Genomic DNA, 57,671 nt, shown 5'->3' with positions numbered 1-57,671 from the left:
CCTTGATCGCGACGGTCTCACCGGGCTGGCCGGGCACGGCCGCCTCGGCGCCCGCGGTCTCGCGCTGGCGGGCTCGCCAGACGGTCCCCGTGGCGCCGCGACCCAGCGGCTCCTCGAGGAAGTACTTGCTGCCTACCGGCCGCACGTCATGCGCTCCCTGTTGCTTGCGGACTGTTCCGAGTTGCTCGAGATGTTCCGACCCACTGTAGTGCCGCCCTGCCGGGCACCGGGTTGTCGACTTTCCCGGGTCTACGCACGGGTTCCCCTACGTGTTCGCAGGAAAGACGCTCGCCTCGGGCCGCCGGTTCACCGGGCCGGACGTGACCGATCTCAAGTGATCGATGTCGATGTCGTGGTCAGGCACTTTTGCGGGCAGAGCCGACCAATCAAGATCACTTGACGCCGAGGCGGGGGCGCGCTGTCAGTGACAGGTGCGAGGATGCAGCCAGTTACTGGCCGCGTGCTGGAAGGGACCGCTCAGGGCGATGCAGATCCGGCTGACCGTCGTAGACCCGCTGGGCCCGCCCTCCGAGACGCGGCCCCGCGCCGCGACCTGCGACGTGCTGGTCACGGCGCCCGCCGGCACCGCCCTCGCGGCGGTGGCGTCGGCCCTTGCCTCGGCGGTCTCCGGTGACGGAGGTGGCGCTCCCGCCGAGCGCGGCCGCGAGCAGGGCGGCGGTCCGGCCCCACGCGGGCGGGAGCAGACCGGCCCGACGGTGGTGCTGTACGCAGGTGCGGAGCGGCTGGACGCCCAGCGGTGCACCTTGGGCGAGCCCCCGCTGGTCGACGGCGCCGTGCTGTCCCTGGGCGCCCCGGCCGACCCCGAGCCGCATCCGGAGGTCGACGACGCACCGGCGCAGCTCCATGTGGTCGCCGGTCCCGACGCCGGCGGGGTCCATCTGCTGCACGGCGGTCAGATCCACGTCGGCCGCTCCGCCGACGCCGACGTCCCGCTCGACGACCCCGATGTCTCCCGGCTGCACTGCGCGGTCACCCTGTCCCCCGACGGCAGCGTCACGGTCGCCGACCTGGGCTCCACGAACGGCACGACGCTGGAGGGCATCCGGGTCGGCACCCGACCGGTCCGCCTGGCAGCGGGCGCCCTGCTGCGCATAGGCGAGTCCGCCCTGCGGCTGGCCCCCGCCGGGGGCCCGGGCGCGCGGGTCCCGACGACACCCGACGGGGAGGGGCACGTGCGGGTGCCGTGTGGGACGGACGCGGAGCCGGGCACCGGCAGCGGCGGTGCGGCCCCGGCTTCCGCCCGACGACCGGTCACGGTCCACGCGCGTGTGCCGGCCCCCGGTGGCGGGGGCGCCGCCTCCCCGGCAGCGGACCGGGCGGCCCACGCGGGCGACGGAACCGGCCCGGACCAGCCGTCCGGGTACACCCTGCGCGGCTACGGCGCGGTCGACTGGGCCGCCACCGCCACCCCCGGCTCCGGTCCCCAGGGCTCGGCGGAACCGCCCGTGGTGCCGGGCCAGGGCGGCGCACCCCGCATCGAGACCCACGACGACCCGCACGGCACCCGCTCCCGGGGCAGCGACACGGCCTCCCGGGGCAGCGATACGGCATCCCGTCGTGGCCCCGAGGACGGCACGGCGCCCCACGGAGCCGCCCCGGGCGGTCCGTCGCGTGGCGCCCGGCCCCGGCCGACGGCCCCCGGCGACCTCTGCGACCTCGGCGACGGCACCCGCGGCAGCGACACGGCATCCCGCAGCGCCGCCGCCGACCCCGCGCCCCGGTCTCCCGCGCCCCGGTCCCCCTCCCCCGGCGCGCCCCCGCGCGGCACCTCCCGCCCGGCACCCGGTGACGGCGGCGACACCCACGGCGGAGGCTTCGCCTTCGGCGCGCCGGACGCACCTCCCGTCGCCCAGCCGTCCGCACCCTCCGCCCACCACCTCGACGCCGACCCCGACGTCTCGGAACCCCGCGAGAGCAGCCGTCGCAAAGGCACCCCCCTCCGCGGCACCGACGTCCCGCAGGGCGTCCGCAGGCGCGGGGGCCTGTCGGCGTGGGCGCGGCGGTTGAAGGGCGGGCGCGGCACAGCGGAGGCCGCCGGGAGCGAGGCGTACGACGACGGGGAAGCGCCCGGTGCGGCCCCGGAGCCGTCGGCCACCGCCCCCGGGACGCCGGAGACCTGGCCGGACCCGGCCGCCCTGCTGCTCACGGCGCTGGGCCCCGGGCCCCGCTTGTGGGAGCGCGGGCCGGTCCACCCGGAGGCGCTCACGGTACGGCTGGGCACGGCCGACCGGGCCGCCCCCGACGGCTCGGGACTGCTGCCCGCGGTACCGGTGACCGCGGACCTGCGCGAGGTCGGCGCCCTGGGCCTCGCCGGACCGCGCACCCGGCTGTCCGGGCTGGCCCGCGCGGTGCTGGCCCAGCTGGCCGCGCTGCACTCGCCCGACGCCCTGGAACTCGTCCTGATCAGCGCGGACCGCACCCGCCCGCCGGCCGAACGCGTCGCGGAGTGGTCCTGGCTGGGCTGGCTGCCCCACCTGCGCCCGGGCCACGGCCAGGACTGCCGCCTCCTCCTCGCCCACGACCGCGAACAGGCCGCCGCCCGCACCGGCGAACTCCTGCGCCGCCTGGAGGACCACCTGGCGGAGACCGGCACGGTCGCGGCGGCCGACCTCACCCACCCCTTCGCGCCCGGCGCGGCCCGCCATACCGTCCCCTCTCCCCGCCCCTCCTGGGCCGTCGACGACGAGGACACGGACGGCGTGTTCCCCGGGCCGTACACGGTGGTGGTCGTCGACGGCGACCCCGGCGGCGCCGATCTGCGGGAGGCGGTGGCGCGGCTGGCGGTGGAGGGCCCGCGGGCCGGGATACACGTCGTGTGCCTCGCCGAGACGGCGCCCGCCTCGCCCGCGTCACCGGTGACGGACACCTACGAGGCCGCCTGTGCGGCGTCACCGACGTTCCGGGAGTGCGGTGCCGTGGCGCTGCTCAGCGGGGACGTGGCGACGGCCCTGCGGCTGCTGCGGATCGCCCGGACCCCGGCGGAGCAGGACCGCCCCGACGGTCTTCAGAGCCGGCGCTCCGGCCCCGTCGGCCACGGCACGGTGGCCGTTGTGGACGCCGTCTCCCCCGCCTGGGCGGAGCGGTTCGCGCGGGCGCTGGCACCACTGCGCACCGACGGCACCGGCGAGCACCACGCGCGCGTGTCGGCACCGCTGCCCCAGGCGGCGCGGCTGCTGGACGAGTTGGGCCTTGCCCGCGCCACCCCCGCCTCGCTGATGGCACGCTGGGCGGACGCGGCCGACGACGCCGAGGCGCTCGGTGGGAGGGCCCGCGCCGTGCTCGGTGCCGGCCCGCGCGGGCCGGTCGGTGTGGATCTCGTCGCCGACGGCCCGCACCTGCTGATCGAGGGTCCGGCGGCCAGCGGCCGTACGGAGCTGTTGCGGGCGCTCGTCGCCTCGCTCGCCGCCGCCGAGCGCCCCGACCGGCTCGGGATCGTCCTCGTCGACGGCCGGGACACCGTGGGCACGGGCGGCGGCGGGCACGGCGAAGGCTTGCGCGTGTGTACCGACGTACCGCATGTCACCACGCACCTCGCGGCCAACGACCCGGTGCGGATGCGGGAGTTCGCGCAGTCGCTGAGCGCCGAGCTGAAGCGGCGGGCCGAGTTGCTCGGGCGGTCGGACTTCGCCGAGTGGCACACGCACCGTGAGGTGTCGGGACGGATCGTCGCCCAGCGCGGCGCGGCCCGAGGCGCCCCGAAACCGACGGCGGCGCCGGGGAGCGGTGCCGGGGATCTCGAGTCCCCGCCCAGTTCCACGTTGCGGCTGCGCCCTTCCGCGGCCGCGCGCCGGCAGGCGGAGACCGCGCCGCCGCTGCCCCGGCTGATAGTGGTCGTCGACGACCTGGACGCACTGGTCGCGCCCCCGCTCGGATCGCCGGGGCGGCCGGCGGCGGGCTCCGTGGTGCGGGCGTTGGAGGCGGTGGCCCGGGACGGTGAGCGGCTCGGCGTGCACCTGGTGGCGGCGGCCGCGCTGGGGGGCCGTACGGCGGAGTCGGAGACCGCCAAGCGGGCCGCGCTGCGGATCACCCTCGACGCACCGGGGTCGGGACCTGACGAGCCGTCAGCGGGCCGTGGCGGCCTGGCCCACGGGGACGGGCGGGTCACCCCGTTCCAGGGCGGGCGGGTCACGGGACGCATCCCCCGCACGGCGACCCTGCGCCCGACGGTGGTTCCGCTGGACTGGCAGCGGATGGGAGACCCGCCGACCCGGCGGCCGGTGCGGGAGCTGGGCAACGGGCCGACCGACCTGGCCCTGCTGGCAAGCGCGTTGGAGCGTGCGGCCCGGGAGGTCTCGGCGGCGGAGGTGCCGTCACTGCTGTAGGGGCTTACCGACGCTGACACACCGTCCGTCATCGGCGCCACTGTCGGAGACACAGTCACGAGGCGGTCACGATCCCCCGGTTGACACGGGAGGCGGTCTTGCCGACCCCCGGCTCCCGGCGTAGACCAGTGCCACGGGACAGCGCTCGAACGTTCGACGAGGACGAAGAACGGGGCAGTGATGGTCAGCACGAGCAGCACTCACCGGACACGCAGGGCCGCGCAGACGGCGGCCGCCCTCCTCGCGGGAGCACTCGCGCTCTCACTCACCGCGTGCGGCGGCAGCGACGACGACAAGAGCAGCGACAAACCCTCGGGCACCGCGCCCGGCAAGGAACCCGGCACCTCCCTCTCCCTCCCCAAGCTGAACGGCACGACCCTGGAGGTCGCAGCCGTCTGGACCGGAGCGGAGCAGAAGAACTTCAAGAAGGTCCTCGCCGAGTTCGAGAGGCGCACCGGCGCGAAGGTCACGTTCGTGCCCGCGCAGGACCCGGTCATCAACTTCCTCGGCTCGAAGATCGCGGGCGGTAAGCCGCCGGACATCGCGATGCTTCCGCAGCCCGGCGCCATCAAGCAGGCCGTGGACAAGAACTGGGCCAAACCGCTCGGTGCCGAGGCGCAGGCGGAGCTCGCCAAGAACTACTCGCAGGGCTGGCAGGACATCGGCAAGGTCGACGGCAAGCAGTACGGCGTCTACTACAAGGCGGCCAACAAGTCGCTGATCTGGTACAACGCCAAGGTCTTCGAGAACGCGGGGGCGGGCGAGCCCAAGACCTGGAAGGACTTGGTCAGCACCGCGCAGACGGTCTACGACTCCGGCGTGACACCGTTCTCCATAGGCGGCGCCGACGGCTGGACGCTCACCGACTGGTTCGAGAACGTCTATCTCTCGCAGGCGGGCCCGGAGAAGTACGACCAGCTCGCCCAGCACAAGATCAAGTGGACGGACCCCTCCGTGAAGGAGGCGCTGACCACCCTCGCCGAGATCTGGGGCAAGAAGGACTTCATCGCGGGCGGCGCGAACGGCGCGCTGCAGACGGAGTTCCCGGCCTCGGTGACCCAGACCTTCACCGGTGGCGACCAGCCGAAGGCCGGCATGGTCTTCGAGGGCGACTTCGTGCAGGTCAACATCGGCGAGACCAAGGCCAAGGTGGGCACGGACGCCAAGGTGTTCCCGTTCCCGGCGGTGGGCGACACCGCGCCGGTGGTCTCCGGCGGTGACGCGGCGGTCATCCTGAAGGACTCCAAGGGCGCGCAGGCCCTGGCCACCTTCCTGGCGTCGCCGGACGCGGCCACCGTGCAGGCCAAGCTGGGCGGTTACCTCTCGCCCAACAAGAGCGTCGATCCGTCCTCGTACCCGAACGAGGTGCAGAGGAAGATGGCCGAGGCGCTGATCGCGGCCGGTGACGACTTCCGCTTCGACATGTCCGACCAGGCCCCGCAGGCCTTCGGCGGTACTCCCGGCAAGGGCGAGTGGAAGGACCTCCAGGACTTCCTGAAGAACCCGGGTGATGTCGCGGGCACGCAGCAGAAGCTGGAGCAGGACGCGGCACAGGCGTACGGAAGCTGACCGGCCGATGACGTCGCCACCGGCGGCAGGGGTCACCACGGCCCCTGCCGCTCCGCGCAGTCGCAAGAGCGTGACCGGCACCCGCAAGGCCGTGGCAGCCCTGTTCCTGCTGCCGGCCCTGGTGCTGCTGGGCGCGCTCGTGGTCTACCCGATCGGGTACTCGCTCGTCCGCAGCTTCTACGACCAGTCCGGCGACGGCTTCGCCGGGTTCGACAACTACGAGGCGCTGTTCACGGACGACAGCATCCGCACCGCGCTGAAGAACAACATCATCTGGGTGGTGTTCGCGCCGACGGTCGCGACCGCGCTGGGCCTGATCTTCGCGGTGCTGACCGAACGGGTGCGCTGGGGCACCGCGTTCAAGCTGGTCGTCTTCATGCCGATGGCGATCTCGATGCTGGCGGCCGGCATCATCTTCCGCCTGGTCTACGACCAGGACCCGGAGAAGGGCGTCGCCAACGCGGTCTGGGTGGGCGTCCACGACACCTTCGCCCAGGCGTCGGCGTTCCCGAAGGCGCACCCGGGGCGGGACTCGCCGCTGCGGGCCCAGGGCGGCGGCTTCGTCACCAAGGAGCCCGTACGGGCCGGCGACAGGGTCACGCTCCCGCTGGTCGGCGTGGCCCCCGACCAGATGCCCGACAGCGCGAAGAAGGCCGTGGCGCCGCAGGCCGAGCCGGGGAAGATCACCGGAACGACCTGGCAGGACTTCACCCGCGGCAAGGGCGTCGGCACCCTCGGCAAGCCCGATCCGAGCGAAGTGGGCTACGCCGGGATGAGGATCGAGGCGGTCAAGGACGGCAAGGTGGTGGCCTCGACGAAGGCCGCCGACGACGGCACCTTCACGCTCCCCGCCGAGGCCGACGGGGCACAGCTGCGGCTGCCCGCGGGCAACTTCAAGGAGCCGTACAACGGTCTGGACTGGCTCGGCCCGTCGCTGGTCACGCCGGCGATCATCGGGTCGTACATCTGGATGTGGGCGGGCTTCGCGATGGTGCTGATCGCGGCGGGGCTCGCGGGGATGCCGCGGGAGCTGCTGGAGGCGGCGCGGGTCGACGGGGCCAACGAGTGGCAGGTGTTCCGCAGGGTCACCGTCCCGCTCCTCGCGCCGGTCCTCGCGGTGGTCACCGTGACGTTGATGATCAACGTGCTGAAGGTCTTCGACCTGGTGTTCATCATCGCGCCGGGCTCCTCGCAGGACGACGCCGACGTGCTCGCCCTGGAGCTGTACCGGAAGGGATTCGCCGAGGACCAGCCGGGCGTCGCCAGTGCCATCGCGGTGTTCCTGCTGCTGCTCGTGATCCCGGTGATGTGGTTCAACGTCCGGCGGCTCAGGCGGGAGGTGCGGCGATGACGAAGTGGCTCGTGCAGAAGGTCAACGGCGGCCTGGTGCGCGTCTTCCTGATCGTCGTCGGCCTGTTCTGGCTGGTGCCGACCATCGGTCTGCTGCTGTCCTCGCTGCGCACACCGCAGGACATGGCGGCGAGCGGCTGGTGGACCGTCTTCAGCAAGCCGTCCCAGCTCACCTTCGGTGCCTACGACAAGCTGCTGCAGAACAGCGACATCACCGACTCCCTGGTCAACACCGTGCTGATCACGGTCCCGGCGACGGTCCTGGTCGTCGTGATCGGCTCGCTCGCGGGCTACGCGTTCGCGTGGATGGAGTTCCCGGGACGGGACTGGTGGTTCCTGGGTGTGGTGGGGTTGCTGGTGGTGCCGGTGCAGGTGGCGCTGATCCCGATAGCCGAACTGTTCGGCAAGATCGGTCTGTTCGGTTCCGTCCTCGGGGTGATCCTCTTCCACACGGGCTTCGGTCTGCCGTTCGCGGTGTTCCTGCTGCGGAACTTCTTCGCCGAGATCCCGAAGGAGCTGCTGGAGGCGGCCCGCCTGGACGGCGCCGGTGAACTGCGGCTGTTCGCACGGGTGGTGATGCCGCTGGGCGGGCCCGCGATCGCGAGCCTGGGCATCTTCCAGTTCCTGTGGGTGTGGAACGACATGCTGGTGGCGCTGGTGTTCACGGATTCCGGCAGCCAGCCGATCACCGTCGCCCTGCAGACGCAGGTACGGCAGTTCGGCAACAACATCGACGTCCTGGCGCCCGGCGCGTTCATCTCCATGGTGATCCCGCTGGCCGTGTTCTTCGCGTTCCAGCGGCAGTTCGTGTCGGGCGTGATGGCGGGCGCGGTCAAGTAGCCGCAAACCGGGACGTTTCTCAGAGGGCGGGTCGCCATCTGCCCGCCCTCTCGCGTTCCCGCACGGTCCCCCGTATGCCGTACCGGACCGTAACCAATTCACTCCATTGGCCGTTCCCGGGCAGAACGCCCGCGCCGACCCATGGATGTCCCTTGCCCAGGTTCAGTGTCATCGTCCCCGCGTACAAGGTTCAGGCGTACCTCCACGAGTGCCTCGAATCGGTGCTCTCCCAGTCGTTCCCCGATCTGGAACTGATCGCGGTCGACGACTGCTCGCCGGACGCCTGTGGCGAGATCATCGACGAGTTCGCGGCCCGCGATCCGCGCGTACGCCCCCTGCACCTGCCGGAGAACCGGGGCCTGGGCCGCGCCCGCAACGCCGGGATGGAGCAGGCGACCGGCGACTACCTGGTCTTCCTGGACTCCGACGACACCCTCGCCCCCGACGCGCTGCACGCGATCTCCGACCGGCTGAAGGAGACGGGCGAGCCGGACGTCCTGGTCTACGACTACGCGCGCACGTATTGCTCGGGCGAGACGGTCCGCAACAAGGTCGCCGTCCAGCTCACCGAGCAGGGCCCCGCGCCCTTCCGCCTGGAGGACCGCCCCGGCCTGCTGAGGGTGCTGATGGTGGCCTGGAACAAGGCGTACCGGCGGGAGTTCGTCGAGCGCGCGAACCTCACCTTCCCGCCCGGCTACTACGAGGACACACCCTGGACGTACCCGGCGCTGATGGCCGCGGAGTCCCTCGCCACCCTCGACCGGGTCTGCGTGCACTACCGCCAGCGCCGCCAGGGCAACATCCTCGGCACCACCAGCCGCCGGCACTTCGACGTCTTCGACCAGTACGACCGGGTCTTCGCGTTCGTCGCCGAGCGCCCCGAACTCGCCCGCTGGCGGCCGGTGCTGTTCCGCCGCATGGTCGACCACTTCACGACGATCTTCACCCGGCCCGGCCGCCTCCCGCGCGGCAGCCGGGCCGAGTTCCTGCGCCGGGCCCGCGCCCACTACCGCCGGTACCGCGTGCCGGGCGCCCCCGTCCCGCTCCGCGCCCGGCTGCGCCACACCCTGGTCCGCCTGGGCCTGCACCGCACGTACCGCGCCGTTCAGCTGGCCATGGCGCTGCGCCGCCGTGTCCGCAGGCGCGCCGCCCTGCTCGCCCGGGCCCTGCGGGCGGCCCTCCTCCAGCTCCACTACCAGGTCCAGCTCCGCCTGCCGGTGCGCGCCGACCGGGCCGTCTTCGCCGCCTACTGGGGCCGCGGTCACGGCTGCAACCCGGGCGCCCTGGAGCGGGCGTTCCGGGCGCACGCACCGCGGGTGCGCACGGCGTGGATCGCCCACCCCGAGCACCAGGACACCGTCCCCGAGGGCACCCGCCGGCTGCGCCCGGGTTCGGCCGCGTACTGGACGGCCCTGGCCCGCTCCAAGTACCTGGTCAACAACGTCAACTTCGACCGCCGGCTGGTCAAGCGCCCCGGCCAGGTCCTCATCCAGACCCAGCACGGCACCCCGCTCAAGCACATGGGCCTGGACCTGCGCGAACGGCCGGCCGCCGCGCGTGACACGGACTTCGCGGAGCTCCTTCGGGGCGTCGACAAGTGGGACTACGTCCTGTCCGCCAACCGACACACCACCCTGACCTGGGAGCGCGTCTACCCCGGCGGTTACACCACGCTGCCCTACGGCTACCCGCGCAACGACGTCTTCCAGCGGGCCACCTCGGCGGACGTGACCCGGCTGCGCGAGTCGCTCGGCATCCCGAAGGACGCGGTCGCGATCCTGTACGCGCCGACCCACCGCGACTACCGCCGCACCCAGCGCGGTCCCCTCGACCTGGAGCGTGTCCTGCGCCGGCTGGACCCGCGCTTCGTGATCCTGGCCCGCGCCCACTACTGGCAGGACGGCCCGCTGAGCCGCGGCGACGGTGTCATCGACGTCACCGGTCACCCGAGCGTCGAGTCGCTCTGTCTGGCCTCGGACGCGCTGCTCACCGACTACTCGTCGATCATGTTCGACTACGCCAACCTCGACCGGCCGATCGTCGTGCACACCGAGGACTGGGAGGCGTACGACGCGGCCCGCGGCACCTACTTCGACCTGCGTTCCTTCCCGCCGGGCGCGGTCGCGCGCAGCGAGGACGAGCTGATCGACATCTTCGCCACCGGCCACTGGCGCGGCTCCCGCTCGGCCCAGCTGCGCGCCGCGTTCCGGGAGCGGTTCTGCCCGTACGACGACGGACGCGCCGCCGAGCGGGTGGTACGGCGGGTCGTGCTGGGCGAGACGGAGGTCCTGCCCGTCGTGCCGCTCGCCGAGCGCCACCCGGTGCCGTCGGCGGCGGCTCTCGCCGACCCCCCGCTGCCCACCGTGCCGCAACCCGCCGGGCCGCTGCCCGTCACCGACTGCCTCTGAACGCCGTTCTCTCTTGCGGGAGTTCACCCCTCACGGCCCGAGAGCACCGCCCCCGGCCCGAGAGCACCGCCCGCGAAGAACACCGGGCCGACAACAGAAAGAGCAGAATGCCCCGCTTCAGCATCATCGTCCCGTCCCATGGGGTGGCAGGCCGGCTGTCCCTGGCGCTGGACTCCGTCCTCGCCCAGTCCTTCGGCGACTTCGAGCTGATCCCGGTGTGCGACGCGCCCGACTCCCCCGCGGCCGGCGTCGCCACCGGGTACGCGGAGCGGGACTCACGGGTGGCGCCGGTGCACTCACCGCCGTCGGCCGGTCTCGCCGGGGCGCGCAACACCGGGATGCGGGCGGCGACCGGCGCGTACCTGCTGTTCCTCGACGGCGACGACGTCCTCGCGCCGGGCGCCCTGTCAGCGCTGGACGCACGGCTGGCCGAGACGGGCGGCACCGGTGCCGACGGCGTCGACGTGCTGTACTTCGAACACGAGCGCACCCCCTGGTGGGAGGGCGACCCCACCAACCCGGCCGCCCCGCTGCTGGCGAAGGCGCCGAAGGGCGCCTTCGCCCCCGAGCGGGCGGCGCGGATCACCGGCGTGCAGCTCCCGGCGTGGAGCGCGGCCTACCGCAGGGCGTTCCTCACCGACCGCCGGCTGGTCTTCCCCGACGGGCCCTTCACGGACGTCGGCTTCGGTGGCCTGGTCACCGTCGCCGCCGAGCGGGTGGCGGTGCTGCGCGGGGTGGTCGTACGGCATCTGCTGCGCCGTCAGGGCAACCGGCTGAACCTGCCCGGCGAGCACCACGCCGGGCTGCTCGACCAGACCGAGCTGGTTCTCACCCGGGCCGCCGAGGAGGGCCTGGCCGCGGAGCGGCTCGGCCCACTGTTCGAGCAACTGTTCGCCGCGGTCCTCAAGACGGCGGCCCACCCGAACCGACTGCCCGCGCGCCGCCGCCGGGCCTTCTTCCGCCGTGCGGGCAGGCTCTACCGGCACCACCGCCCGGCCGGCTTCCGCGCCCCCGGCGGCAGCCTGCGCGTACAGCACCGGCTGCTGGCCACCGGCGCGTACGCGGCGTTCCGCGCGCTGCGCGGCGCCAACCGGGCGGCGACCGGGGCGATCGAGCGCGTCCCCCGCCCCCGCCTGCTGCGCACCCGCCTGCACTACCGGCTGCAGCTCAGCCGCCCCCTGGACGAGAACCTCGCGGTGTACTGCGCCTACTGGGGCCGCGGCTACGCCTGCAACCCGGCCGCGATCCACGCCAAGGCCCGGGAACTCGCGCCGCACATCCGCCCGGTGTTCCTGGTCGAGCCCGACCAGGCGCACACCATGCCCGGGGACGTCGAGCACGCGGTGCTCGGCAGCCGTCGCTCCTGGGAGGTCCTGGCCCGCGCCAAGTACCTCGTCAACAACGCGAACTTCGCGGAGGGCGTGGTCAAACGCCGGGGCAGTGTGCACCTGCAGACCCAGCACGGCACCCCGCTGAAGAAGATGGGCGTCGACCAGTCGACGTACCCGGTGGTGGCGGCGGCGACCGGCAGCTTCGCCAAGCTGCTCGGCCGGGTGGACCGCTGGGACTACAACCTCTCCTCCAACAGCCACTCCACCCGCATGTGGGAGCGCGCCTTCCCGGGCTCCTACGAGCACCTGGAGTACGGCTATCCGCGCAACGACGTCTACTGCACGGCGACCGCGGACGACGTGGCCCGCGTCCGCGAGGAGCTGGGCGTCCCGGAGGGGAAGACGGCCGTCCTCTACGCGCCCACCCACCGCGATCACCAGACCGGGTTCGACACCGGCCTCGACCTGGAGGCGTTCTGCGAGGCGGCCGGCGAGGACGTCGTCGTCCTGCTGCGCGCCCACTACTTCTACGACCGGGGCGGCGAGGCGAGCAGCGGCCGGATCATCGACGTGACCGGGCACCGCTCCTCGGAGGACGTGTGCCTGGCCGCCGACGCGCTGGTCACGGACTACTCGTCGATCATGTTCGACTACGCCAACCTCGACCGGCCGATCGTCGTGTACGCCGACGACTGGGAGGTCTACCAGGAGACGCGGGGCGTCTACTTCGACCTCATGGAGGCGCCGCCGGGCCCGGTGGCCCGTACGCCCGAGGAACTGGCGCGCGTCTTCCGCGACGGCTCGTACGCGGACGGCGAGTCGGCGTCGCTGCGGGCCGCCTTCCGCGAGCGGTTCTGCCAGTTCGACGACGGCCGGGCCGCCGAGCGCGTGGTGCGCCGGGTGCTGCTCGGCGAGCCGCCCGAGGCGATTCCTCCCGTGCTCCCGCTCGCGGAGCGCGTCCCGGCCCCCGCCGCCTCCACCCTCGTAAGGAGCTGACCTCCGCAGTGCCCCGCTTCAGCATCATCGTCCCCTGTTTCAAGGTCCAGGGCTTCCTGGCCGAGTGCCTCGACTCGGTCCTGGAGCAGTCGTACCGGGACATCGAGGTGATCGCCGTGGACGACTGCTCGCCCGACGGCTGCGGCGAGATCATCGACGCCTACGCGGCCCGCGACCCGCGCGTGAAGGCGCTGCACCTGCCGGAGAACGCCGGACTCGGCCGGGCCCGCAACGCGGGCATGCCGCACGCGAGTGGCGACTACCTCTTCTTCCTCGACAGCGACGACACCCTCACCCCGGGCGCGCTGCGCGCGATGGCCGACCGTCTGGACGAGACGTCCGACCCGGACGTGCTGGTCTTCGACTACGCGCGCACCTACTGGTGGGGCGGCACCCGGCGCAACGTGCTCGCGCACGTCCTGGCGGAGGCCGGTGAGGGCACCTTCACGGTGGCCGAGCACCCGGAGGTCCTCGATCTGCTGATGGTGGTCTGGAACAAGGTCTACCGCCGTGAGTTCGTCCAGGAGGGCGGCTTCGAGTTCCCGCCGGGCTACTACGAGGACACGCCCTGGACGTTCCCGGTCATGCTCAGCGCCGGGCGGATCGCGGCCCTCGACCGGATCTGCCTGAACTACCGGCAGCGCCGCCAGGGCAACATCCTGTCCACCACCAGCCGCAAGCACTTCGACATCCACGACCAGTACGAGCGGGTCTTCGCGTTCGTCGACTCCCGCCCCGAGCTGGCGAGCTGGCGGCCTTATCTGCACCGCAAGATGGGCGAGCACTGTCTCGACATCCTCGCCAAGCCGGACCGGCTGCCCCCGAGGGACAAGGGCGAGTTCTTCCGCCGTACGGCCGAGATGTTCCGTGAGCACAAGCCGGCCGGCGCGACGGTGGACGGCGAACTGCGGCTGCTGGAGGGCGGTTACCCGGCCTACCTGGTGAAGCGGCAGGCCGGACGGGTCGCCGGGGAGGCGGGGCGCCGGGCGCTGCTGGTGCGCAAGGCGGCGGCCGGGCGGGTCAAGCGCGGCTACGCGGCCGCGCACGCCCGCCGCTCCCTCGACCCGGACCTCGCCGTGTACTCGGCGTTCTCACACCGGGGTGTGCTCGGCGATCCCGCGGCCGTCTACCGCAAGGCGCGGGAGATCGCGCCGCACATCCGCGGGGTGTGGGTGGTCCGGAGCGAGGAGGAGGCGGCCCAGTTGCCCGACGGCGTCGAGCACGTGCTGCTGGACTCGCTGCCCTACCGCCGGGTCACCGCACGGGCGACGTACTTCGTCAACAACGTCAACTGGCCCGGCACGCTGGTCAAGCGGCCCGGCAGCGTCCACATCCACACCCACCAGGGCACCCCGCTGAAGTACATGGCGGCCGATCTGCTCACCAAGCCCGGCGCCCGGCACGGCGTCGACGTGCCGCAGATGCTGCGCCGCGCGGACCGCTGGGACTACAGCCTGGTCGCCAACATCCACTCCGAGCTGGTGTGGGAGCGGGCCTACCCCTGCCACTTCACGTCCGCGCGCACCGGCAGCCCCCGCAACGACGTCCTGGTGGACGCCCGTGAGGAGGACGGCGCCGCGTTCCGGGAGCGGCACGGCATCCCGGCGGACCACACGGTGGTGCTGTACGCGCCGACCCGGCGCGAGTACCGGCGGGGCGGTCATGTCGACCGCGTCGACCTGGCCCGGTTCGCGGCGGACCTCGGCGAGGACCACACCCTCGTCGTGCGCCTGCATCCCTCGCTCTCGACCGGCCCGGCGCGCGGGCTGGGCCTGTCAGATCTGCACCGGCGGGGCGTGCTGGTCGACGCGACGGACGAGCTGCGCGTCGAGGACGTCATGCTCGCCTCCGACGTGCTGGTCACCGACTACTCGTCCCTGATGTTCGACTACGCCAACCTCGACCGGCCGATCGTGGTCCACGCCGACGACTGGCCCGCGTACGCGGCGAGCCGCGGCGCCTACTTCGACATCACCGCCGAGCCGCCGGGCCATGTGTCGCGCTCCTACCGGGAGCTGGCGTGGCTGCTGGACTCCGGGCACTGGCGGGACGAGGAGTCGGCGCGGCTGCGGTCCTCCTTCCGGACGCGGTTCTGCGAGTTCGACGACGGGCGGGCGGCCGAGCGGGTGGTACGGAACCTGATGCTGGGCGAGTCCATGCCGTCGCCGTCGCCCCTGGTGAGGGTGCCCGGCCCCGCCACCGGTCACGACGCGCTCACGCCCTCGTCGTGAGGCCACGCGCCTGGGTACTCCTCCTGGCCGGGGTGTTCGCGCTGCTCCAGCTCGCGAACGTCACCGGCCGGGACACGCCCGACACCAAGAACTACCTGTCGTACGCCCTCAGCCTGCGCGGCGACAGCAAGCGGGAGGCGGCTGCCGCCACCATCGACTACGCGTGCGCGGGCAAGGCGGCGATCGCGGCCCGCAATCAGCGGGTACATGTGGTGCGCTTCCACCGGCCCGACCCCACCGCGCGGGTCATGGCGGAGTGCCGGGCCGCGGAGTGGCGCACCGTTCAGGCGGGGCTGCGGGCCGGCCGGACGGGCGGGCACACGGTGCCGTTCATGCCGGAGCGGTTCATGCGGATCTTCGAGGCTCGGCCGGGGTATCCGGCCCTCCTCGTGCCGTTCGTCTCCGTGTTCGGGGTGACGTGGGGGCTGTGGACGGCGAGTGTGGTGATCACGGTCGCGGGCGGGATGCTGGCGTTCCTGGTCCTGCGCACCCTGCGGGCGTCGGTGCCGGTGGCGCTGACCGGTCAGGCCCTGTTCTACGTCCTGCCGTGCGGGGCGACCGCGATGCGGCCGATGACCGAGGGGCTGCTGCTGACGCTGACCCTCGCGGCGGTGTGGGGGTGCGCGCTGGCCCTGGACGGGCGGGTGCGGGCGGGGGCCTGGCTGGTGGGCGGCTCGCTGGTGGCGCTGTTCACGGTCAAGCACTCCCAGGCGCTGTTTCTCGGGGCGTGCCTGGCGGGGGCGGGCGCGGTGCTCGCCGTGCGGCGGTGGCGGCGGGGGCGGTACGCCGACTGCCGTGGGCCCATGGCGGTCGCGGTGGCGGGGTGCTGCGGAGTCGTCGGCACCCTGCTCGCGGCGCGGGTGCTGCACTACCCGTCCGAGTCGGAGAGTCTGCAGGACCTGCTCACCGCGCACTTCTCGCGTCCGGACCGGGCCCGCCCCTGGGCGGAGTTCCTGCATCTGCAGGGCAACTTCTGGGTGGAGTGGCTGCGACGGCAGCTGTGGGAGCCGCTGTTCGTGTCGCTGCTGGCGGCGGGGGCCTGGGGCGCGCTCCGGCGGCGGGCGTTCGGCGCGTTCCTGCTCGCGGCCGCGTTCACGGGGATCCTCACCCAGGCGGGGCACCCGGACATCAACATCTGGGGCGGGCGGCTGATCGTGCTGGTGTGGCTGCTGCCAGTGCTCGGCGTGCCGCTGCTGCTGGAGCCCGCGGTGCGCGGGCAGGTGCTGCTGCCGTCCCAGGACTCCGGGCGGGCTCACTCGATGAGGTGACAGACGGTACGGCTGTTGACGTCGTTGGGAATATACGACCAATGCCCCTTACGCACACTTCCGCACCCCTCCCATGAGCGCCGGTGTCCTGACCCGACGGCCGGTGCGCGGTGCCACGGCGCTGCGCGGCGGGCGTATCTGGCGTCCGACCCCGTACCAGGCCGTGGGCTTCCTGTTCTGGCTGGTGATGTCGCTGGCGTACTGGAGGGTGCCGCTGTGCTGCGACGCGGGACAGCACGCGGCGGTCGTCGAGCGCCTCAAGGACCGTCTGCTCCAGCCGCGCCACCCGATGGCCGACCTGCCGGGCGCGGGCAGCCCGTACTACTCGCCGTACGCCGTCGCGCAGGGCGCGTTCGCCCGGCTGACCGGGCTGTCCGGCTGGGAGGTGGTGCGGCTCGCCGGTCCGTTCAACCTGCTCGTGCTGCTGACCGGCGTCAACCGTTTCGTGCGGGTGCTGACACCCCGGCCGTGGGCGCCGGTCCTGGCGCTGGCCGCGACGACACTGCTGTGGGGCACCGAGCGGGCCTGGTGGAGCGGTTACCTCGGGCTGATGTCGATGACCGGCAACCTCGGCTATCCGTCCACCTTCGCGATCGGACTGGCCTTCTGGGCCTGGGCGCTGACCGGCTCCCGGGCGCGGGACACGCGCCGGGTGCGGTACGTGGGCCCGAACGGCCTGCGCGGCTTCGCCGGGTACGGGGCGCTGGGCGCGCTGTACGGGGTGGTCCTGCTGATCCATCCGATCACGGCGGTGGCGGCGGCGCTGGGGTGCGCGGCCTTCGTCGCAGGATGGCAACGGGGGTGGAGCGCGGCGGTGGCGGTGCGGTGGTCGGTGGTGGGGGCGGTGGCGCTGCTGGTCGGCTGGGGCTGGCCGTACTACGACGTGTTCGCGCTCGCCGGGGACGGCAGCGTCGACGCGATGCACCGGCGGCTCTACCGGGACCTGCCCGGGCACTTCTGGCTCGCACTGCTCGGACTGCCGGCGCTGTGGCTGCGCGGGCGCCGCTCGGCACGCGACCCGCTGGTGCTGCTGTTCGCCCTGCACTGCCTGGTCGTGGGGTACGGCTGGGTCAGCGGCCACTACACCTACGGCAGGATCCTCGGACTCGCCCTGGTGCCGACGCAGTTCGCGCTCGCGCTGGAACTGGCGGCGCCCCGGCCGTGGCGGACGGGGCGCAAGGTGCTGGCCGTGGTGTCGGCGGCGGGGGCGTGTCTGGGGTTCCTCACCGTGCAGGCCGGGGCGGTCGTACCGCGCTCACTCGACCCCGTCGGCTTCGAACAGCCGCCGCGCTGGCCGACGTACGACTGGGCCGCGCGGTACATCGGGCCCGGCGAGGTCGTGATCACCGACGGCTACTACGCCGTCCACGCGATCGCGGGCCACGGCCCGAACCTCGCCGCGCCCGCCTGGCCCGACCCGGCCCTGGACGAGCGGGAGCGGCTACGACGCCTCAAGGACGTCCGCGCCTATCTCTCCCCCGCGTCGACCCGCGCCGAGCGCACGGCCGTCGCCCGCCGTTACCACGTGCGCTGGCTGTTGCTGACGCGCTGGCACCCGGTGCCCGAGGAGGCGGTGGTGGTGGCGTGGAGCGGACGGACGGGGGAGGTGCTGGCGCGGGTCGGGTGAGACGGGTGGTTGTTCGCGTGGGTTACTCGACGACGAGGTCGACCTCGATGTTGCCGCGGGTGGCGTTGGAGTAGGGGCAGACCTGGTGAGCCTGCTCGACCAGCTTGCGGCCGGTCTCCTCGTCCAGGGTGTCGGGCAGCTCGACGCGGAGGGTGACCTTGAGGCCGAAACCCTCGCCCTGCTTGCCTATGCCGACCTCGGCGGTCACGGCGGCGTCGCTGACGTCGACCTTGGCCTGGCGGCCGACGAGGCCGAGGGCGCTGCCGAAGCAGGCGGCGTAACCGGCGGCGAACAGCTGCTCCGGGTTGGTGCCCTGCCCGTTGCCGCCGAGCTCCACCGGCATGGCGAGCGCGAGGTCGATCTTGCCGTCGGAGGAGACGGCACGGCCCTCACGGCCGTGGGTGGCGGTGGCGACAGCGGTGTAGAGCGCGTCCATGGAAAACCATCCCTCTCAGGTCACGTTCCGGCGGCCGGTCCGGCCGCCGCACGACGACAAGTAGAGCACACAATTCAATTGCGTACAACTAAATGGCCCACCCGAGCTATCCTGGAGGCATGACTCCGACGACACCGACGCCCACCGCCGAGGAGAACTGGCTCCGCCTGGACCGCCAGATCTGCTTCTCCCTGCAGGCCGCCTCGCGCGCCTTCAACGGTGTCTACCGCGTGGTCCTCAAGGACCTCGGACTCACCTACCCCCAGTACCTGGTGATGCTCGTCCTCTGGGAACAGGGCGCCCTCCCCGTCAAGAAGCTCGGCGAACACCTTCGCCTCGACTCCGGCACGCTCTCCCCGCTGCTCAAGCGCCTGGAGGCGGCCGGCCTGGTGCGCCGGGAGCGCAGCGCCCGTGACGAGCGCTCCGTGGAGGTGCGGCCGACCGAGGAGGGCGCCGCCCTGCGCGAGCGCGCGCTCCAGGTACCGCGCCGCATCGCCGCCGCGACCGGCTTCGATCTCGACGAGATCCGCGACCTGCGCGAACGGCTGGACCAGCTCACGGGCGCCTTGGACTCGGCGGCGCTGGACGAGACACCGGGCTGCTCGTAGGTACCCGGGGGAAGGGTCCCCGCCTGCTTCACTGGTCACCTGTTCACGGGCGTACTGACGAGGGGACGCGACCTCACATGACCTGGCTGATCACCGGCGGCGCCGGCTACATCGGGGCGCACGTCGTCCGCGCGATGACCCAGGCGGGCGAGCGGGCGGTGGTGTACGACGACCTGTCGACGGGGATCGCCGAGCGGGTGCCCGAGGGCGTGCCTCTGGTGGTGGGCTCGACGCTGGACGGGGAGCGCCTGGCCCGCGTCCTCGCCGCGCACGCGGTCACCGGGGTGGTCCATCTGGCGGCGAGGAAGCAGGTCGGCGAGTCGGTGGAACGGCCCCTGCACTACTACCGGGAGAACGTCGAGGGCCTGCGCGTCCTGCTGGAGGCGGTCACGGCGGCCCGGGTGCCGTCCTTCGTGTTCTCCTCGTCCGCGGCGGTGTACGGGATGCCGGACGTGGACCTGGTCACGGAGGACACCCCGTGCCTGCCCATGTCGCCCTACGGCGAGACGAAGCTGGCCGGCGAATGGCTGGTGCGGGCGACCGGACGGGCGACCGGCCTCTCCACGGCCTGCCTGCGCTACTTCAACGTGGCGGGCGCGGCGAGCCCGGAGCTGGCCGACGTCGGCGCCTTCAACCTCATCCCCATGATCTTCGAGCGGCTGACCCGGAACGCGCCCCCGCGCCTCTTCGGTGACGACTACCCGACCCCCGACGGCACCTGCGTCCGCGACTACATCCACGTCGTGGACCTCGCAGAGGCCCACGTGGCCGCCGCCCGCGCCCTCCGGGCCTCCCCCGGCCGTGACCTCACCGTCAACATCGGCCGCGGCGAGGGCGTCTCCGTACGCGAGATGATCGACCTCGTCAACGCCGTCACCGGCCACGACCGGCCCCCGACCGTGACCCCCCGCCGTCCCGGCGACCCGGCCCGCGTGGTCGCCTCCGCCGACCGCATCGCGGCGGAACTGGGCTGGCAGGCCGAGCACGACGTCCAGGACATGATCAGGTCCGCGTGGGAGGGCTGGGTACGGCTGCATCCGGAGGCGGCCCGGCCGTAGCACCACCCGGCCACAGCACCGCTGCGTACGCTGCCGGAATGACCACCACCTCCCGCCTCTCCCGTGCCGTCGGAGCCGTCGTCGGCTCGGCCGTGGGCGACGCACTGGGCGCCCCCTTCGAGTTCGGCCCGGAGCACGCCTTCTCCGCCCGCTTCCCGCACCCCGGCCACGGCGGCGAGATGTGCGGAGGGGGTGGCTGGGAGCCGGGCGAGGCGACGGACGACACGCAGATGGCCGTCCTGGTGGCGGAGTCCCTGCTGGAGCGCGGCGGCCTCGAACCGCCGGACCTGTTCCAGCGGTTCCAACGCTGGGCCGCCGCCGACCCGAAGGACATCGGCCTGCAGACGGAGGCCGTACTGGCCGGCGGCGACCCGTGGGACATCGCCGCGGCCCTGCACTTCCAGACCAGTGGACGGGCCGCCGGCAACGGCTCGTTGATGCGGGCCGCCACCTCCGCCGTGTACTTCGCGCGCCGGGGACGGGACGCCACGATGGACGCGGCCCGCCGGATCGCGGCGCTCACGCACGGGGACCGGGCGGCCTGGGAGGGCACCGCCGTCCTCCACGAGCTGGTGCGCGCCGCGCTGGACGGGGACGACCCGCTGACCGCGATACCGGAGACGCTCGCCGAGGTCCACCCCGACCACCGGGACCGGTACGCGGCCGTCCTGTCCCCCGACTGGCATCCCGACCTGGCGACGGAGTTCAACGGCGCCGTCTGGCCCTGCCTCGGTTCCGCCGTCTGGGCCCTGCGCACCACCTCCTCCTACGAGGACGCCGTGCGCTCCGCCATCGACCTCGGCGGTGACACCGACACCGTCGCCGCGGTCACCGGCGCGCTCGCCGGCGCCGTGCACGGCGCCGACGCGGTGCCGCCGCGCTGGACCGAGGTCCTGCACGTGCCGTTGCCCGGATTCGGGGAACGGGTGCTGCGGGTGACGGAGCTGGCCGAGCTCGCGGGACGGCTGAACGGCCGCCCGCACCGTCTCACAGCGCCTTGAGCGCCCCGGCCGTCGCCCGGGCCAGCGCGCCGAGGTACTCCTTCGGCAGCCTGGGGCCGCGGATCACCACCGACCGCCAGTAGAGCGGGCCCGAGATCAGGTCGAGGGCCAGTTCCCGGTCGAGGCCGGCGCGGACCTCGCCGCGCCGCTCCGCCGCCGCCACGATGGTGGTCGCGACGCCGTCCTGCCCTTCCCGCAGCGTCTTCTGCATGGCCTCGTGGATCTCGGGATTGCGCGCCGCCTCGGCCTGGAGGTCGGGGATGATCTGGGACGCCACCGGGTGGCGCAGCGCGCGCGACGTCACCTCGTACAGCAACCGCAGGTCGCCCTCCAGCGAGCCGGTGTCGGGCGCGGGCAGGCCCTGCACGGCGAGCGCCGAGACGATGTCGAGCACCAGGTGCAGCTTGGAGCGCCAGCGCCGGTACACCGCGGTCTTGCCGACTCCAGCCCTGCGGGCGATGCCCTCGATGGACATGCGCGCGTAGCCGACGGCCGCGAGCTCCTCGAAGACGGCCGCCCGGATGGCCTCCGTCACGTCCTCGCGCAGAACGGCCGCCCCGGCGGGGGCGCGGCGGCGGGGACGCGTCTGGGGGCCGTCGGCGTTCGTCGTCATGCGGACCAGCATAGGGCGTTGCGACGATACGGACCCGTCGCCACGTGGCAGGCATCACGAGCACGTCACGACGAAACGGTTGCGTTCCGACGCCTGATCGGCCTACGCTCACGTTGCGACGATACGGTGCCGTTCCGACGTAAGAAAACGACAAGAGAAGCGTAAGAAGACGTCGGACGACGATTCCCGCACCCCTCCCTCGAGCGAAAGCAGCGGATGTGAGCCAGGTCCTCCACACACCGCCCCAGACACCGCCCCCGACCGACGACCTCAGCGCGCTGGCGGCCCGGTACGGTCTGACGGTCAGCGGCGCCCGCCCCTCCCTGCGCGAGTACGTCAGCCAGCTGTGGGCCCGGCGCCACTTCATCGGCGCCTTCGCCACCGCCAAGCTCACCGCCCAGTACAGCCAGGCGAAACTGGGCCAGGTCTGGCAGGTGATGACCCCGCTGCTGAACGCGGCCGTGTACTACTTCATCTTCGGCGTGCTGCTGGGCACCAAGCACGGGGTGCCCGACTACATCCCGTTCCTGGTGACGGGCGTGTTCATCTGGACGTTCACCCAGAGCTCGATCATGGCGGGCACCCGCGCCATCTCCGGGAACCTGGGCCTGGTCCGGGCCCTGCACTTCCCGCGGGCGGCCCTGCCGATCTCGTTCTGCCTCCAGCAGCTCCAGCAGCTGCTGTTCTCCATGGGCGCCCTGGTCGTCATCCTGCTCTGCTTCGGCGTTCCGGTGGGCCCGTCCTGGGTGCTGGCACTCCCCGCCCTGGTGCTGCAGTTCACCTTCAACGCCGGCGTCTCGATGATCATGGCGCGCTGGGGCGCCAAGACCCCCGACATCGCCCAGCTGATGCCGTTCGTCCTGCGCACCTGGATGTACGTCTCGGGCGTCATGTGGAGCATCGACAAGCTGACCGCCAAGGACCACCTGCCGCACGTGGTGTCGGTCGCGCTGGCGGCCAACCCGGCCGCCGTCTACATCGACCTGATGCGCTTCTCGCTCATCGACAGCTTCCACGCCGGCCAGCTGCCGCCGCACGTGTGGGCGGTCGCGACCGGCTGGGCGCTGATCGCCGGCGTCGGCGGCTTCATCTACTTCTGGAAGGCTGAGGAGACGTACGGCCGTGGCTGAGATCCCAAGCTCCAACGTCCCCACCGTCGTCGTGGACGGCGTCGACATCGTCTACCGGGTCAACGGCACCGGCGCGGGGCGCGGCTCCGCGACCGCCGCCCTCAACCGCATGCTGCGCCGCGAGAAGGCCGAGAAGGCGGCGGGCGTCCGCAAGGTGCACGCCGTCAAGAAGGTGTCCTTCGTCGCCTACAAGGGCGAGGCGATCGGCCTGATCGGCACCAACGGCTCCGGCAAGTCGACCCTGCTGAAGGCGGTCGCCGGGCTGCTCCCGGTGGAGAACGGCCGGATCTACACCGACGGCCAGCCCTCCCTCCTCGGCGTGAACGCCGCCATGATGAGCGACCTGACCGGCGAGCGGAACGTCTACCTCGGCGGCCTGGCGATGGGGATGTCCCGCGAGCAGATCAAGGGCCGTTACCAGGAGATCGTCGACTTCTCCGGCATCAACGAGAAGGGCGACTTCATCACCCTGCCGATGCGGACGTACTCCTCCGGCATGGCCGCCCGCCTGCGCTTCTCCATCGCCGCAGCCAAGGACCACGACGTCCTGCTCATCGACGAGGCCCTGGCCACCGGCGACCGCTCCTTCCAGAAGCGCTCGGAGGAACGCATCCGCGAACTGCGCGAACACGCGGGCACGGTGTTCCTGGTCAGCCACAACAACAAGTCGATCCGCGACACCTGCGACCGCGTCCTGTGGCTGGAGCGGGGCGAGCTGCGCATGGACGGGCCCACGGAGGACGTCCTGCAGGAGTACGAGGCGTTCACGGGCGGCGCGGACAAGGCGCCGAAGGCAGCCTGAGCCCGGGTGTGACCGCACCCGGGCTACGGCCATCGCCCCCGTACAGCCCAACCGGCCCAACCATACTTATCCCTTTCGCCCCCTGGATGCCACGATGTCCAAGAGGGTGCGCTCGCACATCCGCACCCCGCACGGATGCCCCGGCGGCCACCAGGCGAAGGAGTCCCCGCGATGCCCGAGCTCAGCGTCATCGTCCACGGGCCCAACACCCAGGGGCACCTGACCGGCCTGCTCGACTCCCTGGCCGCCCAGCCCCTCCCGGGCGTCGAGGTGATCGTGGCCGCGGTCGGCGACTGGGCCCGGGAGACCGCGCAGCGGCACACCCCCGAGATGCTGGTGCTGCCCCTGCCGGACGGCACGACCGAGGCCGAGGCCCGGGCCGCGGGGGCCGCGCGCGCGAGCGGCCGCTGGCTGCACTTCGTCCACTCCAGGGACGGGCTGCCGGCGGGCGCCCCACACGCCGTCGCCGAGCGCGCCGCGGAACTGCCGGACACGGTGGACGTCCTGCTCTTCGACCACGTCCGCTCCACCTGGGCGATCACCGCGGCTCCTTCCCCCGACGGCCGTCTCCTGGCCCGCGCAGGCCACACCGACCTCACCCTCGACGACGCCCCGTACCTCGTCCGTCTGACCCCGCTCCTGGGCAACCGGGCCGTACGCGCCGAGTTCTGGCGAGCGCACCAGGAGGAGTTCACCAGCGACGACGAGGCGTTCGCCGCCCACGCCGTCCTCCTGCGCGCCGACCGCGTCGGCTGCCTCGACCACGTCGCCCACGAGCACCGGCGGCTGCGCCCCGAGAGCCTCCCGCCGTCCGCACCCGAGGACCACTACGCCCTCGTCGGCCGCTACGAGGCCCTCCTCCCCCTGGCCAAGGACCGCACCGCCGCCCACGCCGTCCTCTACGACGTGATGGTCCAGGACTGCCTGCGCACCTTCGCCCGCACCCCGCTGCCCGACCCGGTGGCGCGGGAGTTCTTCCGCCGGTCCTCCGTGGCGGCCCTGCGCCACCGCCCGGAGAACCACCGCCGCCCGGCCGGCCTCGAGGGCGTGAGGCGTTCACTGCTGGAAGAGGACGCCTACACCAAGTACCGGGCCTTCCAGGCCGCCAACCGCACCCGCCGGGCCGCCCGGGCCGCCGTACGGGCCCGTAAACGGCAGGTCCGCGCGAAGGTCCGCGCCCACCAGTACCGCAAGGCCCTCGACCGCCCGGTCAACCCCCACCTGGCCGTCTTCGCGGCCTACTGGAACCGCGGGGTCGCCTGCAATCCGGCCGCGATCGCCGACAAGCTCACCGAGCTGGCCCCGTGGATCCACCCGGTGTGGGTGGTCACCCGGGAGAACGCGGCGCTGCTGCCGCCCGGCACCGACCACGTGATCCCCGGCACCCGCCGCTACTGGGAGGCCCTGGCCACGGCGAAGTACCTGGTCAACAACGTCAACTTCGCCAACGCCGTGGTGAAACGCCCGGACGCGGTCCACGTCCAGACCCACCACGGCACCCCGCTCAAGCGCATGGGCCTGGACCAGATGCACTTCCCGGCCGCAGCCCAGGGCCTGGACTTCGACGCCCTGCTGGCGCGCATCGACAAGTGGGACTACAGCGTCTCCGCCAACAGCCACTCCACCCGCATGTGGGAGCGCGCTTACCCGGCCCGGTTCGTCTCCCTCGACCACGGCTATCCGCGCAACGACGTCTACTGCACGGCGACCGCGGCCGACGTCCGCGCCGTCCGCGCCCGCCTGGGCATCCGGCCGGGCCGCCGGGCCCTCCTCTACGCCCCCACCCACCGCGACTACGAGGCCGGCTGGACCCCGCGCCTCGACCTCGCCGAACTCGCCGACCGGCTGGGCGAGGACACGGTCCTGCTCGTGCGCGGCCACTACTTCTACGGCGCCTCCGCCTCCCCCCTGGCCGGCCTGCGCCGCACCGGCCGGGTCGTCGACGTCTCGTCGTACACCCCCGTCGAGGAGCTCGCCCTCGCCGCCGACGCGCTGATCACGGACTACTCGTCCATCATGTTCGACTACGCCAACCTCGACCGCCCGATCGTCGTCTACGCCGACGACTGGGAGACCTACGCCACCACCCGCGGCGTCTACTTCGACCTGCTGGCCGAGCCTCCGGGCCAGGTGGCGCGCACGCAGGAGGAGTTGACGGAGATCCTCACCTCCGGCGCCTGGCGGGACGAGAGCGCGGGCAAGGCGCGGGCGGCGTTCCGGCGGCGCTTCTGCGAGTACGACGACGGACGCGCCGCCGAACGGGTCGTACGCCGGGTCTTCCTCGGCGCCCCCGAGGAGGCGCTGCCCCGGATCACCCCGCTGGACGAGCGCACCCCGGCACCGAGCCCCGAGGAGGCGGAGGGGGCGAGCGGCGCATGAGCACTCCCGGTACGACCCCCGACGTGACGGTCACGGTGATCGTCTACAACGACGCCGAGCGCCTCCCGAGGGCCGTCGCCTCCGTGCGCCGCCAGACCCACCGCAACATCGAGATCGTCATCAGCGACGACCACTCCACCGACGAGACCCCGCTGGTGGCACGGCGGTTGGCCGCCGAGGACCCCCGCGTCCGGCATCTGCGCCTGCCGCACAACAGCGGCGGCTGCGGCGCTCCCCGCAACCGCGCGCTGGAGTCCGCCCGGGCGCCGTACCTGATGTTCCTGGACAGCGACGACGAACTGACGGACAACGCGGTGGAGTTGCTGCTGGCCGCCCACCGCGAGCGGGAGATCGACTTCGCGATGGGCGCGGTGCGGCACGTACGCGAGGACACCGGCAACCACTCGACGTGGATGCCGAACCTGGTCGCCGAGCGGCGCACCCTGGAGGGCATCGAGGCCGACCCGCGCCTGTTCTTCGAGCACCTGGCGACCAGCAAGATGTACGCCCGCGCCTTCCTCGACCGCCACGACCTGCGCTTCCCGGAGGACATCCACTACGAGGACCAGCTGTTCACCGCGCGGGCGTACTGCCTGGCGAAGTCGTTCACGATCATCCCGGAACCGGTGTACCGCTGGTACACGGCCCCCTACGCGGCCTCCGACGCGGCCTCCATCTCCAACCAGCGCCACAAGCTCACGAACGTCCGCGACCGCGTCCACGTCCAGCACCTCATCGACGCCTTCCTCGCCGAGAGCGGGCACGAGTCCCTGCGCGAGGACAAGGACTACAAGTTCCTCAAGCACGACTTCCGCATGTACGCCGGGGACCTGCCGCACCGGGACGAGGAGTGGGTGGCGGCGTTCGCCGACATCGTCACCCCCTACCTGGAGACCCTCTCCCCGGGCGCCTACGCCCGGCTCCCGCGCGCGGAACGTGTCGTCCTCCAGCTGATCCGCGACCACCGCCTTCCCGAGGCCCGCCTGGCGGCCCGGGGTGTGGCCCACGGCGTGGCGCCGAGGGAGGTGACGACGGACGCGGAAGGCCGCATGTACTGGGGGAACGAGGTCCCCGGCTCCGACCGCTCCCGCCGCGAACTCGACCTCTCCGACCTGGCCCTGGACACCTGCCCCTTCCCACGGGCCCGCTTCCGCCACGAGATCACCGAGGTCACCCGGGGCCCGGGCGCCTCGGTCGACCTGGCCATCCGCACGTACGACCCCGCCCAGCGCCTCCCCGTGGGCCCCCTGCGCGCCTCCCTGGTCCTCCGCCCCGGCCGGCGCCGCCTCACGGCCCCCTTCTGCCTCGCCCCGGTCCACCCCGGCGTGTTCGAGGGCCACGTCCACCTCGACCTGGCGGCGGCCCCCCTCCCGCTGCACGGCTTCCACGGCACCCGTCACCCCGTCCTGCGCCTCCACCACGCGGACCTCACCAACACGACCCTCCTCCTGGCCCCCCTGTCCTTCCCCGCCTTCACCACCCGCGTCGACTACCACAACGGGGCGTCCCCCCACCGACTCACCGTCGAACCGGAGTCCCGAGGCCCGGGCCGCCTCCAGATCCGCTGGCAGCCGGTCGGAATGACGGCCCTGATCCGCCCGGTACTCCGCAGAGCAGCCCGCCCGAGGGTGAGACGAGCGATGCGGCTGCTGTCGAGCGTGCTGCGCTGACACGCCGGGCTGCGCTGACACGCCGGGCTGCGCTGACACGCCGGGCTGCGCGACCTACCCACCCTCAGCCCCCACGCTGCCCCACCGTCAACGCACCACCGCGTAGAGCACCTGCCCACCCGGCCCCCGAGCCACCACCCGCAAACCCCGCTCCCGGACCGAACCCCCCGCCCCCCGGTCCACCACCCACCGCACCCCATAAGCCCGCACGATCTCCCTGCGTTCCCCCTCCGACGTCCCCGCCGCGAAATACCTCCGCACCACCGCCGCCCGCCTCCCCTCGTCCGGCAGGAAGAAGTCGGGATACCCGGGCGCCACGGTGTACGCCCCGTACGCCGGAATCTGCCGCGCCGGCCGGCCGTCCCGCGCCATCACCACATCCCCGTACCGCACCCACGGCGTGATCCAGTGGTACCCCGCCCACGGCTCCCGGTACTTCTCCGCGACCACCCCCGGCAACCACCCCCGCCGCACCACATAGCCCAGCGTCCCCACCTGCGTCCACGCCCCCACCACCAACGCTCCGGCCAGCACACACGCCCACCACGCCCGCCCCCCTCTCCGCCCCACGCCCACCACTTCCAACGCCACCGCGACCTGCGCCGGAATCAACACCGCGGGCAAGGCCCGCCCCCACGCGTAGTGCCCGCTCACCCACCCCGCCCCCACGACCACCACCCCCAGAACGAAGAACAGCACCAACGGATCCCACCTCTCCCGCCACCACCGCACCCCCAGCGCCGCCACCCCCACCAGCACCAGCCCGAACCTCCCGACCAGGTCCTCGTACAGCACCCGGTGCAGCGCTTCCAGCCCTTCCCCCGCCGCTCCGGTCAGCGCGAAGAAGTCGTAGTACGGCCACACCCACAGCACCACCGCCCCCACCACAACTCCCACTCCCAGGCGCGCCCACACCGCCCTCCCGGGCCGTGCCGCGACCACCGTGGCGGCCGCGCCCAGCGACGCGACGACCCCGGAGAACTGGTGACACAGCAGGATCACCGCCCACAGCACTCCCAGCCCGCACCACACCCCCCACCCCCGCTCCGCCCGTCCCACCGCCCGGCTGAGCCACGCCCAGAAGTGAAAGGCCAGCCCCAGCGCCAGCACACTCGGGTACGACACCGTCAGCGCCAGGGAGTTCAGCCCGAGGAACCCGCTCCAGTTGAACAGCTCCGTCCCCCACAGGAACAGCAGGCACAGCAACGCGAGCGCGGGCGCCGCACGGTGCGCGCTCAGCGTCCGGACGTACCGCCATACCCCCGTCACCAGCAGCCCCAGCCCCAGCAGCGCCCCGACCCGCAGCACCACGAACGCCGAGAGCCCCGTCACCCGCGCGAGGCACCCGAGCAGCAGCGTCCACGGTGAGTAGTAGGGGCTGGGCGTGTCCGCGTCGACCAGCGGATTCCCGGGGTCGGTGAGACTGTGCCGCAGCCGTTCGACGGTCGCAGCGTGCATCCCGAGGTCACCGGCCCAGGGCAGCCGCACCACGACCAGGAGCAGCAGTACCAGAACGAGGGCGACGACCGCCCTCGGCGCCATGACACGCATCCCGCTCGGAGTCACGCGGCCACTTTATCGGAATTGCCCATTTATACCCGGGATGCCCACCGAAGAGCGGGGGCCCGGAAAACAGGGCGCCCCGAGCCTTCGGCCCGGGGCGCCCTCACTGTCGTACCGCCTATGAATGCGACCGCAGCAGCGTCCGCATCGTCCGCATCGCCACCGACAGGTTGGCCAGGTCGAACGAGTCGGAGCTCTGGATCTCGTCCAGAGTCGTCCGCGCCCGGCCCAGCAGCGCCGCGTTCTTCTCCTGCCACGCCTTGAAGCGCTGCTCGGGAGTGGACGTGCCGTTGCCGACGGCCAGGACCTCCGCCGTCAGTGCCGCGTGGGCCGCGTACAGGTCCTCGCGGATGGAGGCGCGGGCCATGGACTGCCAGCGGTCGGCGCGGGGCAGCTCGATGATGCGGTCCATCAGCTGGGTGATGTGCAGCCGGTCGGCGAGGTCGTAGTAGACGTCGGCGACATCCAGCGGCTCCCGGCTCATGCGGTCGCCCACCGAGACGATGTCGAGCGTCGGGAAGGCGGACGAGAACCCGGCCACCCGGGTGGCCAGCTCGTCCGGGACGCCGGCGCCCGTCAGCTCGTCGTGGATCTTCTGGTACCACTCCAGGTCCGCGCCCCGCAGCAGCTTCGGCAGCTGCGACCAGACGTGCTCGACGCGCTCGGCGAAGAAGTCGACGGTCTCGGCGAGCTGCAACGGCTGCGGCCGGTTGTTGAGCAGCCAGCGCGTGCCGCGCTCCACCAGACGGCGCGAGTGCAGCCGGATCCGGGTCTGGACATCGGCGTCGACCTGGTTGTCGAGCGCCTCGACCGCGTCCCACACCTCGGAGGAGCGGAAGATCGCGCGGGCCGCGGTCTGCGCCCGGACGATCTCCTCCAGCGAGGCACCGGTCTCCTCACGCAGGCGGTGCAGGTAGGTCGTACCGCCCGTGTTGACCGTGTCGTTGACCAGGACGGTCGTGGTGATCTCACGGTGCAGCGGGTGGCCGTCGACGCGGTCGGCGAACTGCTCGCGCAGCGCGGTCGGGAAGTAGCAGTGCAGCAGACCGCGCAGGTAGGGGTCGTCGGGCAGCGAGGTGTGCAGCAGCTCCTCGGCGACCGTGATCTTCGTGTACGCCAGCAGGACGGCCGTCTCCGGACTGGTCAGGCCCTGGCCCTGGCTGAGGCGCTCGCGGATCTGACGGTCGGTGGGCAGGAACTCCAGGGCCCGGTCGAGGTGGCCCTCGCGCACCAGGTGGCGGATGAAGCGCTGCTGGGCGTGGAGCATGTCCTTGGACTGGGCGAGGGCGTTGGCGATCGCCGTGTTCTGCGCGTAGTTGTTGCGCAGGACCAGCGCGCCGACCTCGTCGGTCATCTCGGCGAGCAGCTTGTTGCGCTGCTTGACGGTCATGTCGCCGTCCGCGACCAGGCCGTTGAGCAGGATCTTGATGTTCACCTCGTGGTCGGAGGTGTCCACGCCCGCGCTGTTGTCGATGGCGTCCGTGTTGATCCGGCCGCCGCGCAGCGCGAACTCGATCCGGCCCAGCTGGGTGAGCCCCAGGTTGCCGCCCTCGCCGACGACCTGGACCCGCAGGTCCGCGCCGTCCACGCGGATGGGGTCGTTGGCCTTGTCGCCGACGTCGGCGTGCGTCTCGCCGGCCGCCTTGACGTACGTACCGATGCCGCCGTTCCACAGCAGGTCCACCGGCGCCTTGAGGATCGCCTTCATCAGGTCGGCCGGCGTCATCTTGCTGACGCGCTCCTCGATGCCGAGGACCTCGCGGATGTGTGCGTTGACCGGGATCGACTTCGCCGTACGGGGGAAGATCCCGCCGCCGGCCGACAGCAGCTCGGTGTTGTAGTCGGCCCAGCTGGAGCGGGGCAGCTCGAACAGGCGGCGGCGCTCGGCGTAGGAGGTCTCCGCGACGGGGTGCGGGTCGATGAAGATGTGACGGTGATCGAAGGCGGCGACCAGGCGGATGTGCTCGGAGAGCAGCATGCCGTTGCCGAACACGTCACCCGACATGTCACCGATGCCGACGACCGTGAAGTCCTCGGCCTGCGTGTTCACGCCCAGCTCCTGGAAGTGCCGCTTGACGGACTCCCAGGCGCCGCGGGCGGTGATGCCCATGCCCTTGTGGTCGTAGCCCGCCGAGCCGCCGGAGGCGAAGGCGTCCCCGAGCCAGAAGTTGTACGACTCGGCGACCTCGTTGGCGATGTCCGAGAACGTCGCCGTGCCCTTGTCGGCGGCGACCACCAGATAGGTGTCGTCCTCGTCGTGCCGGACGACGTCCGCCGGCGGGACGACCTCGCCGGCCACCATGTTGTCGGTGATGTCGAGCAGCGCCGAAATGAACATCTTGTAGCTGGCGATGCCCTCGGCCAGCCAGGCGTCCCGGTCGACGCTCGGGTCCGGCAGCTGCTTGGCGACGAAGCCGCCCTTGGCGCCGACGGGCACGATGACGGTGTTCTTCACCATCTGCGCCTTCACCAGGCCGAGGATCTCGGTCCGGAAGTCCTCACGCCGGTCGGACCAGCGCAGACCACCGCGCGCGACCTTCCCGAACCGCAGGTGCACGCCCTCGACGCGCGGCGAGTACACCCAGATCTCGAACGCCGGGCGCGGGGCCGGCAGGTCCGGGATGGCCTGCGGGTCGAACTTCATGGAGACGTAGGCGTGCGGCTTGCCGCCCTCCGCCTCCTGGAAGAAGTTGGTGCGCAGCGTCGCCTTGATGACGGTGAGGAAGGACCGCAGGATCCTGTCCTCGTCGAGGCTCGCCACCTGGTCGAGGGCGGCGTCCAGCTCCTCCAGCAGGGCGTCGACGATCTCCATCCCGGCGCGCTGGCGCTCGGGGGACATCCGCGCCTCGAAGAGGGAGACCAGCAGGCGGGTGGTGTGGACGTTGGTGCGGAGGGTGTCCTCCATGTAGTCCTGGCTGAACGTCGACCCGGCCTGCCGCAGGTACTTCGCGTACGCCCGCAGCACCATCGCCTGCCGCCAGGTCAGCCCCGCGCCCAGCACGAGGGCGTTGAAGCCGTCGTTCTCCGCCTTGCCGGTCCAGGTGGCGGCGAACGCCTCCTGGAACCGCTCGCGGCCGTCGTCACCGAGGTAGTCGCCGTTACCGCCGGCGAGTGACTTGGGGATGCGCAGGCCGAAGTCGTAGATCCAGGCGACGCTCCGGTCCGAGCAGCGCAGCTCGTACGGCCGCTCGTCCACCACCTCGACGCCGAGCCGGCTGAGGACCGGCAGCACCGCGGAGAGGGAGACCGACTCGCCCTTGCGGTAGATCTTGAACCGGCGTTCGTCCGGTGCGGCGCCCACCGGCTCGTACAGGCTGAGGGCGAAGTCGTTGCCCTCCTCCTCGCTGAGCCGCTCCAGGTTGCACAGGTCGGCGACGGCCGCGCGCGGCGAGTGGTCGGCCTTGTAGCCCTCGGGGAAGGCGTTGTTGTAACGGCGCAGCAGCTCGGCGGCGCGCTCCTCGCCGAGTTCGGCGTTCAGCGCGTCCGAGAACCCGTCGACCCAGGAGCGGGCGGCCTCGACGAGCCGTGCCTCGATGCGCTCCTTGTCGCCGTCGCTGAGCTCGGGCAGTTCGGTGCCCGGCGGGACGCGGACGACGAAGTGCAGCCGGGAGAGGATCGACTCGGTGTTCCAGGCGGTGAAGTCGACGCTGATACCGCCGAGCTCCTCCTTCAGGATGTCGATGATCCTGAGGCGGACACCGGTGGTGTAGCGGTCGCGCGGGAGGTAGACGAGGGCGGAGTAGTAGCGCCCGTACTCGTCCTGGCGCAGGTAGAGCCTGAGGCGCCGGCGCTCCTGGAGGTAGAGCACGGAGGTCACGATGGACTGCAGCTCGTCGACCGGCGTCTGGAACAGCTCGTCGCGCGGGTACGTCTCCAGGATCTGGAGCAGGTCGCGGCCGTCGTGGCTGTTGGGCGAGAAGCCGGCGCTCTCCAGGACCTCGTCGACCTTGCGCCGGATCACCGGGACCCGGCGGACGGACTCGGTGTAGGCGGCGGAGGAGAACAGGCCGAGGAAGCGACGCTCACCGACGACGTTGCCGTCCGCGTCGAACTTCTTGACGCCGATGTAGTCCAGGTACGACGGCCGGTGCACGGTGGACCGGCTGTTCGCCTTGGTGAGGACGAGCAGGTTGTGCTCGCGCGCCTTGGCGCGGGCGTCCGCGGGCAGCCGCTCGAAGGACGGGCTGACCGGGTGGCTCTCGTCGCCGGAGTGCTGCGGATCGGAGCGCAGGACGCCGAGGCCGGTGCCGGGCACGGCGGCGAGGGAGTCGTCCCCCCGCAGCCGGTACTCGCGGTAGCCGAGGAAGGTGAAGTGGTCGGCGGCCAGCCAGCGCAGCAGCTCGCGCGCCTCGTCGATCTCCTGCTCGCGCAGGTCCGAGGCGACCGGCTCCGCGGGCAGCTCATCGGCCATGCGCAGCGCCGCGTCCCGCATCTTGTCCCAGTCCTCGACGGCCTCGCGGACGTCGGACAGGACGCGCAGCAGATCGGCGGTGATCTGCTTGAGGTCGCCGCGGTCGGTCTCCCGGTCGATCTCGACGTGGATCCAGGACTCGGTGTGCGCGTCGTGCGGGAGGTCCTCGGAGCGGGGTGCCTTGAGCACCTCGATGAGCCTGCCTGTGACGTCGCGGCGGACGACGACCTGCGGGTGGATGACGACGTGGATGCCGCGGCCCTGGCGGGTCAGCTCGTTCGTCACGGAGTCCACGAGGAAGGGCATGTCGTCGGTGACGACCTCGACGACGGAGTGGCTGCACGTCCAGCCGTTCTCCTCGACGGTCGGGGTGTGGACCCGGACGCTGGCGGTGCCCTGTGGGCGGTTCTCGGCCAGCCGGTAGTGCGAGAAAGCGGCTCCGAAGATGTCGACCGGGTCGCGGTCGCTCAGGTCCTCCGGGGCGGTGTGCAGGTAGTAACGCTGGAGGAACGCGAGCACGGTCTCCCGGTCCGGGGTGCCCTCGCCCGTCGTCCCGGTGGGTAGGTGCCCCCCGACCGGGCTGTTCTCAGCGACCCGAGCAGCCCTCTCCAGCAACTCGGCCTTGGCTTCGTCCAGCTTGGTCTGCATTGTCCTCTGGCTCCTGTCGCGCGCCATTGCGTGACGTAGAAGGAAGTACGGTCTCCGCCCTTCCGACGCAACGCCCAGACGCGGGGTGTCCGGTCTGCTTCGACGCTATGCCGCAAGGGGAGATGAGCGGGGGGTTATCGGCCATTTTCGACACGCCCGAACGGTGTGACGCTGCTCTCGGCGCCGTGCCCGGTGTGGGTGCGTACGGCGTCCTGGGAGCTCTGAGGGTCCCGTCCCGCCCGCGACGACCAGCGAGCGCCGCCCGGTCACGGAGATGGTCCGTGCTCACCGGGCGCAGGGCAGGGGCAACGCCGCCCCCGCGAGCTATCGCGCTGATCACGCCACCAAGGCTATCGCTCCCCACGGGGGCCACGTCATGAGCCGTATGTGTACAAAACCGGGGGTGGAAGTTTGACGTTCTGCACAGAGGCGCAGCCGGTGTCCTCGTGCAGGGGGCGGCAGAACTCGACGCCGGCGTCCGCGCCGGGGCACCCTGAGAGTGACCTGAGGGGAGCGCACCGACATGACAGCGAAAATCCTCATCGTCACCGGCGACGCGGCGGAGTCCCTGGAAGTCCTGTACCCCTACCAGCGCCTCCGCGAAGAGGGCTACGAGGTGCACATCGCAGCCCCCACCCGCAAGAAGCTCCAGTTCGTCGTCCACGACTTCGAACCCGGCTTCGACACCTACACCGAGAAACCCGGCTACACCTGGCCCGCCGACCTCGCCTTCGCCGAGGTGGACCCCGGTCAGTACGTGGCCGTCGTCGTCCCCGGGGGCCGCGCCCCCGAGTACCTCCGCAACGACCCCGAGCTCCGTAAGCTCCTCAAGTCCTTCTTCGACGCGGACAAGCCGGTCGCCCAGATCTGCCACGGTCCCCTCCTCACCGCCGCCATCGACAGCCTCAGCGGGCGCCGCGTCACGGCGTACCCCGCGCTCGAACTCGACATGCAGACCGCCGGCGCCACGTTCCAGGACGCCGAGGCGGTCGTCGACGGCACCCTCGTCTCCTCCCGCGCCTGGCCGGACCACCCGACCTGGATGCGCGAGTTCCTGAAGGTGCTTCGGGCCAAGGCACCGGTGAGCTGAGGGTTCACCGGACCCGGGCGAGCGGCGGCGAGGCACGTCCGCGGTGGCGCTCACGCCGCCAGTCGCTCGGCCTCCGCCACCGCTTCCTCCAGGGTGTCCACGACGGGGACGCCCACCTCCTCGAGGCTGGCCCGGCCGTGCGAACCGCCGGTGTACAACACGGCCCGCGCTCCCACGTGCCGCGCGGCGATCGCGTCGTCGGCGGCATCCCCGATCACCACGGTGCGTCTCGCCTCGATCCCCGTGAGGGAGCCGAGGTGGCGCACCATGTGCTCGGCCTTGCTGCCCCCGGACGGCCCGACGCGCCCGTCGACGCGTATGAAGTGCTGCTCGATCCCGAACCCCCGCACCAACGGGACCAGCTCGTCGTGCGTGTACATGCTCAGAATCGACTGGCTCCGGCCGGACGACCGCCACCCGGTGAGCAGTTCGACCGCGCCCCGCGTCAGCGCGCACGACACCCGGTGCTCGGCGTAGTACCGGTGGAAGATCTCGTCCATGACCTCCCACTCGGTGTCGGTCGGCAGCCGCCCCATCAGCCGCTCGTAGAACTTCGGCACCGGTACGCAGTACAGCGCCCGGTACTGCTCCAGGGTGATGGATCCGATGCCCAACTCGGCGAACGCCGCGTTCGTCGCCCCGATGATCGCCTCGTTGTCGTGGAACAGCGTTCCGTTCCAGTCCCAGACAATGTGTGCGGCTCCGTGCTTCCCCATGCCAAAAACGTACCCGCCGCCACTGACAATCACGAGGACGGAACGTCACGGGGTGGGTGCGAGCTGCGACACCCGGGGTTCACCGGGGCGCATCCACCGGGGCTCGGCGGGGCACGCCGGTGCACAGTGCGCCGCGTTCAGTCCCCGAGCCCCACCAGGTTGGGGATCTCCTGCGTCGCGTACCAGAGGAGCTCGTGGTCCTCGGCTCCGTCCACGACGAACTGAGCGTCGTCGTCACCGCGGTCCGCCGCCTCCAGCGCCCGCGCCGCCGCGGCCACGTCCGCTTCCGCGTCCCCCGCGTCGACGTGCACGGCGGCCGCCTTCGCCAGCGGCACGGCCCCGGCGACCCGCACCTCGCCGAGCGCGGCCGGGTCGAGCGCCCGGTCGGGGTCGGCCGTCGCCGCGCGGTCGGGTACGTCGACGGCGACCACGACCCGCTTCCGGGCCGCGCCCGGGTCCGTCGCGAGCAGCCGCAGCGAGGCCAGCGCGGCCCGGTTCAGCGCCGCGTACTCCAGTTCCTCCAGGTCGTCGGAGAGGTACCACTCGCGCAGCGCCGGCGTGACGGCGTACGCGACGAGTGGCCCGGCCCCCAGCTCACCCGTCTTGTACGCCTCGGCGAGACCGGGAAGGGTCAGGGGGACGTAGACGCGCATGGCTGCCGCTTTCGTGGTCGGGGGCTGGTCGAGAACTCCGCTTGTGGACCCTGGGAAGGGCCTTCAGGATACGTGCGGCCGTCCCCTTTCGAGTCCCTGCCCCGAGCCCCGCACGCGTCCACCCCACGCCCCACAACTCACCCTGCCCGCCCCCGCCACCACGGCTTTCGCGCATCACGACCACCCTGATAGGTGAATTTCGCGGGCGCCCACACCGCGTCCCCGCTTCCTTGCCTCCGCCCCGCCCGGCCCCGTACAAGATCCCCACCAGCAAGTTACTGCCCGGTATGTTCCGGGCCGGCCGAACGGGATCCCCCATGAACAAGGTCATGACCAGGGCACTACGCATGGCTCCCCGCTCCGACACCCACAGCCCCGAGACTTTGCCCTCGGGCCCACCGGGCGTCGGCTCGAGCCGTCCAGCCCCGTCCGCCGCCCCGCCCCGCACCCCCGGTGGCGGCAGGACCCGCACTGCATCCGGCGGGGGACGCCCGTCCGGCCCCTCGAAGGGGGCCAACCGCACGAGCGCCCGCCCCGCGGACACCCGCCCGACGTCCGGTCCGGGCCGCGGCTCGACGACCGCCAGAAGGGCCGTGAACGCCGCCGGGGCCATCGCCGTCACCGCTGCCGACGCCCTCGCTGCCGAGCCGCGCGTTCCCGCTCAGGCGTCCCGGCGGCCCGTCCCTCGACTCCGGCCCACCGACGTCTTCGCCGACCGCCTCCTCGCGGTCCTCAGCGGCCGGCGCCCCGTCCACTTCATGCTCGGCCACACCGCCGGCCGCGCCTACGACGAACTGGCCTGGCTCGCAGAGCAGGGCCCCCTGCGCACCACCCGGGGCGCCCGCCCCGTCATCCGCGACATCGGCTACGACATGCCCCGGCCCGGCGCCATCGAGGCCTTCGCCCGCATCGGCGCCGGCGACCGGCTGCGTGCCATGGCCTTCCGCCTGGAACTGGGCCAGGACCGCCGCTGGCGCTGCACCGCGGTGGAACTGGGCGGCCCACGCAGGCCCTGCCCGGACGAAGACTGACGGCTGACGGCTGACGGCTGACACCGAAGGGCCGGGCACCCTCAGGTGACCCGGCCCTTCAACAGCTACGGCACTGGCTACGGCACTGCGGCCGCACCCTCACTTCTTGCGGCGACGCCCGCCCTTGGCCTGCTTGCGCCGCTCCGCGCGCGTGAGGCCGTCGGCCTCCGAGCGCACCGGCTCCTCGTCGTCGGCGAAGTCGCCCTCGACGACCCCGCCCTCACCGTCCACGGTCGGCGCCGAGAAGTGCAGGTCCCGCCGCTGCGGCGCGTCGAGCCCCTTCGCCCGGATCTCGGGGCGGGAACCCGCCTGCGCCGGAACCACGTCCTTCGCGCCCTCGACCGCCGGCTTGGCGTCCTCGACCGGAACCTCCTCGACCTGCTGCTCGACCTGGACCTCCAGGTTGAACAGGTAGCCGACCGACTCCTCCTTGATGCCGTCCATCATCGCGGAGAACATGTCGAAGCCCTCGCGCTGGTACTCGACCAGCGGGTCCTTCTGCGCCATCGCGCGCAGGCCGATGCCCTCCTGGAGGTAGTCCATCTCGTAGAGGTGCTCGCGCCACTTCCGGTCCAGGACCGACAGCACGACCCGGCGCTCCAGCTCACGCATGATCTCGGAGCCGAGCTGCGCCTCACGCGCCTCGTACTGCTCGCGGATGTCGTCCTTGATGGACTCGCCGATGAACTCGGCGGTCAGCCCGGCGCGGTCGCCGGCCGCGTCCTCCAGCTCCTCGACGGTGACCCGCACCGGGTAGAGCTGCTTGAAGGCGCCCCACAGCCGGTCCAGGTCCCACTCCTCGGCGAAGCCCTCGGCGGTCTCTGCGGTGACATACGCGTCGATCGTGTCGTCCATGAAGTGGTGAACCTGCTCCTGCAGGTCCTCACCCTCCAGGACGCGGCGCCGCTCGCCGTAGATGACCTCACGCTGACGGTTGAGGACCTCGTCGTATTTGAGGACGTTCTTGCGGGTCTCGAAGTTCTGCTGCTCGACCTGCGACTGGGCGGACGCGATCGCACGCGTGACCATCTTGTTCTCGATCGGCACATCGTCCGGGACGTTCGCCATCGACATCACGCGCTCGACCATCTGCGCCTTGAACAGACGCATCAGGTCGTCACCGAGGGACAGGTAGAAGCGGGACTCGCCGGGGTCGCCCTGACGGCCGGAACGACCGCGCAGCTGGTTGTCGATACGGCGCGACTCGTGCCGCTCGGTGCCGAGGACGTAGAGCCCCCCGAGGTCCTTGACCTCCTCGAACTCCGCCCTGACTGCCTTCTCGGCCTTCTCCAGCGCGGCGGGCAGCGCGTGGGCCCACTCCTCGATGTGCTCCTCGGGGTCGAGGCCGCGCTGACGCAGCTCCGCCTCGGCGAGGTCGTCGGGGTTGCCGCCGAGCTTGATGTCCGTACCACGGCCGGCCATGTTGGTGGCCACGGTCACCGCGCCCTTGCGGCCGGCCTGGGCGACGATCGACGCCTCACGCTCGTGGTGCTTGGCGTTCAGCACCTCGTGCTGGATGCCGCGCTTGCTGAGCTGCTGCGAGAGGTACTCGGACTTCTCGACCGACGTCGTACCGACGAGGATCGGCTGGCCCTTCTCGTGCTTCTCGGCGATGTCGTCGACGACCGCCTCGAACTTCGCGACCTCGGTGCGGTAGATCAGGTCCGACTGGTCCTTGCGGACCATCGGCTTGTTCGTCGGGATCGGGACCACGCCGAGCTTGTAGATCTGGTGGAACTCGGCGGCCTCGGTCATCGCCGTACCGGTCATGCCGGAGAGCTTGCCGTAGAGGCGGAAGAAGTTCTGCAGGGTGATCGTGGCGAGCGTCTGGTTCTCGTCCTTGATGTCCACCCCTTCCTTCGCCTCGATCGCCTGGTGCATGCCCTCGTTGTAGCGGCGGCCGGCGAGGATACGGCCGGTGTGCTCGTCGACGATCATGACCTCGCCGTCGATGACGACGTAGTCCTTGTCCTTCTTGAAGAGTTCCTTGGCCTTGATGGCGTTGTTCAGGTAGCCAACGAGCGGGGTGTTCACCGACTCGTAGAGGTTGTCGATGCCCAGCCAGTCCTCGACCTTGCTGACACCGGCCTCGTGGATGGCGACCGTGCGCTTCTTCTCGTCGACGTCGTAGTCGCCGGTCTCCTCGAGGCCCTTGAGGGGGTTGCCCGCCTCGCCCTTCTTCAGGCGCGTGACCAGCTTGGCGAAGTCGCCGTACCATTTGGTCGCCTGGTCGGCCGGGCCCGAGATGATCAGCGGTGTACGGGCCTCGTCGACGAGGATGGAGTCGACCTCGTCGACGATGGCGAAGTTGTGGCCGCGCTGGACGAGTTCGTCCTTGGACCACGCCATGTTGTCGCGCAGGTAGTCGAAGCCGAACTCGTTGTTCGTGCCGTAGGTGATGTCGCAGTTGTACTGCTCGCGGCGCTGGGCCGGCGTCATGTTGGCGAGGATGCAGCCGACGGTGAGGCCGAGGAACTTGTGGACGCGGCCCATCATCTCGGAGTCGCGCTCGGCCAGGTAGTCGTTGACCGTGATGAGGTGGACGCCGTCTCCGGAGAGAGCGTTCAGATACGCCGGCAGCGTGCCGACCAGGGTCTTGCCCTCACCGGTCTTCATCTCGGCCACGTAGCCCATGTGCAGGGCGGCGCCGCCCATCATCTGAACGTCGTAGTGCCGCTGGCCCAGGACGCGCTTGGCCGCCTCACGCACCGTGGCGAACGCCTCGGGAAGCAGGTCGTCGAGGCTCTCACCGTCGGCGTACCGCTGCTTGTACTCATCGGTGAGGGCCCGCAGCTCGGCGTCGGAGAGGTCGACGAAGTCCTCTTCGATGGAGTTGACCTGGTCCGCGATGCGGTGCAGCTTGCGCAGGATCTTGCCTTCGCCTGCACGCATGATCTTCGAGAGGACGGACACGGGGGTTGGTCTCCTTGCCGGTCGGGCCTGGGACGGTCGGATTCATTCGACTTACTGAGCAACGGCCATCGTATGCGAGGACCCCACCGCGTCGGGAGGCCCGCACATCCGCTTCAAGGGGCACAACGGCCGGGGCCCGCGGATGGTGCCGCGTACCGCCGACGAATTGCGCGAAATGTGATCACGCGCTCACGCACCGCAAAGGGATGGCGGGCGTGGCGCGCTCCCGAGCAGAATCGACCGATGGAACCCGTGACGCTCACCACCGACCGTCTCGTCCTGCGCACGGTCGGCCCGCAGGACACCGACGCCGTGTACGCCGCGGCCCAGGACCCCGACATCCAGCGGTGGACCACCATTCCCTCCCCGTACCACCGTGAGCACGCCGAGAGCTTCACGGAGCAGCTCGTCCCCGACGGCTGGGCCGACTGCTCCATGTTCACGTTCGGCGTCTTCCTCCCCGAAGGGCAGCTGACGGGCATGCTCGGCCTCACCATGCGCTCGCTGGGCACCGCCGAGATCGGCTTCTGGACGGCCAAGGAGCACCGCGGCAACGGCTACACCACCGAGGCCACACTCGCCGCCTGCCGCTGGGCTTTCACCCACCTGGCCGTCGACCGCGTCGAGTGGCGCGCGGAAGTGGGCAACACCGCCTCCCGCGCGGTGGCCGAACACTCCGGCTTCACCGTCGAAGGCACCCTCCGCTCCGCCATCAACAACCAGGGCATCCGCCGAGACTGCTGGGTGGCCTCCCTGCTCCCCTCGGACCTGAGCCTCCCCTCGACGTCGCCCTACCTGCCGGCCCACGGCCGGTGACCTGAGCCGGGCCGCGCGACCCACCCCCGCTGTCAGACCCACCCCCTATCGTGCGACCCATGACGACCCCGCGCCCCACGACCACCCTCTCCGCAGACGAGGCCCGCCGCATCGCCCTACGAGCCCAGGGCTTCCTCGGCGCACCCGACCGCCGCACCGGCGTCCGCGGCATCCTCCGTCACCTGGGCGCGGTCCAGCTCGACACCATCTCCGTCCTCGCCCGCTCCCACGAACTCATCCCGTACGCCCGCCTGGGCGCGGTGGGCCGCAGAACAGTCGAGGACGCCTACTGGACGGACACGCACGCCTTCGAGTACTGGTCCCACGCCGCCTGCATCCTGCCCATCGAGGAGTGGCCCCACTTCGCCTTCCGCCGCCGCGCCTACCGCGGCCGCCCGCAGTGGAACCACGACCTCCCCGACGGCGTCTACGACCAGGTCATCAAGCAGCTCCGCTCCGAAGGCCCCCTCACCGCCACCGAGTTGGGCGGCGCGAAGAGGACCAGCGAGTGGTGGGACTGGTCGGGCACCAAGGTCGCCGTCGAACGGGCCCTGATGTACGGCGAAGTGGTCTGCGTGGAACGCCGCGGCTGGAAGCGCGTCTACGACCTCGCCGAGCGTGCCGTCCCCGAGCACCTGCTGCACGACGAACTGGACGACACCGAGTGCCTGCGCCGGCTGGTCCTCCTCGCCGGCCAGTCCCTCGGCGTCGGCACCCGCGCGGACATCGCCGACTACCACCGCCTCAAGGGCGACCAGGTCGACCAGGTGATCGCCGACTCCGGCCTGGTCCCGGTCACCGTCGACGGCTGGGGCAAGCCGGCCTGGGCCGACCCGGCGGCCCTGGAGACGCCCGCACGCGGCCGCCACCGCACCACGCTGCTGTCCCCGTTCGACTCGCTGATCTGGGAACGCGCCCGCACGGAACGCATCTTCGGCTTCACCCACCGACTGGAGGCCTACGTCCCCAAGCCCAAGCGCGTGCACGGCTATTTCGCGATGCCGGTCCTCGCCGGCGGCCACCTCGTCGGCCGTGTGGACCCGGCCCGCGAGGGCCGCACCCTGGTCGCCAAGCAGATCACCCTGGACGGCTCGAAGGCGGTCCCGGCGGTGGCGCAGGCCCTGGTCGAGGCGGCGGGCTGGGTGGACTGCACGGACGTACGCGTGGAACGCGTGGACGCCCCGGAGCTGCGCGAACCGCTCACCCGAGAGCTCACCCGGATATTCGGCTGAGCCTCAGGCCCCGGCGTCTCACCGGATCTCGAGGATCTTCTCCCGCATCGCGTAGACCACCGCCTCCATCCTGGAGTGCAGCTGCAGCTTCTCCAGGATGTTGCGCACATGGTTCTTCACGGTGTTCTCGGAGATGAACAACTCCTTGGCGATGTCCCTGTTGTTCATCCCGGTGGCCACGAGCTTGAGGACCTCCAGCTCACGGTCCGTCAGTCGCGGCGCGGGCACCAGCCGGCGCTCGTCCGTCCGCTGGATCATCGACTTGAACTCGGTGAGCAGCTTCGACGCCATGGAGGGGCTGATCTGCGACTGCCCGTCGGCCACCGCGCGGATCGCCGTGGCGACCTCGTCCGTGGAGATCTCCTTGAGGAGATAACCGGTCGCACCGGCCTTGATCGCGTCGTAGAGGTCGGCTTCCTCGTCGCTGATCGTCAGCATGATGATCTTCGCGCTGGGAGCCACCTCCTTGATGGAGGTGCAGGCCTCGATGCCGCCGCGCTTGGGCATCCGTACGTCCATCAGGATGATGTCGGGCAGCAGGTCGGCGGCCTTGTCGACGGCCTCGGCGCCGTCGCCCGCCTCCCCGACGACCTGGATGTCCTCCTCGGCGGCGAGCACGATCTCCAGTCCTCGGCGGAACAAGGCGTGGTCGTCCACCACAAGGACTCTGATCGGCTCCTTGCGTGGAGTGCCCTCGTCCGGGCCCGTGCCGTCGACGCCGTTGTCGGCACCTCCGTCATGCATCGGTCCGAAGCTGTCCGCCATCGTTCCTCCCCCTGAGGCTGTGGCCGTGGTGCTGTGCCATCGCCAACCCAAGGCAACGACCAACCCGTTGAGTCGTTGCGGCCATGATTCCATGCCCGGACGACAACACGGTGACAAGTGGTGCGCGTACCGGGCGCACACGGGTGCCCCTGGGGGCGCACACGCGCTCCAGGGGCACCGTCTCAGCCGTCACCAGGAAGGTCAGCCGCCCAGTGCGCCGCCCGCCTCGGGTGAATGCGCGTGGGTGACCATCGTGTCCGTCCTGAGGTGGATCACGCCGTAGTCGTACGCGTGTCGCCGGTAGACGACCGCGGGTTCCTTCGTCTCGGAGTCGACGAAGAGGTAGAAGTCGTGCCCGACCAGCTCCATCTCGTAGAGAGCCTGGTCGAGGGTCATCGGCGCGGCGACGTGGGTCTTCTCGCGCACCACGAGGGGTCCGTCGCCCTGCACCTCGAGCGAGCCGATCTTCTTCGTCGGCACACTTTCCGTCTCTTCCGCCGGGACGGGGTGGCCGTTGCCGTTGAGCGTCGCCACTCCCGGAACGTGGTCGGCGACCTCTGCCGCCGTGAGCCGGCGTGCCCCCCGGCGCGTGTAGCGCTTGTCGTGCTGCTTGCGCAGTCGGGCGTCCAGTTTCTCCGCCGCCAGGTCGAGTGCCGCATAGGGATCGCTGGCCGCGGCCTCCGCCCGGATCACCGGACCGCGGGAGCGGAGCGTGATCTCCACTCGGTCACAGCGGTCGGCCTGTCGGGGGTTCGGCTCCTTGGACACCTCGACGTCGAGGCTGATCACCTTGGCATCGAGCCTCTGGATCTTCTCCAGCTTCAGCTTCTCGGCCACGTGCTTGCGGAACCGCTCGGGCACCTCGGTCTTGCGGCCCTTGACGACGATGTCCACGCAGAACTCCGTTCCCGGATCGCTCCGCTTCGTTGACGGAGCGTCTCCCTTTTGCACCAGGTTCCGGTGATCCCCGGAACCTCAGGACTCGGTGACGTCCACCTCCTCCCCCATGGGCAAGATCTCCATCCCAGGTGCTGTGAGTGATTACGGAAAAACCCCAGCACGGCATTCGGATAGGAGAGGTGTGGCCTGCGGCTTTCCCTCTCAACCGAACATATCTCGCCCGGACGGATGTCGTCACCCTCTACTGCGGCGTACCTCCGTTCAGGTGAATTGGTCTTCTTATTACCTGCAACGATGCAAGTTCGCAGTCAGTTCCGGTTCATTTCGAACGAGTTTGACATGGCCGCGACCACGGCCGCACGGATCACATCACCACCGCCGTTCACCCCTGCCATTCCTGGCTCGGCACCCGCCCGGCCCCTGCTCCCTTCCGCGGCTTGTGGCATCCGTTCCCTTCTGCTTTCCCAGGCCGCCCCCGCATACACAGCCCTCACCACATCAACACCGTCCGACACCGGCTCCGCCTCCCGTCCATACGCGCTCGACCGCGGCCTTTCCTCAGTTCCGCGCCTCGCCGTCGCCGCCCGCACGGCCCGCGCCGCCTCCGTCAGCGACGCCCCCGTCGTCATCAAGTCGTCGACGAGCACCACCCGGCCGCCCCGCAGCAACCGGTCCCCGCCGGGCACCACGGCCAGCGCGCCCACGAGATTGTCCAGCCGCTGCCGCGAGTTGAGCCCCGACTGGTCGACCACGGGCCGACCCTGCCGCAGCACGGCCAGCATCCGGGCCGGCACCCCGGCGCGCCGCAGTTCGCCCGCCGCCGCCAGCGCGATCCGCCGCGCGGCATCCTGTCCCCGAGCCCGCACCACCGCACGCGCCGACGGAACGGGAACAAGCAACACCCCCTCACCGCGGTCACCCGACCGGTCGACCGGCCCCTGCGCCGACCACTCCCCGGCCTCCACGAGCCCGGCCCGCACCGCTCCCGCCAGCGCCGCGCCGAGCGGCCCCGCGAGTGCCAGCGCGCCTCGTTCCTTGTGGGCCAGCAGCACGGCCCGCACCGCGTCCCCGTACCCGGCCGCCGCGTGTACGACCGGCATCCCGGACGGTTCCGGCACCGGTCGCACCCGGCGCGGTACGGCCCCGCTCAGGGCGGCACGGCACTCCGGGCAGAGCACCGTGCGAGGCCTTCCGCAGCCTCCGCACTCGGCCGGCAGCACCAGGTCGGTGAGGTCCTGCCACAACCCCCGCATGCCCACCACTGTGCCAACGCCCGCACCGACCGGCCACCCCTGTGGAAAACCCCCTGTGGAAAACTCCACGCATTTCCCACCAGGCGCTCACCCACACGAGTGCAGCGAACAGAAAACGGCCGCCCCGTCCGAAATCCCGGACGGAAGCGGCCGCCTCCTCGGCACTCAGCCGGGATAGACCGGCGCCGAACCTTCCTTGACCATCTTCTGCCACTGCTCTCCGGTCGGCAGCCGCACGATCCCGTCCAGCGAGTACGCCACGAGCGGCGCCTGGTCGTCGTCGGACGCGGCGATCTCCCGCACCCCGGTCAGGGCGGCGGGCGGCGGCCCTTCGGGGGTGGAGCCGTCGACCTGGACGTACCGCATCTGCTGCACGCCCCCCTGCTCCTGCCCGACCACCACGAGCCGGCTGTCACCGGCCCACGACATGGTCGTGACCTCCTCCAACTCCGGTGCCGCGGACCTCAGTCCCAGGACCGAGATCACCTGCCGCTCCGCGTCCGTCTCGTCACGATCGATCCGCCCGATCAGCAGGGACTGCTTGTCGCCCTTCTCCACGACGAGCGCGATCCGCACGCCGTCCGCGGCCAGCCGCACGGCCTTGATGCGCCCATCCAGCCCCGGCGTCCGTACCGTCAGCGGCTCACCGGCGCCCTGCCGCAGCACCAGCAGCCGCTGGTGCTGCGGGTCCCGGTCGGCCACCCACAGATCGCCCTGCGCGTCATAGCTGGGCGCCGTCAACCGGTCGGCCTCGGTCCTGCCGTCGCTGCGCAGCACCGGTTCCTCGGCCGAACCACCCGGCGCGATCGAACCGACGTAGAGCGCCTTGCCGTCGAGCCCGACGCCGGCCGCGGTCTGCTCGTCCCGCGACACCGCCACCGAGCGCAGCGCCCGGTCACCCTCGCCCAGCGGGCCAGGCACCCGTTGGGCCTTCGTGCCGCTGCTGTCGGTCGCGATCCGCACGAACCGGTGCTCGCCGTCGAGGAAGTACAGATACGCCGGGTGTTGGGTCGACCCGCGCGCGGCGGCGGTCGCGGCCTGCTCCTCGGGGAGGGCACACAGCTGCCTGCCGCCCGCCCGCAGCGCGACCTCGTCCACGGCGGGCGTGAGGTTCTGCAGCGTGTACAGCAGCTGGGCCGCCATCTCGTTGCACTTTCGCTCGCCGATCCGGGCCGCCTTGTCGTTCAACGGCACGGTCAGCTTGCTCTGGTCGTCGGGCGTCAGCGAGGTGACGCCCTTCTTCAGTTGCGTACCCGTGGGGAAGCTCGACCGGACGACGTGCCTGAGCCAGGTGGTGGGTCCCTTGAGCAGGGAGACCACCGCCTGCGTCACGGGATCGACCCGACGCCGTACGAACACCGGATCGGCGACCGCCGTCGGCTGCGTGCCGGCCGCGGCCGTGGTGTTCGAGGCGAAGTAGTACTTGTTCACGGACATGTAGTTCCGCTGGAAGTCCGACTTGCCCATGACGACGCCCTGAGGCAGGGCGTCGATGCGCCACTGCCGGTTCTTCTTGTCCTTCGTGAGGTGCACCGGCTGGTTGTAGGGGCCGGAGGCGGGCGCGTACGACTGCTGCGCGTCGACCGCGGCCACCTTGGTGCCGGTCAGCGTGAACGAGAAGTCGGAGCCGTCCTCCCGGCTCCCCGACCGGTCGGCCTCCGTGCCCGGCCCGTCCGCGAGCACCGTGGTCGACTGCTCCGGCCGCCATGTCTTCGCGGCCTGCCCGGTCAGGTACTGGCGGGCGGTCGAGTAGTTCGGATCGTCACTGGTCAGCGCCTCGAGGAAGCCCTGCACTATTTGCGACGGAGGCGCGTCCTTCGACGGCGGCATGGCGAACACGCGCAGCTGCGTGTCCTGCCGCGGCGTGGACTCGACATCCCGCAGATCCCCGCTGTCGGGCATCGAGGCACACCCGGCCAGCAGTACGACCCCGCAGGCGGCGTACGCCACCGCGCGCCCCGGCCTGCGCCGGGAGCCCCCCTCGCGGTCAGCGCCCACGAAATGCCTCCCCATGCTGGTCCGAATCCGCCGACGACTCGTCGGGGCGGCCCTGGTTCCCGCCACGCCCCGTGTCAGCGGCGGGCCTGTCGTCGTCCTGCCGTCGCCCGCCGCCGCCGGGCCGCGGCACCACGCGCGCGCCGTTGCCGGGCAGCGCCGTCGGGTCCGCCGTGGGTGTCACGGTGGCCAGCCGCGGCGCGATCGGATCGCGGGAGGTGATCGGCGATGCCTTGTCACCCGTCGGCTGCGCCGGAACGGTGGCCGACTTCTCCCCGCCCCCGCGCGGCAGTCCCGCGTCGTTGAGCCCACGGTTACGGCGTGAGTCCTTGGGCTCCAGCGGTATCGGCGAGCCCCGCAGCGGCTCGTCCGCGGTCCGCGGCAGCGTCAGCCGGAACTGCGAGCCGCCGCCCGGCTCACCCCAGGCCTGCAGCCACCCGCCGTGCAGCCGCGCGTCCTCCAGCGCGATCGACAACCCGAGGCCCGTACCACCGGTGGTACGCGCGCGTGCCGGGTCGGCCCGCCAGAAGCGGCTGAAGACCCGGGTGGCCTCGCCGGGCTTGAGCCCGACGCCGTAGTCGCGCACGGCGACCGCGACCGCCCCGCCCGCCGCGGCGAGCTTGACGACGACGTCCCTGCCCTCACCGTGCTCCACGGCGTTGACGACGAGGTTGCGCAGCACCCGCTCCACGCGCCGGGCGTCGGCCTCGGCGACCACGGGCTGCTGGTCACCCAGCACGCGTATCGTCGTCCCCTTGCGCTCGGCGAGCGGCTCGGCTCCGCTGACGACCTTGCGGACGACCTCCCTGAGGTCTATCGGCTCGGCCTCCAGCGCCGCGGCGCCCGCGTCGAAGCGGCTGATCTCCAGCAGGTCCGAGAGCAGCGACTCGAACCGGTCGACCTGGTCGGCGAGCAACTCCGCCGACCGCGCGGTCACCGGGTCGAAGTTCTCACTCGCGTCGTGGATGACGTCGGCCGCCATGCGCACCGTCGTCAGCGGTGTCCGCAGCTCGTGGGAGACGTCGGAGACGAACCGTCGCTGCATCCGCGAGAGATCCTCCAGCTGGCTGATCTTCAGTTGAAGGTTCTGCGCCATCTTGTTGAAGGCCTCGCCGAGCCGCGCGATGTCGTCCTCGCCGGTGACCTTCATCCGTTCCTGCAGACGGCCCGCGGACAGCCGTTCGGCGATCCCCGCGGCCATCCGCACCGGCGTGACGACCTGGCGCACCACGAGCCAGGCGATCGCCCCCAGCAGGACGACCACGAAGAGTCCGGCCGTCGCCAGCGTGCCCTTGACCAGGCTGAGCGACTTCTCCTCCTGCGTGAGCGGGAAGAGGTAGTACAGCTCGTACGGGTCGGCGTTCGGGTCGTTGACCTGCTTGCCGATGACCAGCGCCGGCTGGGATTCCTTGCTGTTGCTGTAGATGATCCGCGTGTAGCTCTGGGCGGCCGAGGTGTTGTCGTTGATCCGCTCGCGCAGGTTCTCCGGCACGCTCTTGTTGGGGTCCACGAAACCGGACGCGCGCGGCCCGCGACTGCCGCCGCTGTCGTCACCCGCGGGCAGGGTCACCACGTCGAAGGCGCCCTGACCACCGCTGGAGAGCGACGACACGAGGTTGCTCATCCACTCGCTGACATTTTGCGCTGGCCGCCCGTCCACCGTGGAGGACTCGCCGTCGGTACCGGCGGCGGCCTCGTCGGCCTTCTGCTTGGCCACCGCGAACCCGCCGGTGGCCTGGCTCTGCGATGCCTTCACCTTGGCGTCCAGCAGCCCGTTGCGGACCTGCCCGATGACGACGAAGCCCAGCAGGAGTACGACGCCAAGCGACATCAGCAGCGTCGTGACGACGACCTTGAGCTGGATGTTGCGCCGCCACAGCCGCATGACGGGCAGCAGCGGCCGACGCACCCAGCGCAGGAAGAGGCGGAGGACCGGGCTGCCCTGGACTCCACCCTGCAGCAGCCCGCCCTCCAGGAACCGTCCCCAGCGTGAACCCGCGGTCTTCCGTCCGACAGGCCGCTCCGGGCGGGCCCCGGACCGGCCGGGGGCCGAAGCGGCACTGTCCCCTGACATGTCAGCTCGGCCCTGCCTTGTATCCGACACCACGGACGGTCACCACGATCTCGGGCCGCTCGGGGTCCTTCTCGACCTTGGAGCGCAGCCGCTGCACATGCACGTTCACCAGACGGGTGTCCGCGGCGTGCCGGTAGCCCCACACCTGCTCGAGCAGCACCTCACGCGTGAACACCTGCCACGGCTTGCGCGCGAGCGCGACCAGCAGATCGAACTCGAGCGGTGTCAGCGCGATCGACTGCCCGTCCCGCTTGACGGAGTGACCCGCCACGTCGATGACCAGGTCCCCGATGGCGAGCTGCTCCGGCGCGGGCTCCTCCGACCTCCGCAGCCGCGCCCGGATACGGGCGACCAGCTCCTTCGGCTTGAACGGCTTCACGATGTAGTCGTCGGCACCCGACTCCAGGCCCACCACGACGTCGACGGTGTCACTCTTCGCCGTCAGCATCACGATCGGCACACCCGACTCCGCCCTGATCAGACGGCACACCTCGATGCCGTCCCGCCCGGGCAGCATCAGATCCAGCAGCACCAGATCCGGCTTCGCCTCCCGGAAAGCGGCCAGCGCCTTGTCTCCATCGGCTACGAAAGACGGCTCAAAACCCTCACCACGCAGCACAATGCCGAGCATCTCGGCCAGTGCGGTGTCGTCGTCGACGACAAGGACTCGTCCCTTCATAAACGACATCATCCCATTCTCGTAACAGTGACCGGGGCGCTGGTGAGAAGGGTCACTGGCCTGTGACGATAGTCGTATGGGGCCGTCACTGTCTGCCCGGGCGTGATCCTTACGCCCCCTTCCCCGCGCATCCCGCGAGGAAGGGGCCCGTCCTCCTCGATCAGCCCGTCGTCACCTGAGGTGACCGCGCGCACAGCGCCGCCAAGGCCTCGGCGGTCACCGGCGAAACCGCGCCTTCCTCGGTCACGATGGCCGTCACCAGCTCCGGCGGCGTCACATCGAACGCCGGGTTGTACGCCTGCGTCCCCAGCGGGGCCACCGCAATCCCACCGCCCGCGACCGCAGCCTGCGCCAGAGGCGATGTGACCTCCGTCACCTCGAAACCGGGGCGCTGCTCGACCTCGATCGACGCCCCGTCCGCGGTGTCCAGGTCTACCGTCGTCACCGGCGCCACCACGATGAACGGCACATGGTGGTACCGCGCGAGCACCGCGAGCGGATAGCTCCCCACCTTGTTCGCCACCGAACCGTCGGCCGCGATGCGGTCCGCACCGATCAGAACCGCGTCCACCTCCCCCGCCGCGAACAGCGAACCCGCCGCGTTGTCCGTGAGCAGCGTGTACGCCATCCCACTGCGAGCCGCCTCGTACGCCGTGAGACGAGCCCCCTGAAGCAACGGACGCGTCTCGTCCACCCACAGCCGTCGCAACCGCCCTGCCCGGTGCGCAGCGAGCGCCACCGCGAACGCCGTCCCCTCACCACCCGAAACCAGCGCTCCGGTGTTGCAGTGCGTGAGGATCCGCTGCCCGCCACCGGGCACCAACTCGTCCAGCAGCCTCAGCCCGTGCTGCGCCATCCGGGCGCTGGCCTCGGCGTCCTCCCGGTGCAGCGCCCGCGCCGCGGCCAGCGCGGCCACCGCGGCCTGCCCCGGATCCCCACTGCCGACGATCTCGGCCTCGTACGCCGCCTGCGCCCTGCGCACACCGACGGAGAGATTCACCGCGGTGGGCCGGGCACCCACGAGCGCGGCCGCGGCCTCCTCGACGTCGAAACCCCGCGCGGCGGCGAGCGCGACACCGTACGCCCCCGCGATACCGAGCAGCGGGGCCCCGCGCACGGCGAGCGAACGGATCGCCTCCACCAGGGCCGACGCGTCCGTACAGACCAGATCGACCTCCTCGGCCGGCAGCCTGGTCTGGTCGAGGAGGACCACGACGGGCCCCTCGGGCGGCTCCTCCCAGCGGATCGCCGGTATCTCGGTCGACTTCGTACCCTCACCGGATTGCGCGTACTGATCAGCCATGCGGTCAGTCTGCCCGTTATCCGGCGGACAATTGAAGGTGCGCAGCCCCTACCTCGGCCGGTCCCCCCACGACCACCCCATGGCACGATGGCTGCCAACCTGCCGCCGCGACCGCGGACGGGCACCGTGAAGGAGCGACGATGAACGACACTCCGGGCTGGGCCTCGCCCGGATCCGCCCCGTCCGGCGGGCAGGAACCCGGCGCGTCCGGCCCTGCCGAACCCGCCGACCGCCCCGGCACCACCCGGCCCACCGACGAGCAGGGCAGCACCCAACAGGACACCGGTCAGCAGCACCCGGGCGCGAAGTGGTCGACGCAGCAACCGCCCCCCAGCCAGTGGTCCGCCCCGACCGGCCCGCCGAGCCCCGGCCAGGCTCCCCCACCGCCTCCTCCCGGACCCGCCTGGGGCCACCAGCCCCCCACGGGCCCTGGCGCCGGCTACGGCGGCGGCTACGGCGCCCCCGGCCCCGGTGGTTACGGCGCCCCCGGCCCCGGCGGCTACGTCGGCTGGGGCCCCGGCTGGGGCGGCCCTCCCCCCGCGGCCAAGCCCGGCGTCATCCCGCTCCGCCCCCTCGGCGTCGGCGAGATCCTCGACGGCGCCGTCTCCACCATGCGCACCCACTGGCGCACGGTGCTGGGCATCTCGCTGACCGTCGCCGTCGTCACCCAGGTCCTCGTCGTACTGCTCCGGGGCCTGGTCCTCGACAACCGCGTCGACACCGAAGCCCTCAACGACCCGAGCGCGACCCTCAGCGAACTGACCAGCGCCATGGGCGACGCCATGCTGAGTTCCGCCGTCCTCTTCGTGGTCACCCTGATCGGCACCATCACCGCGACCGCCCTGCTCACGACAGTCACGAGCCGCGCTGTACTCGGCAAACCGGTCACCATCGGCGAGGCCTGGCGTGACGCCCGCCCCCGCCTGCCGAGGCTGTTCGGCCTGATCTTCTCGCTGGTCCTCATCGCCCTCGCCACCGGCCTCGCCGGAGTGGCGCCCGGCATTCTCGTGAGCGTCGTCGGCAGCAGCGAGGCCGGTGCCGCACTCATGGTCCTGGGCACCCTCGGCTCCGCCGTCGTCGTCCTGTGGCTGGTAGTCCGCTTCTCGCTGGCCTCGCCCGCGCTGATGCTGGAGAAGCAGGGCATCGGGAAGTCGATGAGCCGTTCCGCGAAGCTGGTCCGCGGCTCCTGGTGGCGCATCTTCGGCATCGAGCTGCTCGCCATGGTCATCGCCTACATCCTCGCGGCGATCATCGTCCTCCCCTTCACCTTCCTCGGCGCCGCCATGAGCGACTCCGGCCTCAGCGGCTTCATCAACACCGGCGGTACCGGCCTCGGCTGGACCTTCCTCGTCATCAGCGGCATCGGCTCGGTGATCGGCTCCATGATCACCTTCCCGCTCTCGGCAGGCGTCGCCGTGCTCCTCTACATCGACCAGCGCATCCGCCGCGAGGCCCTCGACCTCGAACTGGCCCGCGCCGCCGGTGTCCAGTCCTACGGCCCCACCACCCCCGGCACCACTCCGAGGAGTTGATGGAGTGAGCCTGGCGGGGGGAGTTCTCACCACACTGCCTGCGCTGCCACGCGCCGCCGAGACATCCGTACGGTCCCTGCTGCGCGTCGGCAACACAGCCGCGCTCACCTCGGCGGCCTCCGACGACGAGCCGCCGCTGACCATCCCGCGCGGCCCCGCGCGGGAAGCAGCTCGACGCGAGCTGTCCAAGCGCATGTACCACGAGAACGACCCCAGCCTGCTCCAACGCGCCCTCAACGCCTTCTGGGACTGGGTCGACAAACTGTTCAACGCCGCCTCAGGAGCGACACCCGGCGGAACCGTCGGCCTCGTCGTCATCATCCTTGCCGTCCTCGCGGTCCTCGGCGCCCTGTGGTGGCGACTCGGCACCCCCCGCCGCCAACCCACCTCCGCCCCCGCCCTGTTCGACGACCGCCCCCGCAGCGCCGCCGAACACCGGGCCGCCGCCGAAGCACACGCCGCCCAGGGCCACTGGAACCAGGCCGTCCAGGAACGCATGCGAGCCATCGTCCGCTCCCTCGAAGAACGCGCCCTCCTCGACATCCGCCCCGGCCGCACCGCCGACGAAGCGGCCGCGGAGGCCGGCCGCGCCCTGCCCGCCCACACCGACCGGCTCCGCGCCGCCGCCCACGAGTTCGACGACGTCACATACGGCGGCCGCAGCACCAACGAGCCGTCGTACCACCGCATCGCCGAACTCGACCTAGACCTGGAACGCACCAGACCACAGCTGGCGAGCAGTACCCCCAGTAAGGTCCACAACGCCCGCCGGGGGGACGCCGGATGACCACCGAGGCCACGCTCCCGTCCACCTCGGTCTCGCCCACCGCCCGCCATGTGTGGACCCGCGCGCGAGGCATAGCCCTGGCCCTCGTCCTCCTTCTCGCGGCGGCGGTCGTGATCGCCGTGATCCGCTCCGACACCCGCCACGGCTCCCTCGACCCGGGCTCCGTCGACCCCCACGGCAGCCGAGCCGTCGCCGAGCTCCTCGCCGAACGGGGGGTGCACACACGCGTGGTCAGCACACTCGAAGAGGCACGCGCCGCGGTCGGCCCCGAGACCACCCTGCTCGTCGCCGTCCCCGACCTGCTGACACCCCGTCAACAGAAACGGCTGCACTCGGCAACGGCCAACTCCGGCGGCCGCACCGTCCTCGTCGCCGCCGGCAGCCCATCCGTCGAACGGCTCGCTCCCGGCGTCATCGCGGACCCCGCCACCAGCCTCGACTCGGCACTCTCCCCCCATTGCGACCTGCCCGCCGCCCAGCGCGCCGGCACCGCCGACACCGGCGGCCTCCGCTACACCACCACCCACCTCGATGCCGAGAAGTGCTACCCCAGCGCTCGCCTCGCCACCCTGGTCCGCGTCCCAAACAAGATCAAGGGCGGCGACACCATCGCCCTCGGCGCGCCCGACATCCTCTTCAACGACCGACTCGACGAACAGGGCAACGCCTCGCTCGCCCTCCAACTCCTCGGCTCCCGCCCTCATCTGGTCTGGTACCTCCCCTCACTCTCCGACACCTCGGCCGCCGAACCAGACGACGAGCGCGGCTTCTTCGACCTGCTCCCCTCCGGCTGGCTCTGGGGCACCCTGCAACTCTTCTTCGCCGCAGCCCTCGCCGCCCTCTGGCGGGCACGCCGACTCGGCCCCCTCGTGCCCGAAAAACTCCCCGTCGCGATCCGCGCCTCCGAGGCCGTCGAAGGCCGCGCCCGCCTCTACCGCAAGGCCAACGCCCGCGACCGCGCGGCCACCGCTCTTCGCTCCACCACCCGCACCCGGCTCGCCCCCCTCGTAGGCGTCCCCGTCACCCAGGCACACACGCCCGAAGTCCTCCTCCCCGCCCTGTCCGCACACCTCCAGGGCGACGGACAGTCCCTGCATTCCCTCCTCTTCGGCCCGCCCCCCAGCGACGACGCGGCCCTCACCGCACTCACCGACCAACTCGACGCCCTCGAAAGAGAGGTACGCCGTCCATGATGGCCCCGACCACTGACAACGCCGGGCCTGCCGGGGACCCGAGCAGCGCCCGCGCCTCCCTGGAGGCCCTGCGCGCCGAGATCGCCAAGGCCGTGGTCGGCCAGGACCCCGCCGTGACCGGCCTCGTCGTCGCCCTCCTCTGCCGCGGACACGTTCTCCTTGAAGGAGTCCCCGGAGTGGCCAAAACGTTGCTCGTCCGGGCCCTCGCATCCGCACTCGAAGTCGACACCAAGCGCGTCCAGTTCACCCCCGACCTGATGCCGAGCGACATCACCGGCTCCCTGGTCTACGACGCCCGCACCGCGGAGTTCTCCTTCCAGCCCGGCCCGGTCTTCACCAACCTCCTCCTCGCCGACGAGATCAACCGCACACCCCCCAAGACCCAGTCGTCCCTCCTGGAAGCCATGGAGGAACGCCAGGTCACGGTCGACGGAACCCCCCGCCCCCTCCCCGACCCCTTCCTCGTCGTCGCAACCCAGAACCCCGTGGAGTACGAGGGCACATACCCCCTCCCGGAAGCTCAGCTGGACCGTTTTCTCCTCAAGCTCACGATCCCGCTCCCCTCCCGCCAGGACGAGATCGACGTCCTCACCCGGCACGCGGCGGGCTTCGACCCACGCGACCTGCACGCCGCCGGCGTACGCCCCGTGGCCAGCCCGGCCCAACTGGAAGCCGCCCGCGCCGCCGTCGCCAAGACCACAGTCTCACCGGAGATCACCGCCTACGTCGTGGACATCTGCCGCGCCACCCGCGAGTCCCCGTCCCTCAGCCTCGGCGTCTCCCCGCGCGGCGCCACCGCCCTTCTGGCCACCTCCCGCGCATGGGCATGGCTCACCGGCCGGGACTACGTCATCCCCGACGACGTCAAGGCCCTCGCCCTCCCCACCCTCCGTCATCGCGTACAACTCCGCGCGGAGGCCGAGATGGAAGGCGTGACCGCGGACTCCGTCATCAACGCCGTCCTCGCCCACGTCCCCGTCCCCCGCTGATGGCACTCACCGGACGCACCGCGCTCATCGCGGCCCTCGGCTCCCTCCCCGTCGGCATCTGGGAACCCAGCTGGACCGGCATTCTCGCGGTCAACGCACCGCTGGCCGTCGCCTGCGCCTGCGACTTCGCGCTCGCCGCACCCGTACGGCGCCTGGGCCTCACCCGCTCCGGCGACGCGTCCGTACGCCTGGGCGAAACCGCCGACGTCACCCTCACGGTCACCAACCCGACCCGCCGCCCCCTGCGAGCTCAGCTCCGCGACGCCTGGCCCCCCAGCACCTGGCAGCCCGGCACGGAAACAACAGCGTCCCGCCACACCCTGACGGTGCCCCCCGGCGAACGCCGCCGCGTCACCACTCGCCTGCGGCCGACCCGCCGCGGCGACCGCCAGGCCGACCGCGTGACGATCCGCTCCTACGGCCCGCTCGGCCTCTTCACCCGCCAAGGAACCCACAGGGTCCCCTGGTCGGTACGCGTCCTGCCCCCGTTCACCAGCCGCAAGCACCTGCCCTCGAAGCTCGCCCGCCTGCGCGAGCTCGATGGCCGCACCAGCGTGCTCACCCGCGGCGAAGGCACCGAATTCGACAGCCTGCGCGAGTACGTCCCCGGCGACGACACCCGCTCCATCGACTGGCGTGCCACGGCCCGACAGTCCACGGTCGCCGTACGCACCTGGCGCCCCGAACGCGACCGCCACATCCTCCTGGTCCTCGACACGGGCCGCACGTCCGCGGGCCGAGTCGGCGACGCCCCACGCCTGGACGCCTCCATGGACGCGGCCCTCCTCCTCGCCGCCCTGGCGTCCCGGGCCGGCGACCGGGTCGACCTGCTCGCTTATGACCGCCGGGTACGCGCCCTGGTCCAGGGCCGGGCCGCCGGCGACGTCCTCCCGTCCCTCGTCAACGCCATGGCTACTCTCGAGCCCGAACTCGTCGAGACGGACGCGCGCGGTCTCACGGCCACCGCCCTGCGGACGGCGCCCCGCCGGTCCCTGATCGTGCTCCTCTCGACGCTCGACGCAGCCCCCGTGGAGGAAGGACTGCTCCCCGTACTCCCTCAGCTCACCCAGCGCCACACCGTCCTGGTGGCCTCGGTGGCAGATCCCCACATCGCCCGCATGGCGAAGACCCGCGGCAATGCGGACGCGGTGTACGAGGCCGCGGCCGCGGCCCAGGCCCAGACCGAACGCCACCGCACGGCCGAACAACTCCGTCGCCATGGAGTCACGGTCGTGGACGCGACGCCGGAGGAACTGGCGCCGGCGCTTGCGGATGCGTACCTGGCACTGAAGGCGGGGGGACGGCTGTGAAATGAGGACGGGGGAATCCGTCCTTGCCGTGCTGAAATGCCCCCGGGGAAAATACCTTGAAACGCAGAAAACCCCCGCACCGTGAGGTGCGGGGGTTTTCCCAAAAATTGTTCGGCGGCGTCCTACTCTCCCACAGGGTCCCCCCTGCAGTACCATCG

The 57,671-nt window shown here is 71.7% G+C and carries 40 protein-coding genes (1 of these 40 running past the window's edge); 25 read left to right on the top strand and 15 right to left on the bottom strand.

Annotation, left to right across the window (positions count from 1 at the left end; genetic code table 11):
* Positions 1–145, bottom strand: partial view of a serine/threonine-protein kinase gene (locus tag IG99_RS18255; RefSeq protein ID WP_037675304.1) — the start only. Its footprint begins 1,535 nt before the window's first position; only the first 145 of its 1,680 coding nucleotides appear in the window; its start codon is at positions 143–145; its stop codon lies beyond the left edge, outside the window.
* Between the two features lie 340 nt (positions 146–485).
* Here IG99_RS18255 and IG99_RS18250 point away from each other — a divergent pair, with 340 nt between their 5' ends.
* The 9 genes from IG99_RS18250 (at position 486) to IG99_RS18210 (ending at position 17,963) form a co-directional block, all read left to right on the top strand.
* Complete coding sequence (locus IG99_RS18250; RefSeq protein ID WP_037675302.1) at positions 486–4,343, top strand: FHA domain-containing protein; 3,858 nt, start codon at positions 486–488, stop codon at positions 4,341–4,343.
* Positions 4,344–4,523: 180 nt separating this feature from the next.
* A complete protein-coding gene (locus IG99_RS18245; RefSeq protein ID WP_037675300.1) occupies positions 4,524–5,912 on the top strand; it encodes an ABC transporter substrate-binding protein in 1,389 nt (462 codons plus the stop codon).
* A gap of 70 nt (positions 5,913–5,982) precedes the next feature.
* On the top strand, positions 5,983–7,263 hold the full coding sequence (locus IG99_RS18240) for a carbohydrate ABC transporter permease (protein WP_037675299.1): 1,281 nt from the start codon (positions 5,983–5,985) through the stop codon (positions 7,261–7,263).
* Positions 7,260–8,102 (top strand): carbohydrate ABC transporter permease, encoded by an 843-nt coding sequence (locus IG99_RS18235; RefSeq protein ID WP_234311883.1) that lies wholly within the window; start codon positions 7,260–7,262, stop codon positions 8,100–8,102. The genes IG99_RS18240 and IG99_RS18235 overlap by 4 nt, the downstream gene beginning before the upstream one ends.
* A 152-nt stretch (positions 8,103–8,254) precedes the next feature.
* A complete protein-coding gene (locus IG99_RS18230; RefSeq protein WP_037675296.1) occupies positions 8,255–10,510 on the top strand; it encodes a bifunctional glycosyltransferase/CDP-glycerol:glycerophosphate glycerophosphotransferase in 2,256 nt (751 codons plus the stop codon).
* A 107-nt stretch (positions 10,511–10,617) separates the two neighbouring features.
* Positions 10,618–12,837: a bifunctional glycosyltransferase/CDP-glycerol:glycerophosphate glycerophosphotransferase gene (locus tag IG99_RS18225; protein WP_037675294.1), complete on the top strand. Its 2,220-nt coding sequence runs from the start codon at positions 10,618–10,620 to the stop codon at positions 12,835–12,837.
* A gap of 8 nt (positions 12,838–12,845) precedes the next feature.
* On the top strand, positions 12,846–15,068 hold the full coding sequence (locus IG99_RS18220) for a bifunctional glycosyltransferase/CDP-glycerol:glycerophosphate glycerophosphotransferase (RefSeq protein WP_037675292.1): 2,223 nt from the start codon (positions 12,846–12,848) through the stop codon (positions 15,066–15,068).
* Positions 15,065–16,336, top strand: coding sequence for a hypothetical protein (locus IG99_RS18215; protein ID WP_037675290.1), 1,272 nt, complete (start codon positions 15,065–15,067; stop codon positions 16,334–16,336). Before IG99_RS18220 ends, IG99_RS18215 begins: the two co-directional genes overlap by 4 nt.
* 73 nt (positions 16,337–16,409) lie before the next feature.
* Entirely contained in the window at positions 16,410–17,963 is a 1,554-nt protein-coding gene (locus IG99_RS18210; protein ID WP_037675288.1) for a hypothetical protein, read from the top strand.
* A gap of 22 nt (positions 17,964–17,985) precedes the next feature.
* Here the strand turns inward: IG99_RS18210 and IG99_RS18205 are convergent, their stop codons facing one another.
* A complete protein-coding gene (locus IG99_RS18205; RefSeq protein WP_037675287.1) occupies positions 17,986–18,399 on the bottom strand; it encodes an organic hydroperoxide resistance protein in 414 nt (137 codons plus the stop codon).
* Between the two features lie 119 nt (positions 18,400–18,518).
* On the opposite strand from IG99_RS18205, the gene IG99_RS18200 reads away from it, so the two are divergent.
* The 3 genes from IG99_RS18200 to IG99_RS18190 all read left to right on the top strand — a co-directional run bounded on the left by IG99_RS18200 (position 18,519) and on the right by IG99_RS18190 (position 21,066).
* Positions 18,519–19,007, top strand: coding sequence for a MarR family winged helix-turn-helix transcriptional regulator (locus IG99_RS18200; protein ID WP_037675285.1), 489 nt, complete (start codon positions 18,519–18,521; stop codon positions 19,005–19,007).
* Positions 19,008–19,084: 77 nt separating this feature from the next.
* Complete coding sequence (gene galE, locus IG99_RS18195) at positions 19,085–20,065, top strand: UDP-glucose 4-epimerase GalE (protein WP_037675283.1); 981 nt, start codon at positions 19,085–19,087, stop codon at positions 20,063–20,065.
* 38 nt (positions 20,066–20,103) lie between these two features.
* A complete protein-coding gene (locus IG99_RS18190) occupies positions 20,104–21,066 on the top strand; it encodes an ADP-ribosylglycohydrolase family protein (RefSeq protein ID WP_037675281.1) in 963 nt (320 codons plus the stop codon).
* Here the strand turns inward: IG99_RS18190 and IG99_RS18185 are convergent.
* On the bottom strand, positions 21,053–21,679 hold the full coding sequence (locus IG99_RS18185) for a TetR/AcrR family transcriptional regulator (RefSeq protein ID WP_078947782.1): 627 nt from the start codon (positions 21,677–21,679) through the stop codon (positions 21,053–21,055). The two genes, IG99_RS18190 and IG99_RS18185, sit on opposite strands and share 14 nt — an antisense overlap.
* Positions 21,680–21,897: 218 nt before the next feature.
* Between IG99_RS18185 and IG99_RS18180 the strand changes: the two genes are divergently transcribed.
* The 4 genes from IG99_RS18180 (at position 21,898) to IG99_RS18165 (ending at position 27,660) form a co-directional block, all read left to right on the top strand.
* Positions 21,898–22,809, top strand: coding sequence for an ABC transporter permease (locus IG99_RS18180; RefSeq protein WP_037675278.1), 912 nt, complete (start codon positions 21,898–21,900; stop codon positions 22,807–22,809).
* Positions 22,802–23,611 (top strand): ABC transporter ATP-binding protein, encoded by an 810-nt coding sequence (locus tag IG99_RS18175; RefSeq protein WP_037675277.1) that lies wholly within the window; start codon positions 22,802–22,804, stop codon positions 23,609–23,611. The genes IG99_RS18180 and IG99_RS18175 overlap by 8 nt, the downstream gene beginning before the upstream one ends.
* A gap of 171 nt (positions 23,612–23,782) precedes the next feature.
* Positions 23,783–25,990: a CDP-glycerol glycerophosphotransferase family protein gene (locus IG99_RS18170; RefSeq protein WP_037675275.1), complete on the top strand. Its 2,208-nt coding sequence runs from the start codon at positions 23,783–23,785 to the stop codon at positions 25,988–25,990.
* The gene (locus tag IG99_RS18165; protein ID WP_037675272.1) at positions 25,987–27,660 is read left to right on the top strand and encodes a glycosyltransferase family 2 protein; all 1,674 of its coding nucleotides are present in this window, start codon (positions 25,987–25,989) and stop codon (positions 27,658–27,660) included. The genes IG99_RS18170 and IG99_RS18165 overlap by 4 nt, the downstream gene beginning before the upstream one ends.
* An 87-nt stretch (positions 27,661–27,747) precedes the next feature.
* Here IG99_RS18165 and IG99_RS18160 read toward each other — a convergent pair whose 3' ends face one another.
* The gene (locus IG99_RS18160) at positions 27,748–29,211 is read right to left on the bottom strand and encodes a hypothetical protein (protein WP_037675269.1); all 1,464 of its coding nucleotides are present in this window, start codon (positions 29,209–29,211) and stop codon (positions 27,748–27,750) included.
* Positions 29,212–29,341: 130 nt separating this feature from the next.
* Complete coding sequence (locus tag IG99_RS18155; protein WP_037675267.1) at positions 29,342–34,282, bottom strand: NAD-glutamate dehydrogenase; 4,941 nt, start codon at positions 34,280–34,282, stop codon at positions 29,342–29,344.
* Between the two features lie 523 nt (positions 34,283–34,805).
* Between IG99_RS18155 and IG99_RS18150 the strand changes: the two genes are divergently transcribed.
* Positions 34,806–35,372 carry a DJ-1/PfpI family protein gene (locus tag IG99_RS18150; RefSeq protein ID WP_037675265.1) on the top strand — a complete coding sequence of 189 codons (567 nt, stop codon included), beginning with the start codon at positions 34,806–34,808 and terminating at the stop codon, positions 35,370–35,372.
* Positions 35,373–35,422: 50 nt separating this feature from the next.
* Here IG99_RS18150 and IG99_RS18145 read toward each other — a convergent pair whose 3' ends face one another.
* Together IG99_RS18145 and IG99_RS18140 are read right to left on the bottom strand one after the other, a co-directional pair.
* Positions 35,423–36,088 (bottom strand): HAD family hydrolase, encoded by a 666-nt coding sequence (locus IG99_RS18145; RefSeq protein WP_037675263.1) that lies wholly within the window; start codon positions 36,086–36,088, stop codon positions 35,423–35,425.
* A gap of 137 nt (positions 36,089–36,225) precedes the next feature.
* Entirely contained in the window at positions 36,226–36,741 is a 516-nt protein-coding gene (locus IG99_RS18140; protein ID WP_037675261.1) for a DUF6912 family protein, read from the bottom strand.
* A 317-nt stretch (positions 36,742–37,058) separates the two neighbouring features.
* Here IG99_RS18140 and IG99_RS18135 point away from each other — a divergent pair, with 317 nt between their 5' ends.
* Entirely contained in the window at positions 37,059–37,772 is a 714-nt protein-coding gene (locus IG99_RS18135; protein ID WP_037675259.1) for an Rv3235 family protein, read from the top strand.
* Between the two features lie 99 nt (positions 37,773–37,871).
* Here the strand turns inward: IG99_RS18135 and secA are convergent, their stop codons facing one another.
* The gene (gene secA / locus IG99_RS18130; protein ID WP_037675258.1) at positions 37,872–40,685 is read right to left on the bottom strand and encodes a preprotein translocase subunit SecA; all 2,814 of its coding nucleotides are present in this window, start codon (positions 40,683–40,685) and stop codon (positions 37,872–37,874) included.
* A gap of 243 nt (positions 40,686–40,928) precedes the next feature.
* Between secA and IG99_RS18125 the strand changes: the two genes are divergently transcribed.
* Both IG99_RS18125 and IG99_RS18120 read left to right on the top strand, forming a co-directional pair.
* Positions 40,929–41,501, top strand: coding sequence for a GNAT family N-acetyltransferase (locus IG99_RS18125; protein WP_037675255.1), 573 nt, complete (start codon positions 40,929–40,931; stop codon positions 41,499–41,501).
* 59 nt (positions 41,502–41,560) lie between these two features.
* Positions 41,561–42,733, top strand: coding sequence for a winged helix-turn-helix domain-containing protein (locus tag IG99_RS18120; RefSeq protein ID WP_037675254.1), 1,173 nt, complete (start codon positions 41,561–41,563; stop codon positions 42,731–42,733).
* 18 nt (positions 42,734–42,751) lie between these two features.
* Here the strand turns inward: IG99_RS18120 and IG99_RS18115 are convergent, their stop codons facing one another.
* From IG99_RS18115 to mtnA, 7 genes are all read right to left on the bottom strand, one after another.
* A complete protein-coding gene (locus tag IG99_RS18115; RefSeq protein WP_037675252.1) occupies positions 42,752–43,498 on the bottom strand; it encodes a response regulator in 747 nt (248 codons plus the stop codon).
* 201 nt (positions 43,499–43,699) lie between these two features.
* Positions 43,700–44,392 carry a ribosome hibernation-promoting factor, HPF/YfiA family gene (gene hpf, locus IG99_RS18110; protein ID WP_037675250.1) on the bottom strand — a complete coding sequence of 231 codons (693 nt, stop codon included), beginning with the start codon at positions 44,390–44,392 and terminating at the stop codon, positions 43,700–43,702.
* 314 nt (positions 44,393–44,706) lie between these two features.
* Entirely contained in the window at positions 44,707–45,651 is a 945-nt protein-coding gene (locus IG99_RS18105) for a ComF family protein (protein ID WP_037675249.1), read from the bottom strand.
* 165 nt (positions 45,652–45,816) lie between these two features.
* Positions 45,817–47,649, bottom strand: coding sequence for an LpqB family beta-propeller domain-containing protein (locus IG99_RS18100; RefSeq protein WP_037675248.1), 1,833 nt, complete (start codon positions 47,647–47,649; stop codon positions 45,817–45,819).
* Complete coding sequence (mtrB, locus tag IG99_RS18095; protein ID WP_037675246.1) at positions 47,639–49,720, bottom strand: MtrAB system histidine kinase MtrB; 2,082 nt, start codon at positions 49,718–49,720, stop codon at positions 47,639–47,641. The genes IG99_RS18100 and mtrB overlap by 11 nt, the downstream gene beginning before the upstream one ends.
* Before the next feature lies 1 nt (position 49,721).
* A complete protein-coding gene (mtrA, locus tag IG99_RS18090) occupies positions 49,722–50,411 on the bottom strand; it encodes a two-component system response regulator MtrA (RefSeq protein ID WP_187283109.1) in 690 nt (229 codons plus the stop codon).
* Positions 50,412–50,559: 148 nt separating this feature from the next.
* On the bottom strand, positions 50,560–51,702 hold the full coding sequence (gene mtnA, locus IG99_RS18085; RefSeq protein ID WP_037675241.1) for an S-methyl-5-thioribose-1-phosphate isomerase: 1,143 nt from the start codon (positions 51,700–51,702) through the stop codon (positions 50,560–50,562).
* A gap of 140 nt (positions 51,703–51,842) precedes the next feature.
* On the opposite strand from mtnA, the gene IG99_RS18080 reads away from it, so the two are divergent.
* Genes IG99_RS18080 through IG99_RS18060 form a run of 5 tightly spaced genes read left to right on the top strand, consistent with a single transcriptional unit; the run spans position 51,843 to position 57,513 of the window.
* Positions 51,843–53,234 carry a glycerophosphoryl diester phosphodiesterase membrane domain-containing protein gene (locus IG99_RS18080; RefSeq protein ID WP_037675240.1) on the top strand — a complete coding sequence of 464 codons (1,392 nt, stop codon included), beginning with the start codon at positions 51,843–51,845 and terminating at the stop codon, positions 53,232–53,234.
* A 4-nt stretch (positions 53,235–53,238) separates the two neighbouring features.
* Positions 53,239–54,021 carry a DUF4129 domain-containing protein gene (locus IG99_RS18075; protein ID WP_037675238.1) on the top strand — a complete coding sequence of 261 codons (783 nt, stop codon included), beginning with the start codon at positions 53,239–53,241 and terminating at the stop codon, positions 54,019–54,021.
* Positions 54,018–55,214: a DUF4350 domain-containing protein gene (locus IG99_RS18070; protein WP_037675237.1), complete on the top strand. Its 1,197-nt coding sequence runs from the start codon at positions 54,018–54,020 to the stop codon at positions 55,212–55,214. Before IG99_RS18075 ends, IG99_RS18070 begins: the two co-directional genes overlap by 4 nt.
* Positions 55,214–56,203 carry an AAA family ATPase gene (locus tag IG99_RS18065; RefSeq protein ID WP_107055955.1) on the top strand — a complete coding sequence of 330 codons (990 nt, stop codon included), beginning with the start codon at positions 55,214–55,216 and terminating at the stop codon, positions 56,201–56,203. Before IG99_RS18070 ends, IG99_RS18065 begins: the two co-directional genes overlap by 1 nt.
* Complete coding sequence (locus tag IG99_RS18060; protein WP_037675234.1) at positions 56,203–57,513, top strand: DUF58 domain-containing protein; 1,311 nt, start codon at positions 56,203–56,205, stop codon at positions 57,511–57,513. Before IG99_RS18065 ends, IG99_RS18060 begins: the two co-directional genes overlap by 1 nt.
* Positions 57,514–57,671 lie beyond the last annotated feature (158 nt).

Source organism: Streptomyces griseus subsp. griseus (assembly GCF_000720255.1).
GTDB classification, from domain to species: Bacteria; Actinomycetota; Actinomycetes; order Streptomycetales; family Streptomycetaceae; genus Streptomyces; species Streptomyces griseus_I.
The sequence above is the reverse complement of the archived record's forward strand: the minus strand, read 5'-3'. Positions and strand labels throughout refer to the sequence as shown.

Coding starts and splice junctions, on each gene's coding strand:
- IG99_RS18250 (WP_037675302.1), top strand. CDS start 486: ATGCAGATCCGGCTGACCGTCGTAGACCCGCTGGGCCCGCCCTCCGAG.
- IG99_RS18245 (WP_037675300.1), top strand. CDS start 4,524: ATGGTCAGCACGAGCAGCACTCACCGGACACGCAGGGCCGCGCAGACG.
- IG99_RS18235 (WP_234311883.1), top strand. CDS start 7,260: ATGACGAAGTGGCTCGTGCAGAAGGTCAACGGCGGCCTGGTGCGCGTC.
- IG99_RS18225 (WP_037675294.1), top strand. CDS start 10,618: ATGCCCCGCTTCAGCATCATCGTCCCGTCCCATGGGGTGGCAGGCCGG.
- IG99_RS18210 (WP_037675288.1), top strand. CDS start 16,410: ATGAGCGCCGGTGTCCTGACCCGACGGCCGGTGCGCGGTGCCACGGCG.
- IG99_RS18205 (WP_037675287.1), bottom strand. CDS start 18,399: ATGGACGCGCTCTACACCGCTGTCGCCACCGCCACCCACGGCCGTGAG.
- IG99_RS18200 (WP_037675285.1), top strand. CDS start 18,519: ATGACTCCGACGACACCGACGCCCACCGCCGAGGAGAACTGGCTCCGC.
- galE (WP_037675283.1), top strand. CDS start 19,085: ATGACCTGGCTGATCACCGGCGGCGCCGGCTACATCGGGGCGCACGTC.
- IG99_RS18190 (WP_037675281.1), top strand. CDS start 20,104: ATGACCACCACCTCCCGCCTCTCCCGTGCCGTCGGAGCCGTCGTCGGC.
- IG99_RS18185 (WP_078947782.1), bottom strand. CDS start 21,679: ATGACGACGAACGCCGACGGCCCCCAGACGCGTCCCCGCCGCCGCGCC.
- IG99_RS18170 (WP_037675275.1), top strand. CDS start 23,783: ATGCCCGAGCTCAGCGTCATCGTCCACGGGCCCAACACCCAGGGGCAC.
- IG99_RS18165 (WP_037675272.1), top strand. CDS start 25,987: ATGAGCACTCCCGGTACGACCCCCGACGTGACGGTCACGGTGATCGTC.
- IG99_RS18160 (WP_037675269.1), bottom strand. CDS start 29,211: ATGCGTGTCATGGCGCCGAGGGCGGTCGTCGCCCTCGTTCTGGTACTG.
- IG99_RS18155 (WP_037675267.1), bottom strand. CDS start 34,282: ATGCAGACCAAGCTGGACGAAGCCAAGGCCGAGTTGCTGGAGAGGGCT.
- IG99_RS18150 (WP_037675265.1), top strand. CDS start 34,806: ATGACAGCGAAAATCCTCATCGTCACCGGCGACGCGGCGGAGTCCCTG.
- IG99_RS18145 (WP_037675263.1), bottom strand. CDS start 36,088: ATGGGGAAGCACGGAGCCGCACACATTGTCTGGGACTGGAACGGAACG.
- IG99_RS18140 (WP_037675261.1), bottom strand. CDS start 36,741: ATGCGCGTCTACGTCCCCCTGACCCTTCCCGGTCTCGCCGAGGCGTAC.
- IG99_RS18135 (WP_037675259.1), top strand. CDS start 37,059: ATGAACAAGGTCATGACCAGGGCACTACGCATGGCTCCCCGCTCCGAC.
- IG99_RS18125 (WP_037675255.1), top strand. CDS start 40,929: ATGGAACCCGTGACGCTCACCACCGACCGTCTCGTCCTGCGCACGGTC.
- IG99_RS18120 (WP_037675254.1), top strand. CDS start 41,561: ATGACGACCCCGCGCCCCACGACCACCCTCTCCGCAGACGAGGCCCGC.
- IG99_RS18115 (WP_037675252.1), bottom strand. CDS start 43,498: ATGGCGGACAGCTTCGGACCGATGCATGACGGAGGTGCCGACAACGGC.
- IG99_RS18105 (WP_037675249.1), bottom strand. CDS start 45,651: ATGCGGGGGTTGTGGCAGGACCTCACCGACCTGGTGCTGCCGGCCGAG.
- mtrB (WP_037675246.1), bottom strand. CDS start 49,720: ATGTCAGGGGACAGTGCCGCTTCGGCCCCCGGCCGGTCCGGGGCCCGC.
- mtrA (WP_187283109.1), bottom strand. CDS start 50,411: ATGATGTCGTTTATGAAGGGACGAGTCCTTGTCGTCGACGACGACACC.
- mtnA (WP_037675241.1), bottom strand. CDS start 51,702: ATGGCTGATCAGTACGCGCAATCCGGTGAGGGTACGAAGTCGACCGAG.
- IG99_RS18080 (WP_037675240.1), top strand. CDS start 51,843: ATGAACGACACTCCGGGCTGGGCCTCGCCCGGATCCGCCCCGTCCGGC.
- IG99_RS18070 (WP_037675237.1), top strand. CDS start 54,018: ATGACCACCGAGGCCACGCTCCCGTCCACCTCGGTCTCGCCCACCGCC.
- IG99_RS18065 (WP_107055955.1), top strand. CDS start 55,214: ATGGCCCCGACCACTGACAACGCCGGGCCTGCCGGGGACCCGAGCAGC.
- IG99_RS18060 (WP_037675234.1), top strand. CDS start 56,203: ATGGCACTCACCGGACGCACCGCGCTCATCGCGGCCCTCGGCTCCCTC.